General features: G+C 56.9%; 59 protein-coding genes and 7 pseudogenes (1 of these 66 only partly in view). 41 read left to right on the forward strand and 25 right to left on the reverse strand.

The genetic code is table 11. From position 1 onward, the window contains the following. The 4 genes and pseudogenes from DQW50_RS01880 to DQW50_RS01895 form a co-directional block, all read left to right on the forward strand. Positions 1-420 (forward strand): annotated as a pseudogene (locus tag DQW50_RS01880) (transposase); the annotation flags it as partial. 291 nt (positions 421-711) lie between these two features. Further along, a complete protein-coding gene (locus DQW50_RS01885; RefSeq protein WP_112077634.1) occupies positions 712-1,080 on the forward strand; it encodes a UPF0175 family protein in 369 nt (122 codons plus the stop codon). After that, positions 1,077-1,583, forward strand: coding sequence for a twitching motility protein PilT (locus DQW50_RS01890; protein ID WP_112077635.1), 507 nt, complete (start codon positions 1,077-1,079; stop codon positions 1,581-1,583). Before DQW50_RS01885 ends, DQW50_RS01890 begins: the two co-directional genes overlap by 4 nt. A gap of 59 nt (positions 1,584-1,642) precedes the next feature. Continuing rightward, positions 1,643-2,551 carry a hypothetical protein gene (locus DQW50_RS01895; RefSeq protein WP_112077636.1) on the forward strand — a complete coding sequence of 303 codons (909 nt, stop codon included), beginning with the start codon at positions 1,643-1,645 and terminating at the stop codon, positions 2,549-2,551. A 14-nt stretch (positions 2,552-2,565) separates the two neighbouring features. On the opposite strand, the gene DQW50_RS01900 is transcribed toward DQW50_RS01895, so the two are convergent. Beyond that, the gene (locus DQW50_RS01900; RefSeq protein WP_112077637.1) at positions 2,566-2,925 is read right to left on the reverse strand and encodes a hypothetical protein; all 360 of its coding nucleotides are present in this window, start codon (positions 2,923-2,925) and stop codon (positions 2,566-2,568) included. Positions 2,926-3,032: 107 nt separating this feature from the next. Here DQW50_RS01900 and DQW50_RS01905 point away from each other — a divergent pair, with 107 nt between their 5' ends. From DQW50_RS01905 to DQW50_RS18330, 3 genes are all read left to right on the forward strand, one after another. Next, positions 3,033-4,004, forward strand: a complete 972-nt coding sequence (locus DQW50_RS01905; RefSeq protein WP_112077638.1) for a hypothetical protein — start codon at positions 3,033-3,035, stop codon at positions 4,002-4,004. Further along, positions 4,001-4,885, forward strand: coding sequence for a hypothetical protein (locus DQW50_RS01910; RefSeq protein WP_112077639.1), 885 nt, complete (start codon positions 4,001-4,003; stop codon positions 4,883-4,885). Before DQW50_RS01905 ends, DQW50_RS01910 begins: the two co-directional genes overlap by 4 nt. Before the next feature lie 65 nt (positions 4,886-4,950). Further along, positions 4,951-6,627 carry a transposase gene (locus DQW50_RS18330; RefSeq protein WP_112077640.1) on the forward strand — a complete coding sequence of 559 codons (1,677 nt, stop codon included), beginning with the start codon at positions 4,951-4,953 and terminating at the stop codon, positions 6,625-6,627. A 526-nt stretch (positions 6,628-7,153) separates the two neighbouring features. Here DQW50_RS18330 and DQW50_RS01920 read toward each other — a convergent pair. Continuing rightward, positions 7,154-7,657 carry a hypothetical protein gene (locus DQW50_RS01920; protein ID WP_112077641.1) on the reverse strand — a complete coding sequence of 168 codons (504 nt, stop codon included), beginning with the start codon at positions 7,655-7,657 and terminating at the stop codon, positions 7,154-7,156. Positions 7,658-8,325: 668 nt separating this feature from the next. Between DQW50_RS01920 and DQW50_RS01925 the strand changes: the two genes are divergently transcribed. The 6 genes from DQW50_RS01925 (at position 8,326) to DQW50_RS01950 (ending at position 12,543) form a co-directional block, all read left to right on the forward strand. Beyond that, positions 8,326-8,754: a CopG family ribbon-helix-helix protein gene (locus tag DQW50_RS01925; protein ID WP_112077642.1), complete on the forward strand. Its 429-nt coding sequence runs from the start codon at positions 8,326-8,328 to the stop codon at positions 8,752-8,754. Between the two features lie 225 nt (positions 8,755-8,979). Continuing rightward, on the forward strand, positions 8,980-10,005 hold the full coding sequence (locus tag DQW50_RS01930) for an ABC transporter substrate-binding protein (RefSeq protein ID WP_112077643.1): 1,026 nt from the start codon (positions 8,980-8,982) through the stop codon (positions 10,003-10,005). Then, complete coding sequence (locus tag DQW50_RS01935; protein ID WP_112077644.1) at positions 10,005-10,847, forward strand: ABC transporter permease; 843 nt, start codon at positions 10,005-10,007, stop codon at positions 10,845-10,847. The genes DQW50_RS01930 and DQW50_RS01935 overlap by 1 nt, the downstream gene beginning before the upstream one ends. Further along, positions 10,838-11,626 (forward strand): ABC transporter ATP-binding protein, encoded by a 789-nt coding sequence (locus DQW50_RS01940; RefSeq protein WP_112077645.1) that lies wholly within the window; start codon positions 10,838-10,840, stop codon positions 11,624-11,626. Before DQW50_RS01935 ends, DQW50_RS01940 begins: the two co-directional genes overlap by 10 nt. Positions 11,627-11,724: 98 nt before the next feature. After that, the gene (locus DQW50_RS01945; RefSeq protein ID WP_112077774.1) at positions 11,725-12,147 is read left to right on the forward strand and encodes a CopG family ribbon-helix-helix protein; all 423 of its coding nucleotides are present in this window, start codon (positions 11,725-11,727) and stop codon (positions 12,145-12,147) included. A gap of 6 nt (positions 12,148-12,153) precedes the next feature. Continuing rightward, on the forward strand, positions 12,154-12,543 hold the full coding sequence (locus DQW50_RS01950) for a CopG family ribbon-helix-helix protein (protein WP_112077646.1): 390 nt from the start codon (positions 12,154-12,156) through the stop codon (positions 12,541-12,543). A 7-nt stretch (positions 12,544-12,550) separates the two neighbouring features. Here DQW50_RS01950 and nikR read toward each other — a convergent pair whose 3' ends face one another. Then, complete coding sequence (gene nikR, locus DQW50_RS01955; RefSeq protein ID WP_112077647.1) at positions 12,551-12,982, reverse strand: nickel-responsive transcriptional regulator NikR; 432 nt, start codon at positions 12,980-12,982, stop codon at positions 12,551-12,553. Positions 12,983-13,080: 98 nt separating this feature from the next. On the opposite strand from nikR, the gene DQW50_RS01960 reads away from it, so the two are divergent. The 11 genes from DQW50_RS01960 to DQW50_RS02010 all read left to right on the forward strand — a co-directional run bounded on the left by DQW50_RS01960 (position 13,081) and on the right by DQW50_RS02010 (position 22,957). Beyond that, positions 13,081-14,298, forward strand: a complete 1,218-nt coding sequence (locus DQW50_RS01960; RefSeq protein ID WP_112077648.1) for a GTP-binding protein — start codon at positions 13,081-13,083, stop codon at positions 14,296-14,298. After that, positions 14,298-15,629, forward strand: coding sequence for a GTP-binding protein (locus DQW50_RS01965; protein ID WP_112077649.1), 1,332 nt, complete (start codon positions 14,298-14,300; stop codon positions 15,627-15,629). Before DQW50_RS01960 ends, DQW50_RS01965 begins: the two co-directional genes overlap by 1 nt. Beyond that, a complete protein-coding gene (locus DQW50_RS01970; RefSeq protein WP_112077650.1) occupies positions 15,626-16,198 on the forward strand; it encodes a molybdenum cofactor biosynthesis protein B in 573 nt (190 codons plus the stop codon). The genes DQW50_RS01965 and DQW50_RS01970 overlap by 4 nt, the downstream gene beginning before the upstream one ends. Continuing rightward, on the forward strand, positions 16,199-16,588 hold the full coding sequence (locus DQW50_RS01975) for an iron-sulfur cluster assembly scaffold protein (RefSeq protein ID WP_112077651.1): 390 nt from the start codon (positions 16,199-16,201) through the stop codon (positions 16,586-16,588). Between the two features lie 3 nt (positions 16,589-16,591). Beyond that, positions 16,592-17,257: a cobalt-factor II C(20)-methyltransferase gene (locus DQW50_RS01980; protein ID WP_112077652.1), complete on the forward strand. Its 666-nt coding sequence runs from the start codon at positions 16,592-16,594 to the stop codon at positions 17,255-17,257. A 402-nt stretch (positions 17,258-17,659) separates the two neighbouring features. Further along, positions 17,660-19,237 carry a metal ABC transporter solute-binding protein, Zn/Mn family gene (locus tag DQW50_RS01985; RefSeq protein ID WP_112077653.1) on the forward strand — a complete coding sequence of 526 codons (1,578 nt, stop codon included), beginning with the start codon at positions 17,660-17,662 and terminating at the stop codon, positions 19,235-19,237. Continuing rightward, positions 19,234-19,455, forward strand: a complete 222-nt coding sequence (locus tag DQW50_RS01990; RefSeq protein ID WP_094495650.1) for a hypothetical protein — start codon at positions 19,234-19,236, stop codon at positions 19,453-19,455. Before DQW50_RS01985 ends, DQW50_RS01990 begins: the two co-directional genes overlap by 4 nt. Next, positions 19,452-20,225: a metal ABC transporter ATP-binding protein gene (locus tag DQW50_RS01995; RefSeq protein WP_112077654.1), complete on the forward strand. Its 774-nt coding sequence runs from the start codon at positions 19,452-19,454 to the stop codon at positions 20,223-20,225. Before DQW50_RS01990 ends, DQW50_RS01995 begins: the two co-directional genes overlap by 4 nt. Positions 20,226-20,230: 5 nt before the next feature. Further along, a complete protein-coding gene (locus DQW50_RS02000; RefSeq protein ID WP_112077775.1) occupies positions 20,231-21,283 on the forward strand; it encodes a metal ABC transporter permease in 1,053 nt (350 codons plus the stop codon). Beyond that, entirely contained in the window at positions 21,280-22,572 is a 1,293-nt protein-coding gene (locus tag DQW50_RS02005; RefSeq protein ID WP_198664571.1) for an FAD/NAD(P)-binding protein, read from the forward strand. The genes DQW50_RS02000 and DQW50_RS02005 overlap by 4 nt, the downstream gene beginning before the upstream one ends. A 1-nt stretch (position 22,573) precedes the next feature. Beyond that, positions 22,574-22,957, forward strand: coding sequence for a hypothetical protein (locus tag DQW50_RS02010; protein ID WP_094553542.1), 384 nt, complete (start codon positions 22,574-22,576; stop codon positions 22,955-22,957). A 453-nt stretch (positions 22,958-23,410) separates the two neighbouring features. On the opposite strand, the gene tsaA is transcribed toward DQW50_RS02010, so the two are convergent. After that, entirely contained in the window at positions 23,411-23,902 is a 492-nt protein-coding gene (gene tsaA / locus DQW50_RS02015; RefSeq protein WP_053770070.1) for a tRNA (N6-threonylcarbamoyladenosine(37)-N6)-methyltransferase TrmO, read from the reverse strand. 201 nt (positions 23,903-24,103) lie between these two features. Between tsaA and DQW50_RS02020 the strand changes: the two genes are divergently transcribed. Beyond that, a complete protein-coding gene (locus DQW50_RS02020; RefSeq protein ID WP_053770069.1) occupies positions 24,104-24,511 on the forward strand; it encodes a hypothetical protein in 408 nt (135 codons plus the stop codon). A gap of 87 nt (positions 24,512-24,598) precedes the next feature. On the opposite strand, the gene DQW50_RS17780 is transcribed toward DQW50_RS02020, so the two are convergent. From DQW50_RS17780 to DQW50_RS02030, 3 genes are all read right to left on the reverse strand, one after another. Next, entirely contained in the window at positions 24,599-24,751 is a 153-nt protein-coding gene (locus DQW50_RS17780; RefSeq protein ID WP_008439973.1) for a C2H2-type zinc finger protein, read from the reverse strand. Positions 24,752-24,889: 138 nt separating this feature from the next. Further along, the gene (locus DQW50_RS02025; RefSeq protein ID WP_094519646.1) at positions 24,890-25,156 is read right to left on the reverse strand and encodes a hypothetical protein; all 267 of its coding nucleotides are present in this window, start codon (positions 25,154-25,156) and stop codon (positions 24,890-24,892) included. 2 nt (positions 25,157-25,158) lie between these two features. Beyond that, entirely contained in the window at positions 25,159-26,445 is a 1,287-nt protein-coding gene (locus DQW50_RS02030; protein ID WP_112077655.1) for a GTP-binding protein, read from the reverse strand. Between the two features lie 64 nt (positions 26,446-26,509). On the opposite strand from DQW50_RS02030, the pseudogene DQW50_RS02035 reads away from it, so the two are divergent. From DQW50_RS02035 to DQW50_RS18770, 3 genes and pseudogenes are all read left to right on the forward strand, one after another. Further along, positions 26,510-26,809: pseudogene (locus tag DQW50_RS02035) on the forward strand (NAD(P)-binding domain-containing protein); the annotation flags it as partial. Between the two features lie 35 nt (positions 26,810-26,844). Continuing rightward, positions 26,845-27,027: a 30S ribosomal protein S14 gene (locus DQW50_RS02040; protein WP_112077656.1), complete on the forward strand. Its 183-nt coding sequence runs from the start codon at positions 26,845-26,847 to the stop codon at positions 27,025-27,027. Next, positions 27,020-27,226: pseudogene (locus tag DQW50_RS18770) on the forward strand (GTPase); the annotation flags it as partial. The gene DQW50_RS02040 and the pseudogene DQW50_RS18770, both read left to right, overlap by 8 nt. Positions 27,227-27,310: 84 nt before the next feature. On the opposite strand, the gene DQW50_RS02050 reads toward DQW50_RS18770, so the two are convergent. After that, positions 27,311-27,688 (reverse strand): cupin domain-containing protein, encoded by a 378-nt coding sequence (locus tag DQW50_RS02050; RefSeq protein ID WP_112077657.1) that lies wholly within the window; start codon positions 27,686-27,688, stop codon positions 27,311-27,313. Between the two features lie 198 nt (positions 27,689-27,886). Here DQW50_RS02050 and DQW50_RS02055 point away from each other — a divergent pair, with 198 nt between their 5' ends. The 4 genes from DQW50_RS02055 to DQW50_RS02070 all read left to right on the forward strand — a co-directional run bounded on the left by DQW50_RS02055 (position 27,887) and on the right by DQW50_RS02070 (position 32,951). Next, positions 27,887-29,497: a transposase gene (locus DQW50_RS02055; RefSeq protein WP_112077658.1), complete on the forward strand. Its 1,611-nt coding sequence runs from the start codon at positions 27,887-27,889 to the stop codon at positions 29,495-29,497. Between the two features lie 464 nt (positions 29,498-29,961). Further along, on the forward strand, positions 29,962-31,203 hold the full coding sequence (locus DQW50_RS02060) for a phage integrase SAM-like domain-containing protein (protein ID WP_112077659.1): 1,242 nt from the start codon (positions 29,962-29,964) through the stop codon (positions 31,201-31,203). A 384-nt stretch (positions 31,204-31,587) separates the two neighbouring features. Further along, positions 31,588-32,472, forward strand: a complete 885-nt coding sequence (locus tag DQW50_RS02065; protein WP_112077660.1) for a ParA family protein — start codon at positions 31,588-31,590, stop codon at positions 32,470-32,472. Further along, positions 32,469-32,951: a hypothetical protein gene (locus DQW50_RS02070; RefSeq protein ID WP_112077661.1), complete on the forward strand. Its 483-nt coding sequence runs from the start codon at positions 32,469-32,471 to the stop codon at positions 32,949-32,951. The genes DQW50_RS02065 and DQW50_RS02070 overlap by 4 nt, the downstream gene beginning before the upstream one ends. Before the next feature lie 254 nt (positions 32,952-33,205). On the opposite strand, the pseudogene tnpA reads toward DQW50_RS02070, so the two are convergent. Then, a pseudogene (gene tnpA / locus DQW50_RS02075) lies at positions 33,206-33,613 on the reverse strand (IS200/IS605 family transposase). 44 nt (positions 33,614-33,657) lie between these two features. Here tnpA and DQW50_RS02080 point away from each other — a divergent pair. Next, positions 33,658-34,962 (forward strand): RNA-guided endonuclease TnpB family protein, encoded by a 1,305-nt coding sequence (locus DQW50_RS02080; RefSeq protein ID WP_112077662.1) that lies wholly within the window; start codon positions 33,658-33,660, stop codon positions 34,960-34,962. 350 nt (positions 34,963-35,312) lie between these two features. On the opposite strand, the gene DQW50_RS02085 is transcribed toward DQW50_RS02080, so the two are convergent. Then, positions 35,313-35,858, reverse strand: a complete 546-nt coding sequence (locus tag DQW50_RS02085; protein WP_127341293.1) for a hypothetical protein — start codon at positions 35,856-35,858, stop codon at positions 35,313-35,315. A gap of 302 nt (positions 35,859-36,160) precedes the next feature. On the opposite strand from DQW50_RS02085, the gene DQW50_RS02090 reads away from it, so the two are divergent. Beyond that, entirely contained in the window at positions 36,161-37,381 is a 1,221-nt protein-coding gene (locus DQW50_RS02090) for a hypothetical protein (RefSeq protein WP_112077664.1), read from the forward strand. A 23-nt stretch (positions 37,382-37,404) separates the two neighbouring features. Here DQW50_RS02090 and DQW50_RS02095 read toward each other — a convergent pair. The 3 genes and pseudogenes from DQW50_RS02095 to DQW50_RS02105 form a co-directional block, all read right to left on the reverse strand. Beyond that, a pseudogene (locus tag DQW50_RS02095) lies at positions 37,405-38,022 on the reverse strand (ribonucleoside-diphosphate reductase, adenosylcobalamin-dependent); the annotation flags it as partial. Positions 38,023-38,278: 256 nt separating this feature from the next. Further along, the gene (locus DQW50_RS02100; RefSeq protein ID WP_112077665.1) at positions 38,279-38,689 is read right to left on the reverse strand and encodes a hypothetical protein; all 411 of its coding nucleotides are present in this window, start codon (positions 38,687-38,689) and stop codon (positions 38,279-38,281) included. Beyond that, positions 38,686-39,030: a hypothetical protein gene (locus tag DQW50_RS02105; protein ID WP_112077666.1), complete on the reverse strand. Its 345-nt coding sequence runs from the start codon at positions 39,028-39,030 to the stop codon at positions 38,686-38,688. The genes DQW50_RS02100 and DQW50_RS02105 overlap by 4 nt, the downstream gene beginning before the upstream one ends. Before the next feature lie 98 nt (positions 39,031-39,128). Here DQW50_RS02105 and DQW50_RS17545 point away from each other — a divergent pair, with 98 nt between their 5' ends. Together DQW50_RS17545 and DQW50_RS17550 are read left to right on the forward strand one after the other, a co-directional pair. Continuing rightward, a complete protein-coding gene (locus tag DQW50_RS17545; protein ID WP_127341294.1) occupies positions 39,129-39,605 on the forward strand; it encodes a hypothetical protein in 477 nt (158 codons plus the stop codon). 239 nt (positions 39,606-39,844) lie between these two features. Then, complete coding sequence (locus tag DQW50_RS17550) at positions 39,845-40,921, forward strand: hypothetical protein (RefSeq protein ID WP_127341295.1); 1,077 nt, start codon at positions 39,845-39,847, stop codon at positions 40,919-40,921. A 24-nt stretch (positions 40,922-40,945) separates the two neighbouring features. Here the strand turns inward: DQW50_RS17550 and DQW50_RS02115 are convergent, their stop codons facing one another. From DQW50_RS02115 to DQW50_RS02135, 5 genes and pseudogenes are all read right to left on the reverse strand, one after another. Further along, complete coding sequence (locus DQW50_RS02115; protein ID WP_112077668.1) at positions 40,946-41,536, reverse strand: DUF6884 domain-containing protein; 591 nt, start codon at positions 41,534-41,536, stop codon at positions 40,946-40,948. Between the two features lie 167 nt (positions 41,537-41,703). Next, entirely contained in the window at positions 41,704-42,291 is a 588-nt protein-coding gene (locus DQW50_RS02120) for a hypothetical protein (RefSeq protein ID WP_112077669.1), read from the reverse strand. An 11-nt stretch (positions 42,292-42,302) separates the two neighbouring features. Beyond that, positions 42,303-42,536, reverse strand: coding sequence for a hypothetical protein (locus DQW50_RS02125; protein ID WP_112077670.1), 234 nt, complete (start codon positions 42,534-42,536; stop codon positions 42,303-42,305). 46 nt (positions 42,537-42,582) lie between these two features. Beyond that, positions 42,583-44,082, reverse strand: coding sequence for a hypothetical protein (locus DQW50_RS02130; RefSeq protein WP_112077671.1), 1,500 nt, complete (start codon positions 44,080-44,082; stop codon positions 42,583-42,585). A gap of 96 nt (positions 44,083-44,178) precedes the next feature. Continuing rightward, positions 44,179-44,925: pseudogene (locus DQW50_RS02135) on the reverse strand (DUF6610 family protein); the annotation flags it as partial. Positions 44,926-44,991: 66 nt separating this feature from the next. Between DQW50_RS02135 and DQW50_RS02140 the strand changes: the two are divergent. Further along, entirely contained in the window at positions 44,992-45,630 is a 639-nt protein-coding gene (locus DQW50_RS02140; protein WP_112077673.1) for an IS6 family transposase, read from the forward strand. Here the strand turns inward: DQW50_RS02140 and DQW50_RS18775 are convergent. Further along, a complete protein-coding gene (locus DQW50_RS18775) occupies positions 45,554-45,943 on the reverse strand; it encodes a DUF6610 family protein (protein WP_394338563.1) in 390 nt (129 codons plus the stop codon). The two genes, DQW50_RS02140 and DQW50_RS18775, sit on opposite strands and share 77 nt — an antisense overlap. Between DQW50_RS18775 and DQW50_RS02145 the strand changes: the two genes are divergently transcribed. Beyond that, positions 45,851-46,066: a hypothetical protein gene (locus tag DQW50_RS02145; protein WP_127341297.1), complete on the forward strand. Its 216-nt coding sequence runs from the start codon at positions 45,851-45,853 to the stop codon at positions 46,064-46,066. The genes DQW50_RS18775 and DQW50_RS02145 overlap by 93 nt on opposite strands. Before the next feature lie 96 nt (positions 46,067-46,162). Here the strand turns inward: DQW50_RS02145 and DQW50_RS02150 are convergent, their stop codons facing one another. After that, a complete protein-coding gene (locus DQW50_RS02150; RefSeq protein ID WP_127341298.1) occupies positions 46,163-47,371 on the reverse strand; it encodes an XF1762 family protein in 1,209 nt (402 codons plus the stop codon). Between the two features lie 456 nt (positions 47,372-47,827). Between DQW50_RS02150 and DQW50_RS02155 the strand changes: the two are divergent. From DQW50_RS02155 to DQW50_RS02165, 3 genes and pseudogenes are all read left to right on the forward strand, one after another. Beyond that, a pseudogene (locus DQW50_RS02155) lies at positions 47,828-48,010 on the forward strand (IS66 family transposase); the annotation flags it as partial. A gap of 38 nt (positions 48,011-48,048) precedes the next feature. Continuing rightward, positions 48,049-48,603, forward strand: coding sequence for a type IV pilin (locus tag DQW50_RS02160; protein ID WP_112077676.1), 555 nt, complete (start codon positions 48,049-48,051; stop codon positions 48,601-48,603). Between the two features lie 147 nt (positions 48,604-48,750). Then, entirely contained in the window at positions 48,751-51,003 is a 2,253-nt protein-coding gene (locus DQW50_RS02165) for a PAS domain S-box protein (protein ID WP_112077677.1), read from the forward strand. Between the two features lie 341 nt (positions 51,004-51,344). On the opposite strand, the gene DQW50_RS02170 is transcribed toward DQW50_RS02165, so the two are convergent. The 5 genes from DQW50_RS02170 to DQW50_RS02190 all read right to left on the reverse strand — a co-directional run. Beyond that, on the reverse strand, positions 51,345-52,109 hold the full coding sequence (locus DQW50_RS02170; protein WP_112077678.1) for a hypothetical protein: 765 nt from the start codon (positions 52,107-52,109) through the stop codon (positions 51,345-51,347). Positions 52,110-52,193: 84 nt separating this feature from the next. Beyond that, positions 52,194-52,601: a hypothetical protein gene (locus DQW50_RS02175; RefSeq protein WP_198664572.1), complete on the reverse strand. Its 408-nt coding sequence runs from the start codon at positions 52,599-52,601 to the stop codon at positions 52,194-52,196. A gap of 100 nt (positions 52,602-52,701) precedes the next feature. Then, positions 52,702-53,928, reverse strand: coding sequence for an RNA-guided endonuclease TnpB family protein (locus DQW50_RS02180; protein WP_112077679.1), 1,227 nt, complete (start codon positions 53,926-53,928; stop codon positions 52,702-52,704). 291 nt (positions 53,929-54,219) lie between these two features. Next, positions 54,220-54,753 carry a hypothetical protein gene (locus tag DQW50_RS02185; RefSeq protein ID WP_112077680.1) on the reverse strand — a complete coding sequence of 178 codons (534 nt, stop codon included), beginning with the start codon at positions 54,751-54,753 and terminating at the stop codon, positions 54,220-54,222. Between the two features lie 347 nt (positions 54,754-55,100). Next, positions 55,101-55,116 carry the 3' end of a hypothetical protein gene (locus tag DQW50_RS02190; protein ID WP_112077681.1) on the reverse strand. It continues 329 nt past the right edge of the window, so 16 of the gene's 345 nt are visible here — the last part of the coding sequence; its start codon lies beyond the right edge, outside the window; its stop codon occupies positions 55,101-55,103.

Consider the following 55,116-nt stretch of genomic DNA (forward strand, 5'->3'; position numbering starts at 1 on the left):
ATGGAGGAAGACGACCAAGAGGTGGCTGTTGAGTCGGCTTCTATCCATGTGGAATCTGGATCGCATCCAATGCGGCTCCTGTACGTGCCGTCGACGAGTGGGGAGGGAACGGCCGTCTTCGCGACGAATCTCCGAGTGGGACCCGACGAGGCCGAGGCGTTCTGTCGACGCTACAGCCGTCGGTGGCAGATCGAGAGCGAGTACAAATCGATCAAGGGCGACTTTCTCGCCAAGACCTCCTCGAAAGATTATCGTGTTCGCCTATTCTACTTCGTGTTCGCGGTTCTTTTATACAATATCTGGCGGCTGACCGATTTTCTGCTGAAAGCAGGCGTCGACGACGAGATGGACTACGCACCAGTGTTGACTGCGGGCGAGTGTGCTGAGCTCGTTGCCTCGGCGTTGATTCCGTACGACTAACCCGCTGAGATCTCGCTGGGTCCGCCGCTCAAGAGTGACAACTGTATTCAGCAGCGCCAAAATCCGCGCAATTTCGTACGCTCGTCCGGTAGTTCGAGAGTAAGGATTCAAAATCGATCCCCGAACGCTGAGAATAACCACGACTTGATGGCTATTCGATCCAAAACTAGCCTATCCTCCGAAACTGTGGGCAACTCAACCAGAAACAGAAGTTGAGACTGACCTTCTCAATGCATATGGGGTTCTGGCGTATTTCATAAATAGTATGAAGACGTAGTCTGGGATAGAACGATGGCACGAATCACTGGCTCCTATCCAGACGACCTCGACCTCCTCATCGAGGGTGCTGTTGAGGCTGGTGTGTTTGGTGGCAAGAGCGATGCATTGCGAGAGTTCGTGCGTGAATACTTCGAGGACCACGAGAACGAACGTATTGCAGCTGCGGTGGCCCTCTACGAACGCGAGCGTATCACGCTCGGTGATGCCGCGAGACTCGCTGATGTCGATCGGTGGACGATGCGTGACATCCTCCGTGAGCACGGTGTTGAACCCCGCCTCGGACTTGTTGACGAAGACGACGCAGCGTACGAGGTGGAGGCAGCAAGCGAACTCAAATTCGATGATGAGGACTCAGGCAACGAGGGATCGTCTGCGAAATGACCGGTGGTGATATTCCAGCGAATCCGAGCGTCCTGAACACGACTGTCCTCTCGAATTTTGCGTACATCGATCAGCTGTGGGTAGTTGCTGACCTCTCTGGAATCTGTACGGTACCAGTCGTTCGTGAGGAGCTCGAACACGGCGTTGATAACCACCCATATCTCCAGGAAGCACTCGATACGCTTGATAACGAAATCCCAGTCGCGACGATTTCGGATACTGTCGCAAACAGAGAAGCCGTTGTTGGTGGACATCTCGATCCCGGGGAAGCACAGGCGTTCGCCCTCGCCGACGCACACGACGGTCGACTGCTGACAGATGACGGCGATGCCCGATCGTTTGCGAAAGATCAAGGCGTGACCGTTGTCGGGTCGGTCGGAGTTCTGTTGGCTGCAATCGATGCTGGAAAGATTGATGAAGCGACTGCTGACGTGTGGCTGTCGACCTGGATCGATGAAATTGGGTACTACGTCCCGTATCGTACGATCTCGGAGTATCGATGACGGGCTTGATCGAAGTTCGAAACGCCTGATTAGTGTGACCGTGAACACGTCTATTACCAATGAGTGAAGCCGACAGACGGCTGTCCGAAGAGAGTGAACAACGGTTTCTTGACCTGTACGCCCACCTATTGGTGTATGTCAACGATCGGTTCGATGTCATCGAAGAGATCGAAACAGTCGCTGACCTCGAACAGCACTATACTGACGAGCTTCTGCCGCTCCGAAACACGCTGTACAACGAGTCAACGACGGACCTGATAGAGGATTTCGTTGAACAGAACCCTGCTGACCTGTCGGAAGCTGATCTCGAGCAGGTCGCAGCATGGACGGACTTCATCACTGGGGAGTTCGTCGTCGTCCGCTATCGTGAAGACGACGCGATCTTCCTGGATTGGACAGAACCGGCGAAAACATACGCAGTCCGCCCAGCTCGGCTACCGTTCGCCGACCTGTGGGATGAATCCGCACTTCCAGTCCCGGTTTCGAGTGTCGCTCTGTTACCGTTCGAGGATCAGATCGTCTACGACGGGTGGATCGGAATTAAGAATATCATTTTCGGGGGCTCGCTCAGTACTGACATTGACGACGAGTACGAGGAGGCCAAACATCGCTTCGGCATAATCGACTCGCTTCCAGCACCCGAGGAAGACGAAAAGACGGACGCCGAGGAGTTGCGCTTCTACATGAAGAACAAGCGTAACCGAGAGCGATACGCGTCGGAGATCGAGCATTTACGAGAGAAATCCGACGAATTGGAGCGGATTTACCACCAGGAGATGGGGAAGGCCAGAGCTCGAAGCTTGGGTCGCGAACTGCGCGAGTTGGGACTCAACGAATCCCATGTAGCGATTTACGATGATCGGATCATCACCAGTGCCCCCTCCGAATCCGAGGTTCGCAAGCTACTCGAAGAGATTATGCCCGCTGGGAAGGCTGACCACCCCTACATCTACCACTTCGATCCCTAAACGAGAGTCCACAGCTACGACTGGAGTTGCGTGACAGTCGACGCGATTTCACTCTTGGTCGGTTCGCTTGAGAACTCAAACACGCTGTCCCCGACACCGAAGGCGTACCTCTGGTAGGAGACGTCGACGTGAATCCAGCATTCGACATCGCTGTCTGTCGACTCATACTCGGATGCCCCTGTATTCTCTCCGCGTTTCAGCACGTCGAGCAGGTATTCTTCGATACGTGGCGCATTCGCGATTCGTAGGAGATGGTCGGCAGCGACGTTATCCAACACGTCTGCTGGGGTTCCGTATCCCTCGCCGATGAGATCGAACTCGCCATCGTACTCGTGTGACTCGATCTGAACACGGAGTGCGTACGTCTCAGCCATATCGGTAATTCCGAAGAGCCACGTATCAGACTGTCTGTTACAGAGACTGCCTGCCAGTGGCGGCGTCGTGAACAAGATTTAGTCGGAATGGCTCGCAACCACTGTATATGTCTTTCACCGCCAGCTGGCACACGCTTCTCGAGGAGGTTGACGACCTCCCCGAGAGTGCAACGCTCATTACGCCACTCTCCCATCGGCGATTTCGTATTACTGACGTACAGGACGCTCGCGTCATCATTCAGTTCGAAGACAGAGACGAGACGCGGCCGCTCCAGCGTGACCAGTTCGAAACGCTCTATCGCCGAATCGAGGACGCTCCGGACGGGTTTGATCTTGACCGTCTCCCGGCGGATGCCGATCCATACCCTGCGGTGTTGAGTGTCCATCCACGATTCGAGGTTAATGAGGACGCTGGCGTCATCACACAATCAGAGGTCGCGACGGCGACGCAGGTGGTGGGCGCGGAACAGGAACCCACAGACCAAGAACGAACAGAACCCGACGGACTGGATGTCTACTCGGACGCGCTCCTCCTCATCGACGCACTCGAACGTCACGATGTGACAGATCTCCCTGAACTAGAGACGAACGCGTTGGTGAATCTTTACACACTGCTTTCGGATGTCCAGCGAGATGCCAATGATTTCCGCCAAGAGGTCGCGGATGTCCTCCTCGCTCGACTCCATCACGACCGTCCAGTGTCCGGGCAGTACGGTTCTGTCCAACGGACGAGTCGCCGCAATCGCTCGCTCAAAGACGACGAGCAGGTGCTGGAACGGCTCGAGAACGCTGGCATCGACCGTGAGCGTGTACTGAGCGTCGACCGCTCGAAAGTCGATGAAGCACTTGAAGTCACTACGCTCTCCGACTCCGATGTGTACGAGGTCGGAGAAAGCGAATACGTTCGCAAAGCGGAGGTCGATGAAGATGTGAAAGAATCCCGGCTCCAGGGGCTGAAGGACCGACTCGCTGCTAGCGAGGATGATGAGGCGAACCAGCTCCGAGCGGAGACCGAAGAGCTCGAACAGCGTATCGACGATCTCACCAGTTTCCGCACAGGTACGGAGATGCAAGGATGACTGCCTACCGCTTTCGCGTCAAGTTCGACCCCGATCCGACGTCACTGTGGCGGGATCTCGTTGTCGGCGCGGATAGAACGATCACTGAGTTTCAGTCGGCGATCAACCCTGCAGTCGGGCTTGACCAGGGCCACCTCTGGTTCGTCGGAGAGGGTGAAGACTACTGGGACAGCGCCGTCAAATACCAGTGCCCGCAAGAGTACGAGGAGTCGCTTGGTGGCGATCCGGTATTGCGTACGGAACGGATTGAGAATGCCGGTGAGGTGACGATCGGCGAGATGACCCGCCAGCTCGGTCTCGAACAGTACGATCGCATCTGCTATCTCTACGACTACGGTGATGAATGGCGGTTCTACGCCATCTTGAAGGAGGTTCTCAGTGATGAGTCGAGCGACAAAGAACCGGAGATCGTGAAAGAGAAAGGCGATCCTATTGACGACCAGTACGCCTCTCCGGGAACCACTGAAAGCGATCCGCCGCTCCCTGATCCACTCTATTCAGTGCTCCCTGAAACTGCGGTCCCCGTTGCGGATCTTCGTGAGTTGGAGAAGCGCGATGATATCGTCCACGTCATTCCACTACTCAGTCTCGAAACCGGGTTCGGGGCGGTTTGCGAGCGGTTTGCGATTCAGTTCGAGGAAACGGGGTACGTCCTCGAAAACTTCCAGCCGGGGTGGCAGGTCGTTGAGGAAGTCGATGGGGTAGACAAGACGGACGAAGGACTCCTCGCGGCCCTTGCGGACGCAGTACGTGAGTGGCACGCTGAAATCGCAGAGATATCAGGTGCCATGACGGGACAGCATTTCGGTGAAGAGACGGTTGAAGCGATGCACGTCGAATTGGAAGCAGAACTCGAACGGAAGGGATACGGCCACCTGTAGTCTGCTCTCTTGACTGTCCGTCGAAGAGAACGAGTTCTTGGCTGTGAAATGTCCAGCGTCCCGTAGTGGCACCAACCTGTGAGTCTCGCCGGAGTGTCTTTCGTCGGATCGCACACCAGCAGCACGTCGAGTGGCCCACATATGACTCGACACCGCTGTACGATCGAACCTCGCTCGCCGGGGTAGAATCGGACGTTCGAGTCGTCTCAAGTGTCTGGTTTACGCACCCTGATCATGACTCACTCGAACAGTTCGTCTGCTCGATTCCTCTGGCCTACTTCCGCTTCGAGGTCCACGACTGCTACGGAAGTTCGACACACTACAAGATGGATACCCTCTTTCGCGTGTTCGTGCTGAAAGAACTCCACGGATGGAAGCACGAAACATCTCTCGTCGAGTACCTCGATAGCCACCCCGGACTCTGCGGACGCCTAGAGTTGGGGACGGTGCCCGATCAATCGACACTGTGGCGCAGCTGGAACGAGCGCTTCACGCGAGATCTCCGCGAGACGGTCCAGAAAGCGGCTCGAACGATCCTCATCAAAGCGCAAAACGCGGATGTCTCCGTACCACACGAACCAGAACGAAACCTCCCGCATCGAGGCCACGACGCCGCTGAATCGAACCCTGACGACCAGGCCATCCTCAACAAGACAGGGACGATTACCAAGCACGTCAGTCGCGTTGTGTTCCCCGCGTTCTCGCTCAACCGAGGCGAGGGCTGTGAGATTCCCGAGAACGCCTACTGGGGCTTACAGACCTACTTAGGACTCCGTGAGAACTTGGCCGCCAACGAGGGCGCTCGCAGCTTCATCCACGAGTCAACACGTGATCGAACACCACTCGGGCATGGTCATCGTGACCAGATTCGTAATCTCCCTATCGAGCAGATTCGTGAGATGTACCGACAGGCAATCCGGCAACTCATCAACGAGCTCGCGGAGACGGAGGAGTTCTTCCGCGTAGGTATCGTTGCCATCGACATCACCGAGGACGATCCCTTCACGGGCGATAGGACGGACCACGAGGACGAGATTATCGGAACGAAGGAGAAGAACGACGAGTACGCCTACCAGTGGGCGACAGTCCAGCTGGTCGGCAACGCTGTCCCACTCGTGCTCGATGCGCGACCAGTTCGACGAGGCGAGTCACGTAAGGAAATTGTTGAAGATCTGCTTGACTCTGCAGAGGAACTCGTTCACGTCGATAACGTCCTGATGGACAGGGAGTTCGACAGTCAGCACGTCCTGGAGATGATCAGCCAGCGCGGGCTCTCCTACGTCGTCCCAAAGCGGATGCAGACCAGCGAGAAAGCCCAAGCCAAGCGCCTTCTCAAGCGAGGGAAAGATCGCTACGAGACCGATCGGAAGCTCCACCTCGGCAAGAATGAGTGGCACGAGACGACGCTGATCTACCGACGGAAAGAGGACTCCGAGCACGACGATCACCGGCAGTACTCGGTGTTCATGACGAATTGTGGGAGTGGGCACCTCACTGAGTACGGGTATCGGTGGGAAATCGAGAGCGGGTACAGATCGATAAAGCGGTTCATGGCTGCTACCACGTCGAAGAATTTCGGGCTTCGTTTCTTCTACTTCGCGTTCGCGTGCCTGCTGTACTCGATCTGGCGAGCCGTCGACTTGCTCGTCCAGGTCGCGTTGACCGGCGAGTACGAGCACTCGCCGATGGTGACGGCAGATAACACACTGACGCTGCTGAAGAAGGAGACCGGAATCGGATAGAGAGACACTCAGTTCTGGGTTAGCGCGCGGTCTGAGTGGCTACACTGTTGGATGTCTCGAAAATTCGCCCTTACGATTGGAAGTGTGACAAGAATGGCCGCTTGGAGAGAGAATTGAGGTAGTTTCCGCTGACCCAATCGGCAAAATACACGCATTACAGCCCTGCTATACCCGTTGTAGTCTCAACTTCCACAACTTCGGAAGATGGATTTGATGCGTGCCTTCTGTCTTCTCCGCTCCAACAAGATACGTCACAAGCTTCCGACTAACCCTGATATTCGCTTCAGCAACACTCGACAATTTCGAAGTAACTCGGTGTCTCCTAGAGTGCCGGTATCCCACTATCCTGAGAGGGCATATCCATAATCACTGGCTCTGTTGAAATCCTCAACTGATGATATGTTTCTGTTGTCGTGCTGAATATAGAGTATAGATTCAGCAATCGACGACGTGATGGTCGAGCCGTTTAGCTTCGTACAGTACGAGGAAAACGGAACGACCGGGAATCATCAGCAAATGACTAGTTCTATCTTCGGGCCAAGTACCATTCGTATCCGTATCCTACAATAGCCCCTATTGGGGCGATAACGGGGAGAGTAATCATACCCCCGAAGACAGCGATGAGAGCAGTGAGGAACACGAACTCGGAGAGCGCACCAGCGAGTCCGCCAGCGGGAACCTGACTCAGAGAGAACATGAAGCCTATCAAAGCTGCGAATATGAAGAGCGACCCGACCGCTGTAACGACGCCTGCTACAGCGCCGTAGAGCGGATCCGGCTCATCCGACATCACCACACGCCAGACAACGGTCGCTACGATGAGAGCGACGACCGGTGTGACAATCATCCCAAGGAAGATAATCTCACTTCCTCGCCGATACTCCGCTATGCTAGCGGAGTCGAATCCTCGGGCCCTGAACGTCTGAAAAAAGTTCCAGAGATTAATCAGAACGGCACCGAGGAGTGCCGACCCGCCGGCGGCGAGGCCCGCCCCGGCATCACGTCGGGACAGCCCCAGATAGTCGCTCATGTTCCGATCAACGACCAGTTGCGGCCACTCAGACATAAAGATTCGACGCCCGATTATGTTGGCTGACACCACTCATGACCGACTCGCGCGTTGTATCTCGCACGCCAGTCCTATCAGTTCCTAAGGATTTCACGTATGGAAACGCTGCTAGCTAGCCAAACAACGGCTAACAACAAAATGATTACGCCGTCTGGGGATCTGCTTCTTCCACAGCCGGTAGGCGGTCGAAACGTGTGTGCGGTGCGGTCGCTGTCTAGCGATAGCAGATGCTAAAGAAGGGCCCCGACCGACCGCTGAGGGCCGCCGATTTGGCGGCCCTCAGCTCCCTCGTCTGTCTGCCCGGCCAGTGGTCATCATCATTCGGAGAGGCGATCTTGTGACTCGGGACGCCAGCACGTGAAGCAGAGATTCACGTATTCGGGCTTTCCCGGATGCCGCGCGCCGCGGCATCCGGGCTGTAGCGCCCATGACTCGACTTCTTTCGCGCATGGACCAGTCAACAGAACGTGCTCTATGGCACGGAATCCTTATCGGTCTCTTGCGCCCCATATCTTGGTTCACGTTCTCTAGGGATAGCAGCGTTTCCATCGAGTCAACAGAGCCTAATCACTGTAATGCCGCAGCTGAAAATGATAATTCTTAATATTTCTCGTAGTCCATATTGTTATATGAGTGTGGTCAGCGTCTCGATGCCGGAGGAATTGCTTAACCGAATCGACCAGTTCGCCGACGACCACGGCTATACTGGTCGCAGTGAGGTACTTCGTGAAGCAAGCCGGAATCTCCTCGGTGAGTTCGAGGATAAGAAACTCGAAGATCGAGACTTGATGGGCGTCGTCACGGTGGTTTTCGACTACGAAACGACGAGCGTCGAGGAGAAGATGATGCGCCTCCGCCACGAGCACGAGGACATCGTCGCATCGAACTTCCACAGCCACGTCGGCGGCCATCATTGCATGGAACTGTTCGTACTCGAAGGGTCGCTCGAAGAGATCTCGACGTTCGTCGGGAAGATCCGAGCGACGAAGGACACGCTCACGATCGACTACTCAGTGCTACCCGTCGACGACTTCGGCCCGCTGGCCGATATGAACTGATACTGTTCTGCCCATTCCGGCGAGCCCGCTTCCTTCCGCTCGTTCCACTCGCTCCAGTCAGTGGGCTCGCAGACATCCCACTCGCTCCCTGCGGTCGCTCGCGGGATTCTCGCTGAATTCACGCCGACTCTAGCAACATCTATGATCTCCATCCTCCATCAGTATTAACTACCTTTGCTAGAATCACAGGTATTATTAGAATTGCTTCTAGAGTTAGCAACACTGATGGTTCAAATCTCGCGCCGAAGTCTACTCCAGAAGGCAGGTGCAACCACGACTGCTGCGACGGGAATTGCTGGCTGTCTCGGTCAGGGAGGTGCATCACTTGATTCCGTTACGGTCGCGTACGTCCCGATTTACCCGAACATGCAACACTACGTGATGGAGCAAGAGGGGGACTACGAGAACGTTCCGGCAGATGTCTCAATAGAGCGGTTCAGCTCCGGCCCCAGTGTTGTCAAGGCGTTCGCGAGTGGGGACGTCGACGTTGCGCTTTTCGGGATCACTCCTGCAATGGTCCTCGTTGACAAAGGGACCAACGCCGGTATCCTCGCGGCGAATTCGAGAAATGGCTTCAAGATCATGGGGACGACCGAACTCGCCGATCTCTACGAACAGGAAGGGGCTGCCACGTTCGAGCGCTTCGAAGAAGAGCACGGGCGGAAGGTCCGGTTTGGAGCACCGCCGGACGGGAGCGTCCCCGACATCGTTCTCCGGTACTGGATTCAGGAGGACCTCGACGTCGGTGAGATGGACTCCACCATCAACAAGTCCAAGGTACCGCCGGCGAAGGCGGTCCAGACCATCCAGTCGGGCGACATCGACGCGACGATCATCCAGGAACCGTTCGCGACGATCATCAGCCAAGCTGACGGGTTCGAGGAACTCGCCTGGTCCGGGAACATCCTGGACAACCACCCCGTCACGGTGCTGTTCGCGAACCAGCGAGTGCTCGACGACGATGAGGTCGCCCAATCACTCGTCGAACAGCACGTCGCGGCGACCGAGTTCACGGGGAACTCCCCGGATGCCGCCGCCAGCCACGCTGCCTCGGTCATCGGCTCCGGCGTGAGTGAAGACCTCGCGACGGCCGCCGTGGATTCGAAGGCGTCGGAGTTCATCTCGGACCCGCACGCGATCACCGATCAAGCCGCGACGATGGGCGAGTTTGTCGCGAGTGTCGGAAACATCGAGGAGCCGGTCGTGACGGAGAACCTCTTCGCGTTCGATCCCTACGACGCACTCCAGTAATGAGTACGCAGACCGACACCAGTTCCAGCGCAGTGGTCGCCGGTAGCTTCGAGGGGGACCTGCAGCGGTATCTTCGCGGCCTCGGCGGTCTCGTCGTGTTCCTGCTCGTCTGGTGGGTTGGCGCGATGACGACCCAGCCGTCGTATCTGGTGCCGGGCCCCCTCGAATCAGTGCACGCGTTTATCGACCTGTTTGCGACCTCGACGGCAATTGTAGTTCCCGTTCTGGGGTCGAGTGTCGTACTCCCGACTGGGCTCGCACACCTCGCACAGACGCTGTTCCACTACGTGCCGGGGCTCCTCCTCGGCGCACTCTGTGGCATCAGTCTCGGCCTTGCGATGGGTTGGAACGGTGCGCTCGACGACTGGCTGCGACCACTCGTCCGGGTACTGCGACCGATCCCGCCGCTGGCGTGGGTCGTCTTCGCCATCGTCTGGTTCGGCATCTACCACACTGGCGCGGCGTTCATCGTCTTCGTCGGCGCGTTCTGGATCAACTTCTACGGCGCGTATGGCGGCGTCGAGGGCGTTTCGACCGAACTGACCGATGCCGCATCGACGCTCGGAGTCGAGCGCGACCTCTCGATGCTGAAACTCGTCGCGCTCCCGAGTGCGGCACCCCAAGTGCTGACTGGGTTCCGGACGAGCATTGGTCGCTGCTGGATGATCGTCGTCGGTGCCGAGCTGTTCGGCGCACCAGGCGTCGGCTACGAGATTATCAACGCCTCGAACAACCTCGCGATGGCGACCAGCGTCGCCTACATGTTCCTGATCAGCCTGGCGTTCCTCTGTATGGACGTCGGGTTCCGACTACTCGAACGGAGGGTCCTCGCATGGCGCTGAGTTCGGACTCGTCTACCGGTCGAGACTCACGTGAGAAGATCACTATCCAGAACGTCAGCCGGTCATACGAGTCGACACAGGCGCTCGATGACGTCTCGTTTTCGGTGTCGGAGGGCGAGTTCTGCTGTGTCGTCGGTCCGTCCGGGTGTGGGAAGACGACGCTGTTGCGAGCAATCGCCGGGCTTGACGGTCCGGATGGTGGGTCGATACTGGTCGGTGGAGACCCGGTTACCGGTCCTGGGCTGGACAGGGGAATGGTCTTTCAGGAGTACGCGCTGTTCCCGTGGCGAACCGTCCGCGGGAATATCCGGTTTGGTCTTGACCGGCCCGCCTGTGACTGTCCCGACTGCGAGGAACGGGTCCGGGAGTTAATCGACCTGGTAGGGCTCGACGGCTTCGAGGACGCGTACCCGAAGGAGCTGTCCGGCGGCATGAAACAGCGCGTCGGTATCGCTCGCGCGCTCGCCCCCGATCCGGAAATCCTCTTGATGGACGAACCGTTCGGGAGTGTCGACGCTCGGACGCGCGACCGCTTGCACGCCGAATTGCTCGATATCTGGACGCAAACCGGACAGACCGTCGTGTTCGTCACCCACGACATCGACGAGGCAGTGACCCTCGCTGATCGCGTGGTCGTTATGGATGCCGACCCGGGAACCGTGCAGTCGACGTTCTCTATCGACTTAGAGCGCCCACGTGAACGGACCTCTCGTGACTTCGTGGACCACGTCGCGCGAATTAGGGATGCGCTCGGAAGTCCTGTCGACACTAGCCACTGATACGCTCTTACAGCAATATTATTAACAACGAGTTACTAGACTGCTATATCTATTATCTCCGAGACAATTTTTAATATATGCCCATCGTGAGCTCCTCGATGACGGAGCGACTCCGGGACGATCTCGATACGTTTGCGGAAGAACACGGCTACACCGGACGAAGTGAGGTCATCCGCGAAGCGTGCCAGTCGCTACTCGAAGAATACCAAGAGACAGACGGCGAGGATCGGCGGGTATTGGCGACAGTTACGGCTGTCTTCGGATACGACGAGCCGGAGATCGAACGCCGGATGATGGATATCCGCCACGAATTCGAAGCGTCAATCCGGTCGAACTCCCACAACTGCCTCGAAGGCAACGCCGGCTGTGTCGAGACGTTCGTCATCGAAGCCGCGTACGACAATATCCTGCGATTCATCGGAACCGTTCGAGGAGCAGACGAGTCAGTTTCAGTCGAATATACGGTCGTACCTGTCGATGTCATGAAGGCACAAATCAACGAACGACAGAATGTGAATTAACACACGATGCGCACGAGCTTCAACATCCCTGACAACCTCCTGTCCGAGTTCGATGAAACGTGGCAAGCAGAGGGGTTAGATTCACGTTCCCGTGGCGCCCGCGAAGCGATGCAGGAGTACATCGAGTCACACACCAGACTAGAGGATATTGAAGGCGACGTCGTCGTCATCATCGCTTTCGATTATGAACATAAAGCAGTTATCGAAGACATCCACGACGTACAACACCAGTTTCAGGACGTCATCACGACCACGAATCATATCCATGAAGGAGAGTGGTGTCTCGAGACGCTCTTTTGTAACGGGCCAGCCTCGCGCGTCCGGACTCTCACCTATCGCTTGCGCGATTTCGATACGGTGAGTCGAGTGAAACTGATGCTCCTCGCCGAGCACTGAGCGGTGTTCAAGACTTGATGCGCTGATCGATGTGAGCATCGCCCAGTGAGGCGATCGAGTAATCCACCGCTTGGACATTCGGCACTGCTCGAACGCTGTTGACGAATCCAGACAGTGCCTCTGTGGTCCCCTCTAAAACGTACAACTCCATACAGTACTGGTCTTGGACGTGTGTGTGGGTCGTCGCGGAGACAATATCATCGTACTCGTGGCGTACTCCCGTGAGACGCTGTTGAACGGCGGGCTGACAGTACTCGAAGACGGCCGTTACTGTACACATATGCTTCTGTCCCTCGATATCTCGCTCTTGAAACTCTTCGAGTAGCGTACGTGTGCCTTCGCGTACGACTTCGCTTCGACCACTGTACCCGTGTTCTTCGGCGAACTTGTCGATGCGTTCAAGCAATGCCTCGGGCATCGAGATGCTAACGACGCTCATATGCTAAGGCTCTGTTTAGAGTTATTAGTATCTGTTATGACTATTCGATCTATAACGTAATAATTAGTATTTTAGTATAGTGGATTCATAATTAGTGTATGCTGTCCAACGACGACCCGATCCCGGTAACGATCCTCAGCGGAAGCCTCGGTGCCGGCAAAACGACGACGCTCAACCACATTCTTAGTAGCGAACAAGAACTGAACGCCGCCGTCTTAGTCAACGACATGGGCGAAGTGAACGTCGACGCCGACCTCGTCGAACGCGAGTCGGATCTCACCCAGAACGACGACGAAATCATCGAGATGTCGAACGGGTGTATCTGCTGTCGGCTCCGCGGGGACATGCTTGACGAGGTAGGCCGATTAGCCGAGGAGCGAGACTTCGAGTATCTTCTCGTGGAGTCGTCCGGGATCAGCGAACCGATTCCGGTTGCACAGACGTTTGCTCGCGGATTCGAAGACGCGAATTTCGACCCCACGGGCGTCTACGAACTCGACACAATGGTCAGCGTCGTTGACGCGCACAGCTTCTGGAAAGGGTTTGATTCCGGCCAAGCTCTCACCGACGACTCCATCGATCCACAGGGTAACCGTGTCCCCGAGGAGGCGCTGATGGATCAGATCGAGTTCTGCGATGTCCTCTTGTTGAACAAGTGCGATCTCGTCCCCGACGATGAGCTTGAAGAGATAGAGGGAGTGCTACGGGCGCTCCAACCGCGAGCAAATATTATCCGAACCGAACACGGGGCAATAGACCCCAGAGAGATCCTGAATACGGGTCGGTTCGATTTCGATCGCGCGAGTCAGTCCGCCGGTTGGAAGCGTGAACTCCAGCACGGCCACCACCACGAGTCGGCCGCCGACGAACACGGGGTCACCTCGTTCGTCTTCGAATCCCGCCGACCGTTCCACCCCGAGCGGATCGCTCGACTCTTCGCCGACCTCCCCGACGGTATCGTTCGCGCGAAGGGATTTTTTTGGTCCGCTGGTCGTGAAGACATCGCCATGGGTCTCGACAAGGCAGGTCAGTCGGTCCGGGCCGGTCCGAAAGGGACGTGGATCGCCACGCTCCCAAAGGCCCAACAAGAGCGTTACTTCGCCGCTCGTCCCGGCATCAAAGAGGACTGGGACGACCAGTGGGGCGACCGCGGGTCAGAGCTCGTATTCATCGGCCGCGAATTCGATCAGGAGACACTGATCGAGCGACTGGAAGGCTGTGTCCTCTCGGACGCGGAGATGGAGGAGAACTGGAACGAGTATCCGGACCCGTTTACCGCCGAAGAACAGCGCGAACTCGCACTGGCTGACGACTGATGACCGTCGACGAGCAACCCCCGGTCACGATCCTGAGTGGCGGTCTCGGCGCCGGAAAGACGACCCTGCTCAACCACCTCCTCACGGTTGGCGGCGAGGAGTACGATATCGCCGTTCTCGTCAACGATGTCGGGGAAGTAAACGTCGACGCCAACCTCATCGAGAACGGCTCCGAACTCTCGATGGAAGACGGGGGCGTTACTGAGCTTTCGAACGGCTGTATCTGTTGCGGCCTCCAGAACGAACTGGACCAAGAGCTGCTACGTCTCGCCTTCGACGAGGAGTTCGATTATCTAGTCATCGAAGCCTCGGGGATCAGCGATCCGGTTCCCATCGCCCAGCGGTTCGTCTCGCCCGCACGTGCGTCGACGCTGTACGATCTCGATACGACCGTCACGGTGGTCGACGCCGCACAGTTCCATCAGGCGTTCGTCGACGGTCGTCCGATCAAGTCGACGGATGACGGCTCTCGACCGCTTTCGGACCTCCTCGCCGAGCAGGTCGAGTTCTGCGACGTACTCGTCCTCAACAAGTGCGATCTCGTCTCCGAAGACGAGCGCGAGGCGGTCGAACGCGTGCTCGAAACGCTCCACCCCGGCATCAACATCGTCCGCACGACCCAGAGTACCGTCGAACCCGACAAGATTTTCGGAACTGGACGATTCGACAGAGAGCAAGCAAAACAGTCTGCCCGGTGGAAGCAGGTGCTCTCGAACGGCCACGGAGAAACTGGCGAGTCGAAATCGGCTAAGATCGACCACGGTGACGGTCATAGCAACGACGAGATTTCCGAGCGCGACAACACTCACGACGATACCCACGATGGTCAGGGTGACGGCCACGATCACCTTCACCCGCCGGAGGAGTTCGGTGTCGACTCCTTCGTCTACGAGCGCCACCGGCCGTTCCATCCCGAACGGTTCAGCGAGTGGCTCCGCTCGTTCCCTGAGTCTGTCGTCCGAGCGAAGGGCCACTTGTGGGTCGCTGGACGTGAGCGATACGCGCTTGATCTAAGTCAAGCAGGCACACAAACGCATGTCGAAGTCAACGGCCGATGGGCGGTCACGGTCCCAAAGTTCCAGCGCGATTCCTACCGTGAGTCACGACCGAATCTCCACTGGGACGAACAGTGGGGAGATCGTGAGGTAAAACTCGTCTTCATCGGCGCCGGAATGGACGACACAGATATTACTACCGCCCTTGATGACTGTCTCCTCTCAGAACCGGAGATGGCGGAGAACTGGGACGAGCTCAAGAATCCGTTTCCAGGAACGATGGATCGATCACAGCCACCGATGGAACAGCGTCTCGTAGTCGGTGAAGGGCAGTGACCGGGGATCACTCGGAACTCCCGTCGCGGGCGGACCGACGGACGACGGATACAGACGGTCACGACTGCGTTGATCCGCTCGGTGTCGCAATCGTGACCGTCTCGTCGTCCCGAGGAACCGCCACGGAGGCAGACCCAACTGATCCCGGCGGTGACGCCGTCGCAAACACTCTCGTCGACGCAGGTCACGTCGTCACGTCACGCCGGACGGTTCCGGACGACTACGTCCGGATCAAGACCACCGTGAGTGAGTGTCTGGATCGGTCGGACGTTGACCTCGTCGTGACTACCGGCGGGACGGGAGTCACTGTCGATGACGTCAGTCCGGACGCGGTGAGCGAACTCTTCGACCGCGAGCTACCAGGCTTCGGCGAGGCGTTCAGGCGGCTCTCGTGGGAGGAGGTCGGAACCCGAGTCGTCGCGACCCGCGCGACGGCGGGTATCGCCCGTGAGGTCCCGGTATTCGTGCTGCCCGGAAGCGTGAACGCCGCTGAACTCGCTACGGCCGAAATTATCGCGGAGGAAGCCCCGCATCTCGCCGGACTCGCGACGCGACACAGGGTGGAGTAGATGCAGGGTTCCAAAATGTATCAGGAGGTAATCCTGGATCACTACCGCAATCCTCGAAGGTGGGGGCGCCTCTCGCCAGCTACCGTCTCTCACACTGGCGAGAACGCTTCCTGTGGCGACGAACTCACCTTCGACCTCAGACTCGCCGAGGACGGTGAAACGATCGAAGAGGTCACGTTTACTGGAGAGGGCTGTGCGATCAGCATCGCGAGCGCGAGCCTGCTCGCCGAAGAGCTCCCGGGAATGACGCTCTCGGAGGTTCATGATCTCGACCGTGAGGACGCCCTCGATCTCTTGGGAATCGAGCTGACGCCAATGCGCGTCCCGTGTGCTGTACTCGCGGAGAAGGTGGTTCAGGACGGCGTCAAGAACTATGAGGGGGGCACGTAACCGATGACACTGTACGGAATTGGGCTGGGGCCGGGCGCGACTGACCTGCTCACGGTTCGCGGCAAGCGACGGCTCGAATCGGCCGACATCGTCTACTCACCAGGACGACTGTCACGGCGCGTCGCAGCCGAGTACGTTTCCGAATCGAAACTGAGTGACCTCGAGTTCCCGATGACGACCGATCCCGAAGAACTCCAGGCAGCGTGGGAGACGGCGGCCGCGGAAGTCGCGCCGAAAGCGCGAGAGGCCGACGCGGCGTTCGTCACGCTCGGCGATCCCTGTATCTACTCGACGTTCGGGCACCTGCATCGGACGCTTCGCGAGCAGCATCCCAGCGTCGACATCGAAGTCGTCCCCGGTGTCAGCAGTGTGACGGCGTTCGCTTCGGTCCTCGGGGTCGACATCGACGCTGGCGCTGAACTGACGCTATGCGAGGCGACTGACGGAGAAGCACCGATCGGTCCGAATCGGTTGATCCTGTTCAAAGTAACCGACGCACCGACGACCTACGAAAAGATGACTGAAGCAGGGTACGAGCTGACGTTCGGACGGCGACTCTTCATGGATTCGGAAGAGGCCCTCGTTACGAACGATCCCGGTGAGGTAACTGATCGAGACTACTACACGCTCGCGTACGCAGAGAAACGAGAGGGGACCGGGTCTGCGTGATGGGCGGACGCTGTCGGTCGTCCGGGTAGGACCAACGTGAACTAGCCTCAGGCGATAACGCCGAGGGTTTCTAGTTCTTCCGTGGAGTATTCCGCGCGGAGTTCTTCCGTCGAGTGTTCTTCGAGAACCTCCGCTCGCTGTTCGTCACTCATCTCGGTCAACTCGCTGAAGCAGTGGCACATTGCAACCGTATCTGGGTGCCACAGCTACTAAATGCCTGTTAGCACGCTTCTCGGGCTTATGTAATACGGAATCTGAGGTAGCAACGATTAGCAATTCCAGAGCCTACGTTAGTTATCCCGGCAACGGTTAGTAAGTCCCCATCTCACTTAGGGAGATATTATTAACTTCACCACACAAAATCATATCTCTTATTATCTAGTCTGCCAGTGTTAACAACAGATGCCTCGATACACCCGACGACGACTCGTCGCAACTGGAATCGGATTCACCACCATCGGCTCCCTCGCTGGCTGTCTCTCGAACGACGCCAGCTCTAATGATTCAGGTGGAGCCGGGCCGGAAGCCCAGTCTTCGTTCTTCGTATTCGGGGACTTGGCCAGTCAGGTTGCAGGCGACACTGCGACCGCAGAGACGCTCGTCCCGATCGGCCAACACGGCCACGGGTGGGAGCCTGGCTCCAAAATACAGGGAACGATCCTCGAATCGGATCTCTTCCTCTACGGGATGGAGGGATTCCAGCCTTGGGCTGACGACCTCGTGACGAGTCTCCGTGACGACGACACCGATGTCGACATCGTCGCTGCCGGTGCTGGTATCGACCTCATCGAAGGCGGACACGACCACGGTCACGAAGAAGACCACGAGGGGGAACACGAGGAAGGCCACGACGGCGAAGGAGAACACGGCCACGATGAACACGAAGAGGGAGACCACGAGGAGCACCACGGCGAATCGGCCCCGTGGGAGTGGGCTGGTCTCTACCACCTCGAAGCTGGCACCTACACGTACACGTTCCACGAGGGCCCTGATCCGAAGATGCAGCTAGCCGTTATCGGAACCGAAGAGGGCGGCGACCACGGCATTCACCACGTCGAGGAGACCGCAACCACCCTCTACGGCGACCACGACACGCACACACCGGTAGAAGGCGGAGAGACACTCACGCCGTCCAGTGAGTCACTCTACCACCTCCAGTTCGCGGATTCCGGCGAGACGACGTTCTCCCTCGATATCGAAACGGAGGGCCACTACGTACTCTTCGCCCAGCACGCTCCCGCGGAGTTCGACGCGACGCTCACCAACGGCAGTGGGTCGGCCATCGAACCCGAAGTGACCGAGACTGCCGGCGAACACGGACACGAGGGCGATGGCGAGCACGAAGGTGAACACGACCATGAGAGTGGAGAGGAACACGAAGACGAGCACGAGGGAGAAAACGAACACGAAGGCGAGGAGGGACACAACCACGACCACTCCGGCGGAACGGACCCGCACTTCTGGCTAGACCCGGAGCGAGCGAAGCAGGCGGTCGACAACATCCGGAGCGGGTTCGTCGATGTCGACAGCGACAATGCCAGTGCCTACGCCGAGAACGCCGAGTCGTACCGTAATCGTCTAGACGAACTCGACGAGTCGTTCCAGTCCGCGCTGGAGGGCGCCTCGAAAGACGTCGTGTTTGTCGCGGGTCACAACGCCTTCCAGTATCTCGGCCAGCGCTACGGATTCGAAGTACAGACGCTGACGGGACTGTCACCGGACGACCAGCCGACGCCGAAGGATATCGAGCGGGCCCAGGAGATCATTGCCGAGCACGACCTCCAGTACGTCTGTGCGGATCCGCTCGAATCCCAGACCGCGGCGAACCAGCTCGTCGAAGAAACCGACGCCACCGAAGTCCTGCCGCTGACGCCGATTCCCGGACAGACCCAGGAGTGGGCCGACGAGGACTGGGGCTATGTCGAGATCATGGAAAACATCAATCTCGAGACGCTGAAGCAGGCCCTCGACGCAGAATGAGCGACACCACGTCTGGCGACACGGAACCGGAGTGGGACGGGAACGCCGAGCCCGGTCCGTCCGAGAGCCCTCGTTCGGGATTGATGGCACTGGTTGTCGGCCCTGCGGAGAGACCCGTCTGTACGATCTATCCGCCGGACGTGGCTGTTCCGTATCGGACGACGACCTGGATTACGGCGTACGGGAACTCGTTCGTCGACCTCGACGACTACCGATGACGACAGCAACGACGGAGAGGGAACGGGCGGGAGACCCTCTCATCAGCGTCGACGACGTCACATTCGGCTACGGAGAGATCCCGGTTCTCGAGTCGGTGTCGATCGACGTCGAACCCGGATCCTTCCTCGGACTGGTCGGGCCGAACGGCAGCGGCAAGAGCACGCTGCTCGACCTGATGCTCGGTCTCCGACGGCCCGACAGTGGAACGGTTTCGCTGTTCGGCGAACCCGCCCACGAGTTCGACGCCGGTGAGCGAATCGGATACGTCGCACAGGACGCGACGAAGGCGGCGCGTGATATGCCGATCACGGTTCGAGAGGTTGTCGAGATGGGGCGGTACCCGCGGCGGCTTTTCGGTCGATTCTCGGCAGCGGACCGGCAAGCGATCGAAGACGCGCTGGAACAAGTGGGAATCACAGACCTCGCGTCTCGTCGAGTCGGCCGACTGTCCGGTGGCCAACGACAACGGGTCTTCATCGCCCGTGCGCTCGCCTCGGAGGCCGACCTGCTCGCACTCGACGAACCGACGGTCGGCGTCGATGCCGAATCCAGAGAGGAGTTCTACAGCCTCCTGCACGACCTGAATGCGACCGGGCTGACCGTCATCCTCATCGAACACGACATCGGCGTCGTCACCACCTACGCGACGGATATCGCGTGTCTCAACCGCGAACTGTACTTCGACGGTGACCCGAGTACGTTCGTCGAAACGGACGCCCTCGCGCAAGCGTACGGGACCGATCAGCACGTCCTCCACCACGACCACTGACCATGATGCAATCCTCCTCTCTTGACGCAGGCGTGCCGTTCGACGAAGTGACCGCTGTCCTATGGATCGGTGGCATACTCATCGACGGCGTCGAGTGGTTCCTCGACCACATCTTCGGTCCCGGAATGGACGTGTTGGCCGACCTGCTCGGCACACCGATGCTTGGATATCCCTACATGCAGCGAGCCTACCTCGCTGCGGTATGTATCGCTGTCATCGGCCCGATCGTCGGGACGTTCCTCGTCCATCGAGAGATGGCGATGATCGGCGACACCCTCGCACACACAGCCTTTGCCGGCGTCGCCGTCGGATTGTTCCTCAATTCGGCCCTCTCGCTCACGCTTTCCCCGCTGCTCACCGCGTTCGTGGTCGCAGTCGTCACGGCGCTACTCGTAGAGTTACTCGTCGAACACGCCGGGGCGTACAGCGACACCTCGCTGGCGATCGTCCTGACGGGCGGGTTCGCCGTCGGCAGTATTCTCATCACTGCAACCGACGGTGGCATTGCGGTCGGCATCGACGCCTACCTCTTCGGCAGTCTGGCGACCGTCTCGACGGAGAACGTCGGGATCCTCGTGTTGATGAGCGTCATCGTCGGCAGTCTCGTCACGCTGGCGTATCGGCCACTCCTGTACGTCACGTTCGACGCGACGGCCGCCCGCGCGGCGCGACTGAATGTCCGCCTGTACAAACGCCTCATGGTCGTGCTCACGGTGCTGGTCGTCGTCAGCGCGATGCAGATCATGGGCGTCATCCTCGTCGCTGCGATGCTCGTCGTTCCGGTCGCCGCTGCGGCGCAAGTCGCCAAGAGCTTCAAGCAATCCATCTTGCTGGCGATCCTCGCCGCCGAGTTCGCGGCGATAGCCGGTGTGACGCTGTCGTACGTCTACGGAATTGCGGCCGGCGGCTCGATCGTCGTCGCGGCGATTGCCGTGTACGCCGTCGCGCTTAGTAGTCGAAAGTTGGGCTATCGGCTCCCGATCGTACAACGGTTCAGTGATCGTCAGTCCAAGCACCACCGAAAAGAACTGGAAGTCGACGGAGGAAAACGAGAGTGACAGTCGGTAGGTTGACCGCTGATCACCCACTGAGTGGTGATCCCCCCTACGAGTACGTAATTGTTGGCGGCGGAATTCACGGCACTTGCCTCGCAAACCACCTCATTACGGAGGGTGAATACACGCGCGACGAGATTCGTATCCTCGACCCGCGCGAGGAGTTACTCGCTTCGTTCGCCAAGAAGGCCAATCAGTGCGGCATGGAGACCCTCCGATCGACGTTCGTCCACCACATCGACACCGAGTCGTTCTCGCTCGAGTCGTTCGCGGAAGGACACCACCGAGCGAACGAACTCGTGTCGACGAAGAACTACCCAGACCGACCGACTCTCGGCCTGTTTCTCGACCACGCTCGCGACGTTATCGAGCGCCGTGAGCTTTCCGGCTGTCATCATCGGTCGAAGGTAACCGATGTTACCCGGTCTGCGGGCACAGAGACGTATCTGGTGGAAACGGGCGCGGGAGCGATTGAGACTCACCGCGTCGTCTTGGCCGTCGGGCTCGGGGCGACACCGACGCTCCCAGAGTGGACGGCGTCGCTCCCGGACGACGCGCCCCTCGCACACGTCTGGGACGAAGCGTTCGACCCGGCGACGCCCGGCCCGTTCGAGGGGCGAACGTTCGTCGTCGGAGGCGGTATCACTGCCGGGCACCTCGCCTGCCGTCTGGCAGAATGGACCGCGGTGACGCTCCTGTCGCGTCACGAACTCGAAATCGAACTGACCGAGGCCGACCCGCACTGGATCAACTGGCGTCACATCGGCAAAGAGATCCACACGCTCCCGCCGGGATCGGAGGCCCGTCTCGATCGGGTCCGAGCCGCCCGCAACGACGCCACGATCCCACCGTACGTCGAACGACGACTGGCCGAAGCGCGTGACGGTGGTGCGCTTGAACACCGGCAAGGCGAAATCACGTCTGCGAACGCGACAGACGAGGGGCTGTCCCTCCGCTTCGACGGCGGCACGAAAGCGACGGCCGCACGCGTCGTCCTCGCGACCGGACTCGAACCGGTTCCCAAGCAGCCGTTGGTCGGCCGCGTCAGCGAGTCACTGTCGCTCGCACGCGGGGTCGAGGGATTCCCCGTTCTCAACGATCAAACCCTCGCGTGGAGACGGACCGACGGTACTGAGTCCGCGGTGTACATTTCGGGCGCGCTCGCGGAGCCCAGCGTCGGTCCTTTCGCTCGCAATATCGTCGGTGCCCGCCGGGCCGCAGAACGGATTCTCGACCCACCAGATCAGGCGCAGACAGGCCCGCTCCCGATGAGCTCTCGAGGAGGATCGTGACGTGGCTTCGACCGATCTCACGCTCGCTGTCTCGCTTGGCGCACTCAATCGACTCGCACGGCCCGCCCACGCCCTCGAAGACGCCACTACCTGGAGCAGCTACGTCGGGATCGTCTCCTCGGAGCCGTCGTACATCGAACGACGACGGGTGCGAGAGGCCGGATACCACCAAGAGTTCCTGTCCGGACCACGTTCGATAGCGGAGGCGCTGACGGCGGTCCGAGGACACTTCGAGACGGAACGGTACGTATTCGTCGGGACAGACGAGACCGCGAGGGTGGTAGAGACAGTACCCGACTGGACGTTTCAATTAGTGACCGACGCTGCGGGCACTGCGGACTGGGAGATTGAGACTACGTCCTCAACTGGCGGCAACTGGCCGTAGCGAGATGAATGAAGCTGAATATATAAAGCGCTCGCCTGTCGCGGTAAGACAACTCGTTTGTAGGACTGGAAACTCACTCAGAATATCCACGAGTAGCGACCGGGAATTGACCTCCTCCTCCGCGTAAACGCGGAGGAATCCGACCATCGGATTCGGGCGGTCGTCGCCATTTGGTTCCAACCCGCACTCGGAGGGAACCGGCGACACACCGGGGAAACTCTCGTTTGTCTCCCTCGTAGGGCTGTGGCCCGGCCAATGAGGCCCCGTCGGAATCCGTGTCATTGCCGTGTGGACCACCGTTAGTTCACCACCCCTTGTGGTTCGGGGACGGCCTCTCACCGATTCCGTAGCATCCGTGACAACTGGAGGCCACAGGGTTCAAACTACCGGAACAAACGAGCCGAGTGTCGCTCGACCTCCGCCTGAAGACGGAGGTATGCACTTGTATCTTTATCAGAGAAACCGCTTGTCGGCCTGTTCTGATCGGATCGTCGATTCCGACGCATCGAGCCAGCCTGTCTCCACCTCGGACGGAATATCGAACTCGGGAACGAACGGTTTGATATCAAGCAATGGTGTCCCGTCGACGACGTCGATACCGCTCACGGTCAGTTCTTGTTCTGTGACGGACTCGATTGCCACAACGGAGAGGCCAATCGGATTCGGACGTTGTGGCGCCCGTGTCGAGAAGACTCCTCGCTGTTCGTCATCGAGAAACGGTTCGATCCGTAGGGGAGCTTCATCGCTAGATGCGTGAAAATGGTACAACAGCATACAGTGCGAGAACTCGGCAAGATCCGCTAATCCGTCCGCATACGACGCCTCGATTTCGACAGTTCCTGTGACTGAATCTGCCCCGATCGGTTGAATCGGCATTCCTTCTGCTGATTCGAACGGCGTCCGAATCACTCCAATCGATTCGTAGCTGAATGTGTCTTTGGGCACATTCGTTGCTTCGTCTTCTACCGAAAAATCAGTATCGTGACCGAGACAGATATTTTCCGCGGCGTAGTGATTGGTGAATAGCACCACAAGTCAATAGATATTGGACACAAAACCAGCCTATCCTCCGAAACAGTGGACAGCTGATTCCCACGATGCTATATAATAACGTTCACTTTTATATGTTCAGATAGTATTGTGTGTATGGGTACGAACCATACAACAAAGTCAGACAGTATGCTTCAGTGGCCGTCGGAATCGATCGGGTATGTGGCGGTTCTTTTGGCCCTCATTACGGGACTCATCCATCTCGTGGCGACGACGCGAGCGATTGAAATGAGCGTTGTGCTGGCGGTTCTCTTCGTGCTTAACGGACTAGGTTTCCTTGGCGGAGCAGCACTGTATTTCACCCGGTTTTGGCGACGCTCATTTTTCCTGGTGGCTGCAGTGTACTCGTTGGTGACAATTCTTGCGCTATTCCCGTTCCGGGGTTGGGGGATTGAAGCATTCTACATGAACGGGGCGATTAATCCAATTGTCACCATCACGAAGGTTGCGGAAGCTTTCCTCGCGATCGTGTCGGTTTACCTGTACAGCAGCACAAGCGATTAACAGCTTCACCGGTTCGAATTTGCTCTGCGGTTCAATTCCCTTTGACATTCCCCTCGCGCTGAAGCGCGAGGCTTTCTCCTTGATCGCTCAGTGGTTCTCGTGGATGTGGTTGCGCAACGAATCGGTGTCGTCGAAATTCTCGTCGCACTCGGCACACGTGTTGTGGTGAAGCGCGACATGCTGGGTCACGCCGGCAGCGCTCTGGAACTGTGCATCGCAGCTGGAGCAGGTGTACGACATTACATTAACAACTCAGGACCATATATACAAGAGTGTTATTAAAAAACGGAGTGTGAAAACTGCTTTAGAATATTAAATTGGAACACTTACTAACTAAGTTCCGAGCTCAAAACGAGATTTGACCAACCGCATCGAGCGCTAGCGAAGCTGGTCCGCCCGCTCTCGGAGCGCTGTCGGTAGGCTTGCGTCGTCGACCAGCGCACCGAGTTCTGTCGTCGCTCGGCATCGACCGAGCGCGTTCAACGCGTTCCGGCGGAACGACCCGTTGAGGCCGTCTGCGACGACGATAACGCGAAGCTGTGTCGTCGCGTCTATCTCGGCGAGCTCACCGATCGCCGCTTTACGGGTCTCGTGTGGTGCGTTCTTGTTGACGACAGTCCGGAAGAGGGATCGTGGCGAGGACATCGTCAGTCCGCGAGGCCGACCTCCTCGGCGCCGTCGTCGGTCGTCTCGGTCGGCTCCTCGGTCCCCTCTTCAAGTGTGGCGGAGTCTCCGTCGTCCCACGTCGGGAACCGGTCGTCGAAGGCGGTCCAGTCGGCATCCATTTCCTCGTCGGTCAGCAGGGCCGCATCGAGGTCGGTGCGGAGCGCGTCGTGGTCCATGTCCGTACCAATGAGCACGAGCTGGGTCCCCCTGTCACCCCACTTGTCGTCCCATATCTCTTCGAGCTCCGGATTGGCCTCGAAGTAGCTCTCGCGCTCGTTCTCCGGCAGCGTCGCAATCCAATTACCGGCCGACCCAACTCGGATCGACTGTCCCGCGACGTTCAATCCGAGTGCCATTTTTTCGCGACCCGCCAGCCAGAAGTGACCCTTCGAGCGGACGACGTTCGCGGGGAACGAGTCGAGCAGATCAGCGAACCGTTCAGAATGGAACGGACGGCGCGACGTGTAGACGAACGACGTGACGCCGTGTTCCTCTTGGGCGGACTCGTGCGGCTGCTGGAGTTCCCGTAGCCACCCCGCGGACTGGCTCGCCGCTTCGAAGTCGAACCGTCCTGTATCGAGGATCTCGCCGGGATCGACCGCGCCGTGTTCGGTTCGGATGATCTTCGCGCGCGGTTGTAGCACTTCGATCATCTCTTCGATCTCGCCGAGCGTCTCCTCGTCGACGAGGTCGCACTTGTTCAACAGCAGGACATCACAGAACTCGATCTGTTCGATCAAGAGGCTTCCGAGGTCCTTCTCGGTGTCACCGTCCATCAGCGATTCCTTCGAATCGAACGTTGTCCAGAACTGGTGGGCGTCGACCACAGTGACGGTCGTGTCGAGTTCGTAGTAGTCCATCACTTCGATGCCGGTCTCCTCGTAGAACTCCGTGGGATCGAGGTCGCCTTGATCGAATCCCATGGTGAGCGTCTGGGCGACCGGCAACGGTTCGGCGACGCCCGTCGATTCGATTACCAGGTAGTCGAACTCGCGGGCTTGTGCGAGCTTCGCGAGCGCGTCCAGCAGGTCGCCGCGTAGCTCACAGCAGATACAGCCGTTCGACAGTTCGATCAGGTCCTCGTCGTCCTCCGAGATGTCCGAGTGTTCGGCGACGCGCTCGGCGTCGACGTTCACCTCGCCCATGTCGTTGACGAGGACCGCGACGTCCAGGTCCGTTCGCGTGTTCAGGAGGTTGTTCAGCACGGTCGTCTTGCCCGCGCCGAGGTTGCCGCTCAGCACGGTGACGGGAATCGTCTCTCGACTCATCTGTTATTAAGACTAGAGCATATATTATTTATAATTAGCTATCTACTATCCTATATTGTTAACAGTGACATCCGAAGAAGCCCGTAAACACGAGTCGCTCGACGTAGCGATTGTCGGGGCAGGTGCCGCAGGCGTCGGTCATGGGGCCGTCCTCGCGGATCTAGGTCTCGACTCCTACGCCATCCTCGAGCGAGGCGAAGTCGGGGCGGCGTTCCTACAGTGGCCAGAAGAAATGCGCCTCATCACGCCATCGTTTCCTAGCAACAGCTTCGGCTGCCGCGACCTCAACGCCGTCACCACTAACACCTCGCCCGCATTTGCGCTCGAAGAGTATCCTGACAAGAACATGTTCCTCGAGGACTTGTCCTACTGCGAATCCGACATGTGCGACTGCTAATCATGACACGAGATACTCCGCAGAAAGAGAGTGGGATCGATCAGCTGAACGATTCGAGAGACGACCGACACGTCTGCCGCATGACGGGACGCGAACAAGGTCTCGTCGGTAAGTACGACATCTGGCTCTGCCGACAATCGTTTCGGGAACTGGCTCCGAAGATGGGGTTCAAAAAATATGACTGACGCACGGAACTTCCCTGACAACGTCCCATCGACCGAGAACGACGGGAAGGAATCTGTCGTGGTCGTCGGCAAGGAGAATGTCGGGAAGTCGGAACTCGTCGCTGGACTCTCCGGGACGATGCCGACAACCGGAAACGTCCGTGGGACGACCGTCGACGTCGAGCGATACGAGTCTGACGAGTCAGGTGACGTACTAGATATTCGATATATCTACAACCGAAGAATGAATCCTTTCAGCAGGTGGAGACCGCAAGAGCCGACGACGCAGTCGGGTGACAGAGGATCATCCGTGGAATCCAGTGAGGTTCCAAGCATCATCTGAACTTTCGGAGGAATCGAATTTGGGAGCGCTAATCAGCACGAAGGCACTTACCCCCTCACCGTTCCTGATCTGCCTCGTTGCCTCGGGCGCAATCCAGACAGCATCTCCTTCTTCAACAGGAACCGATTCTTGATCAACTCGAACTTCGGCAGTCCCACTGACCAACACGTAGACTTCCTCGTGCTCGTCATCGACGTGGTCGTGTGGTTCGCTGTTCCATCCTGGTGGACATCGGGAGAAGGTTACGCCGACCTGTCGACAGCCGAGCGGTTCACTCAGGAAATGCTTCGCATCTGAAACCTGTTCGACGTCCTCGCAATTCACCTTCCGATAGCTCATACCAGAAGTTCCGAGATGAAAGTATTAATACTCTATGTCGAATTGGCTATTATTGATAATAGTGATGGCAATAATAACATTCGCTTTTCTAGTAGTCCGAGATCGTCGTGTAGACGAGCAGTATCTAAATCCGCGGGTAGCGCCACAGAACAGACGTTTCCGCGGCCACTTTTGTCGAACCAATCTTATCGAGAATTAATGGCGGAGTCACTGGACCCGCTTTCTGACCGTGCCTGCCGGATGACCGACGCCTACAACACAGGAATCGAAATCACTGAACAGTTGCGAGAAGGTGACTCCCTGCTATTGAGCGTTGCAGATAGTTCAATCCAGACAGAATACCTCAACGATAGCTATCCAGAGTGGCATCCTGCTCCACACTCCTTTCTCGGGATGGTTCGGCTCCTCATCTACCGAGAGGCCACAGGTGAGAGCTATCAAGCGCTGGCTCGGTATCAAGAACTCGCCGAGCCACTCGATTTGGAACACATCCCTGATGAATCCGTGTTGTCCCGAACGTGGCGGAAACGCTTCGACGACGGCGTTCGGGAGTTCGTCCAGATTGCTTCGCACTTCGTCATTAAACAATCTCACGACCGCGAGTTTTCAGCTCCCGCTGTCCGGCCGAAAGCAGATATCGTCGACGAAGTGGACCCCTCTACTGATGATGAGACGGCTGGGTGTGAATTCTCCGACAAGCAAATCTACCGGACGACTCGACTCACTCGTTATCACGGCTTCGATGAGTTTGATTCCGGTCGCGCTGCGAACACGACCTACGAAGACACGCAGTTCTTCGAATTGCAGACGTTCATGGGAATGGTCAACTGCGGGACGCCGCAAGGAGCGGCTCGGTTTCAGTATCGACACGGCTCGGACAGCAGTCCACACGGCGATACGCATCTTAGAACGATCAAACAGTTTGCGCCAGGGGAACTGATCGATGGATTCGACAGAGTGGCCGATCGGCTGCTTTCGGTTATCGAATCCGAAGCATCGTTCCGTCGGCCGGTGACAGCTGCGATCGACATCACGACTATCCCCTATTACGGGGATGTCGAAGGGATGTCGATGGTCAGCGGTACGAAGGATAGAGACAGTCGGGCCTTCAAGTTCGCAACGCTCTCGATCATCGGACAGAATATCCCGCTCGTTCTTGCCGTGGAACCGGTTCGAGAAAGTTCTGGATGGGACGACAACCCGTCGAATCAGATCCATCGTACTGTTCGGCGACTCGTTCGACGAGCGAAAAGACACGTTCCAATCGAGACAGTACTCTGTGACCGAGAGTTCGATTCGATACAAGTGTTCCAGACGCTCTCAAACCTCGATGTGAATTACCTCATTCCCAAGCGGATCTCCAGCTCTGAACGGGATGTACTCAAACACATGGAGGAAGACGACCAAGAGGTGGCTGTTGAGTCGGCTTCTATCCATGTGGAATCTGGATCGCATCCAATGCGGCTCCTGTACGTGCCGTCGACGAGTGGAGAGGGAACGGCCGTCTTCGCGACGAATCTACGAGTCGGACCCGACGAGGCCGAGACGTTCTGTCAGCGCTACAGCCGCCGGTGGCAGATCGAGAGTGAGTATAAATCGATCAAAGGTGACTTTCTCGCCAAGACCTCCTCGAAAGACTACCGCGTTCGCCTGTTCTACTTCGTGTTCGCGGTCCTCTTGTACAATATCTGGCGGCTCACCGATTTCCTGCTGAAAGCGGACATCGACGGGGAGATGGACTACGCACCCGTGTTGACTGCGGGTGAGTGTGTTGAACTCGTTGCCTCGTCGTTGATTCCACACGACTAACCGGCTGATCCCCCACTGAGTCCGCCGTTTGGGAGTGACAACCCTATTCAGGAGCGGCAGAATCCACACAATTTCGCACGTTCGTCCGGTAGTTCGAGAGTAAGAATTCAAAATCGATCCCCGACTACTAAAAATCACCACGACTTGATGGCGATTCGATCCAAAACTAGCCTATCCTCCGAAACTGTGAACATCAGCATCAGAGAATCAGTATAGCAATATATGGTTTATTGGAAGTTTATGAAATGCTAAAACGTGGATATTCGGGGATAGACTCTCTGTAACGCGCAATTAGCGTTTTGAGAGTGCCGATTGCCTGTACGTACTCTTAGTTCGATAAGAGTACGTACTTTCAAGCAGGTGGCCGCCCTGTATCAAAGCGAATCCCATGACTCCACCCGACATCCCAGGTATTCCCGCCCAAATAGCCCTCGAAGCACGGTTCCAAGGAGGCGGTGAGTGAGATGAGTTCTTCTGGCAACGGCGAGGGCCACACGGACGGCCAGGATGATCGGCCGGTCGAGGTCGCGGACGTCGTCGAGGATTACCTCACGGACAAGGGCAAAGGAGCGGAAGGAAAGAGTGGGACGTACCGCCGAGATGCAAAACGCGAACTCGACCGCTTTCTCACTTTCCTCGAAGATGAGCGCCCGCGTTCGCCCACGACATTCGAGGAGCTGACTATCCAGGATATCCGCCAATACGCTCGCCATCTCGCGACGCAGGACTGGGCCGAAAGTACGATTCAGAACTATTACGCCCACATTTCGGCGTTCTGCGGTTGGGCAGTTCGCGAGGGATACCTCGAGGAGAACCCGGCATTGAAATCACGGGCGAAAGAGCCACTCCCAGAAGACGACGGGCGGAAGACCGAGCGCCAACAGGCGTGGTCACCCGAGCAGCGAACGGCACTCCTGGAGTACGTCGACGAACAGGCACACGAAGCCATCGACGAAGTAGGTGAGAACCGCTACGAGGCGATCAAAGCGTGTCGTGACCGAGCGCTCGTCTATCTACTGTGCTTCTCAGGCGTCCGCGGCGCGGAAGTCCTGGCCGATGTCGCCGACGCCCGACGAGGTCGTGATGGGCTTCGCTGGTCGGACGTTTCCCTCGAGGACAACACGATCACCGTCCTCGGGAAGAAGGGTGAATGGAGCGATAGGGCTGTCCCACCGTCTGCGATCCCGTCACTCGAACGCCTCCGATCAGTACTGAACCCACCGAGTGACGATTGGCCCGTGTTCACGACGCTGTCGTATCCCACCCTTATCGAGACGTTCAAAGACGAACTCGTTGAGCGGGACTATACACGCGAAGAGGCTGAGAGTCTGCATCGCGAGCGCGTGAACGATGGGGACGTCTCGATGATCGAACTCTGTGTCGAGTACGATGTCGACCCTCCGGCGTTGACGACCCACAGCGCACGGCGGATTTTGCAGCGACTCACAGAGGACGCAGACATCGAGTTGGATGACGACAAACACGGCTATCTGGCGCCGCACGGCGCTCGTCGGGGAGCCGGCGAGGTGATGGTTCGGGAGTTCGGGTACACGGAGGCTGCACGACACCTGGATAACTCCGAGGAGGTTGTTCGTGAGCACTACTCACATATCGAGGCGAGTGAACGCGCTCAGATGGCTGAGACGGCGTTTCAGAATCAGCGACCTAGCCAGAAAGATGTGCCCGACCAGGACTCCGACGGGTAGTACTCATCTATCCACTGTGCCCCAGTCGGTAGCGATCTTAATGTCTGTCATAGTAGTGCTAACATGTTGAATGTTCAAAATGTAGTTACCGTGAATAATGAAAATAGTGTAACAAATAGTACTAACAGCAATAGCCTTTTTAACGGTAATATCGCTGATAACGGTACTACTGACCATAGTAGTAATAGTGGTAACACCGCATATACTGTTAAAATCGGTATTACCGTTATTACTGTCGCATCAGAATAGGCTCTATACTGGGTGAAATGCCGAATTGGAGGAATAGAAGCAGATCAATAATAGCATTATTAATGGTAGTACCGTTCTAAACGGTAATCGTCTGACGAACAATTATAACGGTATGAATTCAATTTGAGGGTAGTTATGACCGACACCTACCCAGAAGTACTCGCCATCTCGTTTCAGAAGGGTGGCACTGGCAAGACATTCACCTCGTTGAACATTGCGGGCGGTCTTGCAGCTCGCGGCTTCAACGTGCTTGCCATCGACCTTGACCCACAGGGCACTCTCACCGCAAACCTTGGGAAGCGAGACCTCTACAAAGACCTGGACGCGCTCTCACTAGATGAAATCCTTTTAGATCCGAAAAGTTGGGATAATGTGAACGACCTCATCCACACCGATCACGAAGAGTTCGATCTTATCCCCAGCAACCAGAGTTATAATGGAAATAAAACACCCCTAGACTCGGCTGATGCCGGCGAGAACCGATTGGGGCGACTCTTAGAACGACTTGAAGACGACTATCACTACGTTGTCTGTGATTGCCCACCGGATTTCTCACCATACGCGAAAAACGCGGTCACGGCCGGCGAGAAGATCGTCGTGCCGATGGAGCCGGAGACGGAGATGCCGCATTCGACAGATCTGTTGTTCGACCAATATGAGGTCCTTGGAATGATGCACGATCTCGAGATTCAGTATCTCGCATTCCTGATGACGGTTAACTCGACGAAGATGACCAACGAGAACAAGCGAATGGTCGAGTGGTTCAATGAAACTTTCGACGAGAAGGGCGTTATTACTGACCATCGAGCGGCGTTCGCGAGGGCCAAAAAGAGCCAGCAGTCAATCTACGCTCACCCAGAATCGCTCCGGAACGACGAAGTCGAACGATACGACGAACTCCTTCAATTGATTCTTAAGCAGACATCACCACCGACGCTCGGATTGGATGTTGAAGCGGCAAAAGCGATGACCGTCGAAGATATTCGCGCTGCGGCGGCCGACCAAGAGGTGGAAGCATGAGTGACGATCCCTCTGAAGACGACTTTGAGGCACAGATGAGCGATGTTTCAGAGCGGGCACAGAAGCTCGGAGTCTCCGGTTCGGACCCAAGCTCGAGTTCGGGCGCTGAATCGTTGCCCGAAAATACCACGGGTGACACTGAGGAGATAGCCGAAGTGGATTCTGATGATCCATCGGCTGCTCAGCAGGCAGTTGAACAAGGGTCACGCACGACTGGAGGACCTGATACCCACGAATACCCGAACCCAGATAGGGAGCTGGGAGCGCTTGCTGATGTCTATGCAAATAATAACGTATTCCTCTCACCCGAGGTCGTCGACGCCGTTGAGGGCCTCTGGGATGACATCGAGTATGAATGGAAGAAATCTCACGACACGGAACTCAACAAGAACTGGGACTTCTACATGGCCTGCTTCCGGGTCATCTTAGACAATCCCAATCTCATCCGCGACGAACTTGGTATGGACACTGAGGAGTAATCTCAGCGTTCTCTCCTGGCCAATAATATCACTTGTTTATGTGTTCGGTATATAGGTGTGAACACTCATATTGGTAACAGTGGTAGTAACGTTAGTATGATTAATACCGTAGATACCGCAAACAACTATGCGGCCAGTGAGTTAGAGACTTCGCGAATCGATATCAAGATCTCGGGTTGTAGAGGTGGCGATAGGCATTCTAAACGAAAAGCAGCGCGAGTTCCCTGCCCCATCGTGGGCGGGGGTGGGGCGCGTCACTCCGGCGCGTGTTCCGTCTCTTCGATATACCGCTCAACCACTTCCTCCGACACCGCACCTGTCGTTCCCACGTAGTACCCAACCTTCCAGAATCCGCCACCCCAGAAATACGACTCCCGAATCTCGGGATACCGCTCCAGCAAGTGCTTACCCGAGTACGACTTGAACTGCCGAGCGAGGTCGGCTGGACTGTGTTTTGGGTCGCACTAGACGAACAGGTGTACGTGGTCGTCTGCAATCTCCAACGCCAGAATTTTGTGCCCGAAGTGGTCGGAAGTCTCACCAAACAACTCTCGCACATCGTCTTCAACCACGTTGAGAACCGGGTGACGGTACTTGTGACACCAGACAAAATGATACTTACAGGAACTAACCGAATGTGCATGACTGCGGTACTCCTCTATCTCTAATCCCTATATTTATGATGAGTTAGAACGATTGTCAAAGCATGGGTGAAGAAGCCACGAAGACGATCCGGACGCGCCTCCACATAGCGTCTGGTGAACGATCGTGGCTTCACAACGCCCGCCTCGCCTCACGCGAGATCTTCAACCAAACCATCCGCCTCAAACAACAAGGGTACAATCGCACCGAGATACAGAAGGGGGTTGACCGCAACGACTTCCTACGGAACAACAAGTGCGCGGTCGTCGGCAAAGCCCTCCAAACATGGGACTCCTACCAATCACTCAAAGACTGGTGGGAGAACCAAGACGACCCTGACGGAGGGAAGCCGACTCCGCCGAGTACGGACAAATCTGGTGCGTATCCACTTGTGATGGCGCACACGGAAGGCTACCGCCTCACCGTGGACGACGACACGAACCGCGTCCAGTTCCGCATCAGCCCGAAACCCTACAAGAACGTGAACGGACACCTGCGCGGCGAACCGGACGCAATGGACGAACTGCGAGACGCCCTCACGTCGGACGAGGTGGATGTTGGGCAGGCCGAACTCCTGTACCGCGATGGCGTGTATTACTTACACGTCACGGTTACACGCGTGTTCGACGTGCCCGAACCCGATACCGCCGATACGGTAGTCGGTGTGGACATCAACGAGCGCAACGTCGCACTCACCGCCTTCGACCGCGAGACGATGCGGACGAAGGGAACACTCGTCCTCGACTACGGATGGGTTAAGCAGGAACGCCAACGCTACCACACGATCACGAAACGCTGTCAGGAACACGGCAAGACAAGTATTCATCGGAAACTCGGTGACAAGGAGGAGCGGTTCACCGAGTGGGTGTTGCATCGGCTTTCCCGTGCTGTCGTGGAGCTCGCAGAGCAGTTCTCGAATCCGGTTATCGTGTTCGAGGATATGAGCGGTATCCGCGACGAAATCAAGTACGGAACATATATGAACCGCCGGTTGCACAAACTGCCGTTCCACAAGTTCGAGAAGTTTGTCTCGTACAAGGCGACGTGGCGAGAGATTCCTACGGATACGGTAGACGCGTACTACAACTCGAAGACGTGTTCGTGCTGTGGTGAACGTGGCAGTCGGCAGGGACGGCGGTTTCGGTGTACGAACGACGAGTGTGATGTAGCGCAAGACCACGCCGACCGGAATGCCTCAGTGAACATCGCGTGGCGCGAGAAGGCGAAGCTCGACGGTGACGAATCGAATTACCGGACTCACAAAACCCAACCGCAGGTTCGGTTGGTGCGTCTGTCCGGGTCGGGGCGTGTAAGCCGCCCAACCTCATCCCGCTCGCTTGCCGAGCAGGGAGTGTTAGCGCACGACTGAGGGAATTAGAAAAGCCTCGGGCGCGGTGGCCCGAGGCTGTTTACGTGAGTCCCACAATCATCAGCTGAGTCTCGTCGATCCTCCCCTGGAACAGCCTATCGGCTGTCGATTGGGCCAAAGGATATACCATGTGAGTCAGTATATTCAACTCCGACAGGACTACGACACCCGGTCAGGAACGTCTGCGCGGACGAGTGACAGGTTCGCTCCCGTTAGAATGAGAGTGGGCTTCGTCACTCAGGCACTTCTTGGAGGGTGTTCCCCTGTGGCCGGTGCTTTTGGAGGAGTACGGGCCACTACGCAGCAGACGTCTCCGGTAAGTGTCGTAGTTTTGAACCTGTTGGCATAATTTAACAGAGATCTGGTAAGAGTATCCTACTCTCGTCGAGGTCGTATCCTTCTGCAATGCTGACCTCCAGGAGGACCTCTACGAGGAACTCGAGGTCATGGATCTCCTGGTCGAGCTGGGCGCGTTCGAGTTCGCGAGCGAGGAGGGCATCGAGAAGATGCTGTTTGAGGATAGTGGCTTCTGCTGACCGAATCGCGTGAATCTCTTCGTCGGTTAACGCTGATTGAGTGGTATTGGGGAGCTTCCCATCAGGTCTGGGGACGAGGCCGGCTTGAATGTCAGTACGAACGCGTCGGTAGTGTTTGCAGCCACCTTCCGGTGGCTCATCGAGGCACGTACAGGTTCGTTGGAGTACGTCGACCTCGTAGATGCCCCCGGACGCCGATCGAACCTCGTAGATGCCACCCTGTCGGAGCAACGAGACGTCCATCTCTTGAGTCTGTGCCCGGCCCTCACGTCGGATTGCGGCGTTCTCAATAGACGGTGTCGATTCTTCTACTGGGTTGGAATCGGATGCTGCTGTTGCCATCGGGATATCGGTCTCCATGGGACGACGACACGTCGAGATGCTACACACGACTGGCAGGTGCCTCTAGTGTCGCCCCTCTACGCTCCGGGGGGAAAACAAAAATGGCGGGTAGAACCAGCCGGTTCGGCTGGAGGGGTGATTTGTCCTACGTTACAATCTCGGCTATATCGTTTGGATAGTTACGTAGGACAGTCGCCTACTGCGGCGAACGGACGGGTTTTCGGGGGGTTGTCGGGTTGATACCCCGAGTGCTATTTTACCGCATGGCGCGAATTAGAACGTGAGCGATACCAGAAAACACCCCCGCCAAGAATCCCTTCATGCCATACCTCGCCATGCGGCCGAACGGTGATCGGGTGCTCTCCTTAGACGTCGACGGCGACGACGACATTCTCTGTCCGCTGTGTGAAGAATCGCTGTTCCTCCGCCGATCGCATTACAACAATGGACGCTTCGTCTCGAAACACTTTGTCCACCACTCTGGGTCAGAGTGTCCGGGCGAGTCAAACCTCCACGCTAGATTCAAGACGATCGCGGCGATGAAACTCCGCGAGATTTTCGAGTCAGCAACCGTCAGTCACGAGTATACCATCCCGGGGACTGACCGAGTTGCGGATGTTGTCGCGACGTTTTCTGCGGAACTCTATCCGTTCGGGAAAGGCTTCATCGTCGAGATTCAGCACAAGCACGACGACAAGGAGATCGGCTCGCTCTCGTGGGACTACCTGGAAGCGGGATATTCGGTGTTCTGGGCGTATCAGTCTGACTTCGAGGGCCACGACATGAAGTTCGCCGAACATCGCGTGAAGAAACCGTGGCCCGATGCCGTCCCAATCGTCGAAGGTCTCGACGGCTACGCAGAGAGCGTGCGGCGGTTGATGAACCCGCCGGAACAGCCTGAGGTGAAGATGGAGATTCCGTTCCCAATGGAGTACCTGCGGGCCCACGCCCTCGAAGTGATCCCGCCGCTTCGGGGGTACTACAATAAGGGCGTCTCACCTGAGGGATGGAAGAAGGTTGACGCAATTTCCCTCCACGAAAAGGGGCGCGAACGGGCGTGGGTCAACGTTCTCCGCTCACCCGCGAACCACATCTTTCTCGAGTGGTGGAAGAAGGATACCGAGCAGGGCAATTCGGAGTACATGATCGTCCACATCGGGAGCGAGTTTCCCGAGAGATTTGAAGCGTTCATGGAAGAAACAAAGGAGTGGTTTGACTCGGGGAGTGCAGACCAACAGGTTGCACACTGGGTCGGTGGCGCATCGCTGAGTTTCCGAGGGACGGAGTTGTGTGAGAGCTGGATCTCTATCGCCAAAGTGCCATACGGTCCAGTGAAAATTGTGGTCGCTCGACGCGACAAGAAGGGAAACACGCGGACGTGGGCAGTGAATTACCGAAAGGGAGACCTCGGACGTCTGGCGGCGCTGCGCCACCCGATCCGACGGCTCTTCGGTGAACCCGAGAGGGATGCAAAGGCGGCGAAGCCGTCGTCGGATAGGAAGCGGTCAACGAGCAACCCGCCAGAGATGGTATGGGACTAGCGAGACGAACTGTTTTGACTACGTTACGAACATTCTGACCAGCCGCAGGCTCGGCAGGTTTTGCATCCCTCCGAGTAATACAGGGATATTGACCCACACTCTGGACACTCGGGAGATTCGCCGGCTTCGAGGAGTTCAGCAGTGCCATCTTCCTGCTTATCGTCTTCCCGGTCACTATCGTTATCGTTGGCGCCCGTATTCAAGTTCGCATCGTGATCAGCGACCGTGCCACCGTCGGCAGTGTGTGCGGCTGTGGCGTCTTCTTCGACTGCTTCCGCGAGGTTCTGCTGATGGGGGTAGTCGAGGTGGGGATCACCCTCAAGATAGCGCGCCATCGCGAGGCCGATGGCGTCCGGGATGGATTGCGTCTTGTCACCTTTATCCCACCCAACCTTCGGTGAGCGAATGCCTCGGAGTTCGCTGGCGATCTCCTCGGGATCAAAACCGGAACGGAGCCAGGTTGAGACAGTCTTCGCGAGTGCCTCGGTAAAGGAAGCGGTGAATCCGCCGGAGTTCCCGATATTCGCGAAGAGTTCGAACGGCCGGCCGTCGGCGTCCTCGTTGATAATGACGTAGAATTTGCCGTAGCCGGTCTGAACGCGCTGCGTGACGCCAGTGAGAACGTCTGGACATGGTTGCTTCACGGCCAGTTTTCAGGGGATTTGGAGTCGGTTTCGGTTGGTTCTGTGGTGTCAACCTGGTTGTGTTTCATGGGGTTGAGTTCTGTTTTGTTGTAGGTCGTCTGATGATGTTTCGCTGTGACGACGGTCGACATGTCTCACCGTTCACCTAGGCAAAGATAGGGGCAGAATGAGGTTAAGAACATACGGAGAAATCGCCGGATAGGGCGGTTCTATGTGCGTATCCCCACGGGATGTCGGGGGTGACAAACGAGAGTTAGAGCTCATCCCACGTGGGTGGCGCGGGCGACGAAGCAATCTCGTCGTCTGACTCATTCCCGAGGCCGTGGATGTACGCAAGCAGCTCTTCCGGTGGCGACATCGGTGAGACCGTCTCGGCATCGGCGGTGGACATGTTGTCTCCTTCGTGTTCGCCTTCCGACTCCTGTTCCTGGTCCTTTTCTCCGGGCGGGATCTCGCCGTTTTCCTCGTAGATGACGTCAATTTGCTCGGTGAAGTGGCGGACGATACCCGGCCGATCACGGTTCGCCCGCTCGTGTTCGAGGTATAGTTCAACGGTCGCGACCTCTTCCATCATCTCGATCGCGGGCGTGATGACCCGCGTGTTCCGTGTATCGAGGAGTTTCTCGGGCGGAAGCTGTTCGAGGAGCGATTCATCGCCACTCATGCTTGTCCTGGGAGTGTCGGTGGCTCGAAGCGGTTCCACTCGTCGAGATGGGAACAGATGTCTGCGACGACGTATTCAATGGCTTCTACCGTCGACGAGTCGAGAGGTGGTGTCTCGACGATTACAGCGAGCTCGAGGGCATCCTCGAATCGGATGTGAGGGTGTGCGTCGTAGAGTACTTTGACGACAGCCTTCGCAAGTGTGTCTCCATCGAGGGATCTGGGATCGTCGATAGCGTCTCGGGCGACGGCGGTGAGATGGTGCACACGGCGGGTGGCGGCGATACTGGCGTCGATGTCGCTGCTGGTGGAGATGCGCTGTGCGGTCGTGATAGTGTTCATCGGAATGAATCCCTCCACCGAAGCGGGGGACGACAAACGAGGAGTGGTGATCCGGCCCTACGTTACATTATTAGTACGAAGGTAGCGTAGGATGATACATGCCCGAACCTGACCCCGACGCTGGCGCTCCCGCCAGTCCTGAAGAGCGGGGCGAAGCAATGCCTACACCCCCGGAAGGGCTAGCAAAGCGCGTGTGGGAGCCCCTGCAGGTACAGACCGTGTACGATCTAGAGCGAGTCATCGACTACTGCGATGAACTCATCGAGCACAAGGAGCGACCGGTGTCTCCGGATGAGAAGGTCGGAGCGGGTGAGGTCGCAGTCGAGAAGCCACCGCAGAACCTATCCCGCGAAAAGCGGCGTGCAGCGAAAGAAGAGTTTGAGGAAATGAGTACGGAACAGCTAAAGGAACTGTCAGACGAGGAGTTAACTCGATATGGACACCTTCAGAAACGGAAGCTCCCGTGTGGGCCAGGATGCGATGGTTGCCCACATGGTCCGTATCGCTACACTGTCTATCGGGATCTTCGAGGAAAGGTGACCTCGAGGTATGCGGGGAAGGCTGATGGCGAGTAGCACGATCGCGTCGACGAGGCCACTTCTGAGGCTGTGAACATCTTGCTGAGCCCGTCGGATGTCGTCCTTTGACTCGCCTCGATGGTGTAGTCCCTTCGACGTGCTGAAAGGCTGGTACAAGAAGAAGCGTTGCGTAGCTATTACGCAACTCGGTTATTTTAACTTTCATCCGGTCTGATATACTACCACAAAACGGCAACTCGACATGATCGTCTTCAGTTCCTTGTTCAAAATCTGCCATGCCTGATGCAACTGATTCGGAACACTGTCCGAAGTGTTCATTCGACCAGCTAGAGGCATTATACCAGATCAACGTTGAAGCGAAGAAGTACGCTGAGTCGGCAAGCAATAATTACTCCGGGGGAGCTAAAGCGCGAGCGCGGCATCACAGTATTCGGAAAAAGGCACTGTATGCGTTCAAACAGTCAATTCTCGAATCGTTAGTTGAGCGAGACTGCGTCGATGAGGTTCGCCTTCACAAAATCGACAACAGAGAATACTACTGCCTGTATATTGGTGAGTTCTCGTTCCATTCTCCGGTCGATGACTGGAGCGATCCGCCAGCTGATGACTTGTCTGCATCTCCGACGGAGTTGGATTCATTTGAGTCCGCAGCCGGTAGTCGAAGTGACTCTCTTTCGGAGCGTGAAGCACTCACTCGTCTGAGCGATGTGTTTGGGACGCCAAACGACTATCTTTCAGCGCCGTTTGTTGAGTACCATCACCCCGAATTTGCTGGCTGGTCGTATCTCCCGGGAGCGATTGAAGAAGGTGACAAAGTTGACGGGCGTTTCGGTCGAGATACACAGAGTCCGTATGAAGAGTTTCTGTTTGTCGCTGGGGACGAATTTGACACGCAGAACGGACACTGCCGTATTCGTGACCGATACGAGGCGTGGCTGACACCACTCTGGGACCAATCTCCAATCACCCCAAGACCAGTCTACGACGTAGAACTTGATGGAGAGTTGCGAGAAGGCGTTCGACAGCGACGGCTTGTTGATGACTGGTATATTCTCGCTGAAACTCTGCATGACCCGCTTCCCGACGTAGAAGGGAGACAGGCGGAACTCGCAGGCAGCTCCTATGAACAACCCGTCGAGTTCGACCTCGGTGATATTGTCGAAATTGATCCTGACAGGGACGAAAGCGGGCCATATTACTGGAGGATTGTCCAAGCGTCCATCTCCTACAACTTGGTTCTCTGCAAGTTCGAGCCCGTTGGACCAACTGAACACTCCGAACCGTCACTTGCAGTCGAGGAGTTTGCTGATGACGTTGTCGCAGTCCATGATTCCCCACCAGCCTTGGAGTGACTCAGACAGACGCCCCGTTCGTATTCAGCCGTGGGTTGCAGTATCGACGATACGCCCGGAGTCACGAGACGCGGCGAGCCACCCATTTTGGTAGCCGATCCCCGCGAGGTCGTCGAAGGGGAATCGGATCGTTACGTGATCGGGTGTAATGTCGGGGAGTTGCACACGGAGCGAGTGTTCATCCTGGTCGGTGGCCTCGAGGTAGTCACTTCCAGCAAGCGCATATAGCTCCCAGACGATGTCCCGACCGTCCTTGGTCGTCTCGGGCCACTCCACATTAGAGAGCACCGTGCGGACGTCCTCGACCCACTGAGCGGTGTCCACATCGTCGTCGGTGATGGCGACATCGTAATCGTCGATGACGCGGTCGGGATCAAGCAGTCCGAATTTCGCAGAAAGGATCCACCAGCGAGCACAGAGTGTCTCAGCGAAATCGCGCTTGAGGCCGAAGTATGTCGAACGGTATTTTTCGCGAGCAGGAAGCAAGCCGTCGTGTTTCGCGTCGCCACACCCGACGAGGGCAGTTCGGCGAACGAGGAGATCACTTCGATCACTATCCTCACGGCCTCCACCGTCAGTCTGAATCGTCTCGATTGTGGTCTGTCTCGTTGGCATCTGTCGTCTCGGAGCGGCGTGAGTCACCCCCGCCACGAACCTGTGTGCATCAGTCGGTGCGATTTTGACACCCGCTGGGGATGAATCTACCTCCGCGGGACACTCAGCGTCATTAGTAATCGGGTGACTCTGATTGTACCTAGGATTCGCTTGATATGGGAGCCGGATTAATAGTGGACGTCGACTGGCGTCACGTAGAACGAGGTCTCGTCGTTCCCTGTATCATCGGTCGCAATCTCGTCGAGAAGTTGATCGAATTCGGCTTGGCTCCGAATCGCGGTTCCGTATTCGTTGTAGAGGTAGTAGACCGGGCCGGCGTATTCACCGACAGAGTACATCGCATACCGGACGTCGATTGAGTAGGAGTCGATGAACTCCTCTTCGCTTCGGGTTGGGCCGAGAGGGTTCCACGGTTCGACGTCGGCTTTAATACGGGGGCTTTCGAGGAGTTCCTTGTCGGTGTACTCTTCGAATCCCTTGCGGATGACGGCCATTCTTCGAGCGAGTTCGCGAGTGGTTGATACCCAGGCGCCCTCGAGAAGATCGTTCCCGATCTCGGAGTCGGCACGAGCGGAGCCCTCTTCACGGAAGATTTCAGGGAGTGACTCGCTCCAGCGACCACCATCGGTCATGAGTGTGCCGTAGTCGAACGTCGGGTAGAGCGGCGCGTCAACGCCCTCAAAGAGGCCGTGGGCGATGCCGGTCGCGTCTTCGGCGTCGTAGGCTTCGGAGACGACTCTGATGAGCATGTGCATAATGAATTTGGTCAGGGGTAGAGGGCGAATGCGGTATCGTCGGCGTCGATGCCGAATATCGCTCCAGGAGCGTTTCCTTCGGGATCAGTAGATGGATAGAGGATCGTCCCGGACTCGAGTTCGAGAACGACTGTCGATTGCCAATCATGGGCTTGCCAGCCTTCGCGTTCAAGTTCTTCGCTGGTCATTGCACGGACGGCAACAATACGCTGTCCGGCGATATTGTCGTCTGTGGTGGATTCCATTTTGAGTGGGCCTCCACCGCGTGGGGGCCCGACAAACGAGCACGAGTTAGTCCGCCGCGTCCTCGTTCTCGTTTTGCGAGTGCTGCACGGGAATCTCGAATATGATGTGACTCTCCGTATCCGTGGTGAGTTCGTCCACCTCGGTCCAGGTGTACCAGGCTTCTTCGAGGAGATCGGTTCGGTTGGGTGTCTCGGAGATGGCGTAGACCGAGGCGCTAATGCCTTCGGTGGCGAAGCGAATATCGACGGTGAGTTGGTCGGTGTCATCAGGTGAGACACCCATCTGACGGGTTTTGCTATCCGGGACATCGTCACTGCCGCTGTCCTGGTCGTCGAGATCGCCCCGGTAGCGGTGGGGGAGAACGTGGTCGGGGATATCGTTCTGCTCGATCACCGCGTCCTCCCGCTCATCGAGTGTCTCCGTCAGGTCCGTGAGCTTCTCCTCGGCTGTCTCGATTGCGGTCTTCTTCCGGGCGTAGGTCTCATCCATGAAGTGGTACTTCCGGGTGTCGTCGTAGAAACGGATGCCCTCCGACCGCTCCCGTCGCTTGGTCCCCAGTATACCGTAGCCCGCCAGATAGTCAGTCCGATACTCGGCATGGGTGTCACTCACGGTCTGCTCCCGGAGCCGAAAGCGCCCGATTGTTTCAGGCCAGTCGATATCTTCCTGCTCGGCCTGCTGTTCGGCCCGGTCGCGCTCCTCGGCCCGAACCTCCTTGATGTGCGGAACGAGTTCGTCGAGCGCGTCCTGGGCGCTCTCGTGGAACTGCCCGCTCCCGTCCCGCCGGGTCCCCACCGGGTCGACGTATTCGATGTCCCACTCACCGGCGCCGGATGAGACGTCGTCGTCCCGAAGCCACATTTCGGCCAAGTAGCCGTCCGGATGCTCAACGAGGATCGAGGGCTCTTGCTCGGCGTCCTCGTGCTCATCGACGATTGTCCAGTGTTCGGGAACGTCCAGAGAGTCAACGATCCCCTCCATGACCGTCTGTTCGGTCACACTCTCGACGCCCTCGAGCTCATCGACGTCGCCGCCGGCATCCTCGATTGCCTGGGCATTGACGTTGATGGGGAGACCGTGGCGGGTGATTCCACGGGCCTTTAATTTCGGTATCGTTGTCCGGATCGATTTGGCCGAAGCGTCCCCGATTCCCGGCCACTCCGATAGGTCCTCGGTGTTATCTTCGACTTTCAGGACGTGACTGGCACCCGAACCCATCTCTTTGATCGAGTTGGCGACGTTTCCAGTGACTTCGAAGGCTCGAGTGATCGTGGAGGGGGTCCATGAGCCGTTGGCCAGCGCATCGAGCGCACTCTCCCGAGTTCCACCATCGAGGTATTCCGGGTCCTCGGTCGCCTGGCTGCCGGTGAGATCCGTCTGCCCCTCGATCACCTCGGAAGCGAGGCTGGCCTGCTCGCCGGGGTTAGCAGGCGGGTCGCACACGTCGTTTCGGTTGTCGACGAACTCGTCACTCCTGTCCACGACCTCTCCAGTGGAGTTCGTCGAATTGTTGCTACTCGCGTCGGTCGGCGGTGGTGAGGGCATTCTGTGGGCCTCCGCCGTGCGGGGGCCGGACAAATCGAGCCCTACGCAACATACGGACACCGACAGTTCGCACCGTAACGTAGGACCGGGCGACCGTTACGGCCGCTCGTCCACGACCTCGTCCCAGAGCCCTTCGTGGTATTCGACGTAGTTGCGCTCGGTCTGTGTCCGATATGCGAAAGTGCGCCCGTCTTCGTAGGTGACGATGATGGCCTGCTCGATGGGATAGGGGCCATCTTCGTCCTCGTAGTCCACTAGTTCTGCCCACTCATCGGGTGACCCAAGCGGATCGGGATCGCTGAGATCCCCTCCGTTGGCAGCCCAGATCGGGTCGTCCGGTTCTTTGACGGCGGGCTCGAGGCGTTCGATTGGCGTCTTCCCCTCGGCGGGCCACACTCCACGTTCCTCCCAGAATGCTCGCATCTCACGGAGGCTTCGACGGACGGTCTCGCGGATGGTGAGGAAGTCAGCGTCTTGCCACCCGTCGCGTGACCAGGATTCGCCTTTGTAGGCGATACCCTGCGGGCCGTTCCAATCGAGACCGATGATGTCCGCAGGCGGGTCCCCTGTGAGATTCGGTTGGGTGAGCTCCTGGATGACGCGCCATTGCTTCGTCGGGCTGGCTCCAAGGAGATGCACACGGTGACCGCGCCAGTTGGCGATATCCGAGAAGTGCCACGCTTTGATGTTTGAACGCCCCATCGCGTATCCGAGGACGAGCGATTCCCCGGGGATATCAGCGTTGGCGACGATATCGATGGCCTCGCGACACTTCGGGACGATGATGATGGTCGCGTCTGGGTAGTCGGATTTGAGTTCGCGGGCGGCGTCGACAAACGTGTGTGCTTCCTCAGGAGGGTCGTGTCAAGTTAAGCGTGAAGAGTGAGGCGTGCTGATTTCTGAGTGTCTATGCCCGAAATCACACGCCTCAGCGATGGTAGCGACTGGATCGAATTAGATTTTGTGGAGCGCCAGCGGACACCCGAGTTCGCGATGCGGCTCGGTATTCAGATGCACGTGGCAGGACTATCACTTTCAAATACCATCTCAATTCTTGATAGGTTGGGTGTCGAACGCTCTCGAACAGCCGTCCACAACTGGGTGCACAAGGCCGATCTACAGCCCGATGGCGGGGCGAGCCCGAATCACGTTGCGCTCGACGAAACCGTGATTCGAATCAACGATCAACAATACTGGCTGTATGCCGCCATCGATCCTGAAACGAACACATTCCTCCATATTCGGCTCTTTAGCACGTATACGACCGGTCTCACCGAAATCTTCCTGAGCGAATTACGCGAGAAACACGATGTCGAAACCGCCGTGTTTCTCGTCGACGATGCTCAGTGGCTCAAAACCGCCCTCGACCGACACGGCCTCGATTGCAGATATGAACGCCATGGCAATCGGAATGCCGTCGAACGTATATTTAGAGAAGTAAAACGACGAACTTCTTCGTTTTCAAATACGTTCAGTCACGTGGAGCCAACGACAGCAGAATCGTGGCTCCAAGCCCTCGCTGTCTGGTGGAATCGATGCCAAAGTTAACGCGACCCTCAGGAGTGCGGGCATCGCCAACGACACCGATTTCGGGCTCAACCTCACGGAAGCGGGTGAGATACCGATCGAGGTCGGGCCGATTGAAATCGTTGTCGAGCATGAGGATCGGGACGTCAACGTTGCGGAGATGGCTATCCTGAATCCGACAGTCCTCGCGAGCGCCGGTAACGAATCCGAGGGCGTATGCCTCAGTCGCAAACGGGGCTCGATGAAGGAACCCGATGTACTCGGCACGACGAGCGACTTCGATAGGAAGCGCGTCCTCTTCGCGTTCTCGTTCGGTGTTGCTGTCGGCCTCGATCTCGGACCGGTGGTCGGAATGCTCGCCTCCCGATGCCTGGTGTCTGTCCTCGAGTGTGTCAAGAGTCGCCGGCGAGAGGTACGTGGAGAGGTCGAGTTGGCCGTGGCCGATGCTCTCGGCTGAACTGGTATTGGAACTCACCATAGGAAGTGGCCGTCAGGATGGTCAGCTGGCGGCGCACGGCTCCGCCGCCGACAAAACTGGCGGACGAAACCTCGCCTACGCGGAAGACACAGAAGGGGAGCTCGACGACGATGATGCTCGTTCGGATGGCTCCACGGATGGGTCACGAAGATGGTCGTAGTCTATCTCGAGGCCAGCGATTCCCTCGACTGCGGCGGTCGCGACGTTTCCGGTGAGGCAGTTCTCGACAGTCGCGTAGCCGTGGAGCCGAGCCCACTCACAGGCGTCGGCGATGAGTCCCCGGAGAACGTTCACCGGGTAGGCGAAGGCGTCGGTCTGGGCGCCCGCTGTGGACAGCGTGACGGCTTCGGTGTTGTCCCGAGGGTTCTGCTCCTCGGAGTGGTCTCGAAGGCAGAGCGCGGCAACCAAGGCGTCTTCTGGAGTTCGGTAGGCGAAGCACGCGACGAGCGGTGCGGTGTCGTCAGGTTCGCCACAGTCGTACTCATCGAGGAACGCCTGGGCGTCGGTGGTGAGGGTGGTTTCTCGACGAGCCGGGTGCTCCTCGCGGGTCTGGACAAGTTCACCCTGGGCGACCGTGCGGGGAGAGGCACATGCGGGTCTGACTGGTGTGTTCTGGTCGGTGAGGCGGGCCTGATCGGGACTGACGCGACCGGCGGGCCGTCGGGCCTCGATCGAATGACTGGCGAGGACGTATCTGTAGCGACACTTCCGGTACGTTCCACCCCCGGCGCGGCCCTCACGAGAGTGCCATTCACTCCGGTCAGCTATCGTCGTCCCGAGGAGCTCGAACCCAGCGGCCTGATACATGGTTCCCTCGTTGCCGTTCTGGACACCGGCGTACGTGAGCAGGCGATCGTATCCTTCGAGGCGACTCCACGCACAGCAGCGTGAGAGGAGCCACGATCCGGTATTCGCGGGCCGGTCGGGATGGGCAGCGAAGCGATACAGTTCGACCGTCCGACCGTCGGCGTTGTGTCGCCCCCGCGGGCGTCCGAGGACCGCCATCGCAACCTCTCGGTCCTGGTAGGTGGCAGTGAGTGCGATTCGGAAGGGCGTGGTCACTGGGTCGTGCTGATACGCGACGTCGGGGTGCTTCAGGAAGCCGTTGACACGCTCACGGACTCTGGACCCACGCTCAGCGCGGAGCGATAGGTGCCCCGTTGACGACGCACCACCGGGCGAGACGAGACGGGGGTCACAGTCGCGGTATGTCCGATAGGCGTGGTAGGCGGCAAGGGAGTCGAATTCCGTCTCGAGTATGACGATCTCCCCGGAGTCGATCATCGCATCAGTCTCGTCTTGATTGGGGAGGCGACCGATACTAAGTGGGCCCCCTGGCGGGACGTACCAGTTGAAGGATCCGATGGAGTCATCCCCAGTGCATCGCCCGATAGCGTTGAGGTAGGGGAACGCGATGATGTCGCCGGCGCGAAGCGGCCGTATCACTCTGGACCAGGGGTGGTGACGAGTACTCACGGGAAAGGAGAGGCGTTAGGCGGATGCCCAGCCAAAGAACAGGTACGTGTCTTCTTCGACGTGAATACATCCAGCAGGGCCCCACTTGCTGTCGATTCGAGAGTCCTGTTCGTCGATAAGCTGGCTGGCGTACTCGGCGGGGTCGGTGTCGCCTACTTCGTCGTCGGGAATACGGGTGAACGAGGTTTTCTCCGCGATGGTCCCGGTGTATCCACCTTGGCCGTAGTGGTACTGGGCGTCCTCGACGGCGTCGCTAAACGCGCACAAAAAATCATCGGGACACTACAAAATGACCGCGGAATGTTCGTCCACGAAACCCTCTTGTCACTACTGGCGACGTGGAGCCAGCAGTGGTACAATCCCTACGAGGAACTCAAGCAGGTTGTACGAGACAATGAGATGATTTCACGGGCTCGCACTGTACCTGCTGTCGAATCCGACAGCTAAACAAATACTCTATACCTATGGCAGAATATCTAAGTGGTATGACTGAACAGGAGCGTGCTGTTTCTCCAGTTATTTCAACCGTTCTTATGGTTGCTATCGTTGTAATAATTGCAGCGACAATTTCGGTGTTCGTGCTAGGATTTGCGGAAGACATTCAAGATCCTGGCCCGGTTGTGGCTGAATCCACGGGTGAGTTTGTTGCTGGCAGCGCCGGTGATGAACAAGTGGTTCGAATTACTCACCTGGCGGGTGATACAGTAAATATTGAAAATATAGAGATAGTTGTCAAAGCACCCGACTGTGGCAAACAAGCGCGGTTAGTTGATCTGCCAGGTGATGGATACTTTGATTACACCTTATCTGATGAAAATATACAGGGAAATAAAAATCTCATCAGTCAGGGATTTGCTGCTGAGAACGATGGTCCAATTTATATCGAAGAAGATAACAAGTGGACAGCGGGCGAAACGATTTCGTTTCGGATTGCTGTCGGGGGATGTGACTTCAGAAAGCCTGAGAACTCTGAGTTAGACGTTCTAGTAATACATACACAATCGAATAAAATATTGATTGAGGAGCACTTTCTTGTTTGATTAACCGAGTTTCTGTATAGGTTCATTATACTGAGTGACCCGAAGGGATGGAAGAATAGGTATGTGAAGCCCTCTATGACACCCTATCAACCACTTAGCGCATATCGATACTATTTATACCTATAAACAAGTAGAAAAACCCATTCAATGGCTCGGGATTCGGCGGAGCAGGCTGCTATTATCGATGACTTAGCGACAACAAAAAAAGAATATGAGACAATGTTCGATGCGGTCTCCGAAGCCATTTTTTTGCTAGATGTCGGAGAAGATGAAACCATCCGGTTTCAACGATTTAATCAACGCGAAGAGGAGTTCACCGGGAAATCAACCGAAGAAGTTCGCGGCAAAACTCCTATCGAGGTGTTTGGTGAGGATCTCGGCAAACGTCTACGAAACAACTATCGGCGATGTATCGAACAAAAGGAGACAGTCACATACGAAGAGACAATTCAAATTGATGTGGAACCGACAGTCTGGCAGACAACGCTCACTCCAATTGTTAAAAATGGCCAGGTTCAGCGCATCGTTGGGAGTGGTCGAGAAATCACCGAACTGCGGAACTCAAAACAGGAACTTGACCGCCGACTCTCGTTCCTTGAGAATATCTCCGAAGTCATCGCAGTACTCGATGAAACCGGGATCGTCCAGTATCAGAATCATTGTCGGGAACATCTCCCCGGGCAAGACGTCTTCGATCTAACCGGGTCGGAGCCCTCTGAGTATATTCATCCCGATGATCGCGAGAAGGCGATGGAAACGTTTAGCTCAGTGCTCGAAAGCCCTGGTAAGACTGCACATAACGAACTCCGCATCGAGCAGAGCAACGGCGAGTTTGAGTGGTACGAACAACGAGTTGTCAACCTCGTAGACGATCCAGCAGTCCAAGGGGTGCTTGTCAGCAGTCGAAACATCTCTGATCGAAAAGCCAAACAAGCCAAACTCGAAGGGATCTTCGAGGCTGCTCGAGATGTTTCATTCGTGATCGCGAAACCAACAGCAGACGGGACGGACGCTCGTATTCAAGAATTTAGCCCCGGTGCTGAACGGCTATTTGGATACAATCGTAAGGAAGCTATCGGTGAATCAATCGGGCTGCTTCACCAGCAGCACGAGATTGAGCAGATCCCAGAAATTACGTACCTCATCGAATCAGGCGAGTCTTGGTATGACGAAGTTGAACACGTACGGAAAGATGGATCGGCGTTTGCTGCCTTGCTATCTGTTCACCCAATCAAACTTAATGGACAAACCTGTTTTTTGGGCGTGTCTATCGATATCTCTGAGCGAAAAGAACGTGAACGCGCGTTGAAGGAATTACACGGCTCGACCCGAGATCTGATGACCGCGACTACCACTGAGGAAGTGGCGAAGATCGGGTCCGAAGCCGCTGCACAAGTGCTTAATCAGGTTATAAATGGCATCCACCTCTATGAACCGGATGAGGATGCGCTTGTGCCCGTGGCTTGGACAGATAATTCAGAAGAATTACTTGGCGAGGCACCACCGACACTGTGCATTACAAATAGTTTGGCAGGTCAAGTCTATCGAACCGGTGTTTCTGAGTATTACCCTGATCTCACGAATGAATCAAGGCGGTTTGCAACTGACACACCGTTCGGTAGCGAACTCGTTCTTCCACTTGATGATCATGGAGTCTTTATTCTCAGCTCGACGACTACTGAGGCATTCAGTCAGATTGATAAAACACTCGCACAAGTACTGGCTACCAATATCAAAACGGCACTTGACCGCGTTGAGCAGCGACAAGAAATTGAACGCCAGAACGAACGACTCAACGAATTCGCGAGTGTACTCTCGCATGATCTCCGGAACCCACTAAATGTGGCTTCAGGGCGATTAGAACTCGCCCAGTCGGAGTCCGATAGTACGCATCTTGATGCAGTTAGCCAGGCACATACTCGAATGGAGACGTTAATCGACGATCTGTTGACTCTTGCTCGGGAGGGGAACAGCGTAGGCGAGCTAGAGTCAGTTAGACTAGACTCATTAGCTGAGGGATGCTGGCGGAATGTCGACACAGAGGAAGCGACGATCCAAATCGAGGCCGACCGGATGATCCGAGCTGACCGAAGCCGTCTCCAACAACTGCTTGAGAATCTCTTTCGGAACACTGTCGAACATAGCAGTTCAAATGTGAGTATTACAGTCGGCGTGTCAGATAGAGGGTTTTATATAGAAGATGATGGGCCAGGGATTCCTCCAGAGGAGCGTGACAGGGTGTTTGATATCGGGTACTCGACAGCGGACGAAGGAACTGGATTTGGACTCGCGATCGTCAGACGAATCGCTGAGGCTCACGGGTGGAACGTTTCTGTCGTTGAGGGAAGTACTGGTGGTGCTAGGTTCGAGATTGCGGGTGTCGACACCGTCAGTGGGTGAATGCCTCTATTTTGTGTATTTGTTCAGGATTCGGGCAAGTGTACTCGTATATTGATCAACACTCTTGCGTAGAAGATTGTTAATAGAGCTACGGCTGGCGAGTTCGAGCCGTGATCACCGTTCTAGGTCTCTCTACGTGGTATTTCAAATAAAACATACGGAGCAAAATTACTAAACATCAGTTTATCATCGGTGTGTTACTCATAAGCGATTGACCAATTTGAACAGCCAATTCCTATAGACCTCTGTGCAGAATATTCGCATTGTATCTTGTAGGCGGATCTTGACAAGATTTGGATAGACAGAGAGCGCGGAGCTTTCTATAACAGGCTCTCTCGTAATCAATCGGCGGTAGTAGGATGGACACTCAGGGTGAATGCCGGGACGATCCATAGCTCCTCGTCAGTACTGCCGTACTCGGGCTGAGTGTAGTCGCTGGGATCATCAGGGACGGTGTAGCTGTCGATGAGGTCTATGAACTGCCCGGCGCGGCAGATTGCGGTTCCGTCCTCGTCGTAGAGGTAGATGTCAGGTTCGGGTTCGAAGTCAACTTCAGGGCCTTCAGAGAGGTGATCACCCCAGTTGGTGCGGTTGTGGGCTTTATTAAATAGTTCGAGGCCGCGTTCGCTCGCGACGGGCACGGCTTCAGGGAGTGCGCCCCAGCCGATATTGAAAGGACGGATATCCGGGTCGTCGGCTTCGTGGAGGAGCTCAAAGGTCATCCCGTCGAAGCCGGCGGGCTTCTTGGGGGCGTTCTCTCGAGCATCGAATGCAAGGGTGGCCTTGACGATCGCCTCGAAGCGAGATTTCGCCGGCACGACGGCGAACGCGAGTGCGTCAATTCGTTTCTCGTAGGTCACGGTGACGTCGTCGTGAATAGGTCCATAGGGATTCTCCGATTCGAGTTCCGTGTCGCGCTCACATTCCTTGCAGAGGGCCCGATCGGGATCGACGGGGCGATCACACTGGGTACACCGCGGGGCTTCGTCGACGGTGAATTCGCCGGCGTCATTTGGGCCGTAATGCTCGTCTTCAAAAGATGTGTCTCCGAAGTCGTCCTTGCCGTAGAATCTCCGGTCGTCGTCCCAAGGGCTTTCGGCGTTCATGGAGGGATTCCTCCCTCCTTCATAGATTGTTCTCTAATATAAACGAGCGCAAGCACTAGCGGCGAGCTTGAAGCAAAAGGGGGTTCATTGATAGGGTACGCGAGACGCGTCCTGGCAGCGAGAGTCCGCTTGTTGGCGGCGCTGGTCGGCCTCGAACATGAAGCGAGCGCTGGCTTTGTCCCCATCGAGGGTGCGCTGATCGACGGCGGTATCTGCAAACAGCGTCCTCTGGCGTCCGGACGCGTCCTCGGGAACCGTCTTCTCACCGTTCTGAGCACGGATAGCGGAGAGAGAACGGTTGTCGACGAACTCGTCGGAGCCGCCGGTCTCGATTCGTGAAGCTCGCTCCCGGGTATCAACGTTGACTCCGTGGTGAAAGAGCGTGGTCTCGAAGGGTTCGTCATCGAGGGCAAGCAAACCGGCCCCGTCGATGGTCTTCGTCTCGGTATTTTCGGGGTCATCTTGAGCTTCGTCTTCGTGTTCAGTTGTCACGAAAACAGACTGGTGATGCACAGTGAACGAGCGGTGTCGGTATCAGTACTCGTCAACAACCCCAATCTCAAGCGCCGGGGCTTGTCAGTGAGCTCACGCTCTAACTGCGAAGCGCAGTAGGCCTGAAATGACCGTTCGCGTTCACTACTCCTGACTTCAGGGCCAGTTGACCGGTGGCCCGTCCAGAACCAGACTTGAGCCAGTTCTGGACAAGACGCCACGCCACGTTCCGCGCAGCATTATAATCGGCGTGCAGCTTCTTCCCGCATTTCAGACATTCGAACTTATCACTATCCCGATTATGATTGTGGATGTATCCACACTCACCGAGACTACACCGTTGTGACGTGTATTGGGGAGCGACTTTTTCCACTCCGATATTGTATTCTTCGGCCTTGTACTCGACTTGTCGCTGGAGTTTACGAAACGCCCACTGTTGGAACTTCGAGGCATTCGAGATACGCGTCCAAACGTACGTCAATCGCTCAAACGCGATGTACGTACAGTCGTGTTCAATAGCTTCTTGAATAATATCGTTTGACACGTTGTGCAGACGATGCCGACTCCACTCGGCAAACCTATCACCAATTGACTGGATAGTAAGGTGCGCTGAGCGAGTACCTGTCTGTTGTAGATCTCCGCGGCGACGTTCGTATTCGTCGCGTTTGTGGTTCAACTCGTTCGCGTTCCCGAGAAACGCTCCCGTGCTGGTAACGGCGAGGTAGCCATCTACGTTCAAATCGACGCCGAGAACCACTCCGTTCTCGGTCGAATCATCACTAGAATTAGTATCGCCTACGTGGTCAACGGCAACGTGGAGATAGTATTCACCGTCGCGCTTGTGAAGCGTGGCCTCTTTTTTTACCCACTCATTTTCGTTCCAATACTCCTCAAACGGCGTTCCCATATCTTCATGTGGGAACACGTATTCGGCACGGATTCGTCCGTCTACCGTCGAGAGGGTACAGTGATCGTCATTATACGTTATCGTATTGGAATTGTATGTAACAACCGTTCCTTTGAATCCTGGCTTACTCGTACTCTTCCTGTCTTCAAGCAAGCGCTTGCCGTTCGAGAGAGCGTTAGCCGCGAGGTTTCGAGCAGATTGAACGTGTCCCCCTGTAAGCGGTGAGTCCTCGCGGATTTCACGGTACGTAGCTTCGTTGAGTTGGTTTTTGTTGGTGATAATGTCGTCAGGGTCGTTGCTCCAACCGTAATCAATGACGGGTTCGGTGACTCGTTGAAACTCTTCAAACGTGGCATCCACTGTCGAGTGGTTTTCCTTGGTAATATCGAGTTTGACCTGAATGTTCCTGACGATGGTCATATTCCGTAGTCCATAGGATTATTAATTGTGTCTGGATCGTAGCACGTGCGTTACGTCATCTCGTAATGGGCTTCATCCTTGAGACCAAGTCTCGGAGTTCCCGCCCTACATCGCCGATAGATTGTAGTTCCTGCAGAACGGGTGATTCGACTGATATGATTCTCACGTCGTGCGGATTAGTGGGGTTGATGAGGCAGGCGATCCCCGCACCGCGTCCGGGGGCGACAAACGAGTAGGCCGTGGGCAGGCCGGTCTTGGATTTATATTGATGAGTTTAGCCATGACGGACCACTATATCCCAAATTCCATCGTGTCTGTAGAATCAAACTCGCCGAGGTTCTCGTTCCCGTTGAGGAGGATGATACGAAGCGTGTCGAAGTCTCCATCGAGGCTCCCCGTCACCGTAACAGGCCCGTACCAATACCCCCCTTCGTCGCGAACCTCACTCTCGGAGCAGGCAGGGTCGTGGCTGTACGCGAGGTAGATCGTCGCGGTGGGCCCCCTAACATAGAGATGATTGACGCCAAAGTATCCGCACTTGTTTCTGTAGTGGAAGCCGCCCTCTGCCGTGAACGCACCGTCGCCGTCGACGGTGAGCTCGAGGCCGTCCACCCGGTGCATCGTGTGGGGCGGGCTCACGACCCAGTCCTCGATGGTCGAATTGTGGACGGCAACGTCGGCGAGTTTCTTCCCAGGCTCGGGATCGTCGTAATGCGGATTCCAGTCGTTCGTGGCGGGCGAGGTGATCGGCCCGACATAGACGCGGTCAATTGGGTCGAAGCGTTCAGGATATCTGGTGTACGAAGGGGGGAGGTCGCCAGGCATCACGCTGGGACCGTTCGGTAGTCCACCAGGTCTATCGTCGTCAGGGTCAGGCTCGGACGTTGGTTCGGGGGTTCCGTCGCTGGTGTCGGGTTGGTTCGTCGTCGTGGACGTTCGAGCAGGAGTCTGCCCACCACCGCTCCCGGGTCCGTCTTCGTCAGTCGCGTTCTGCTCGCTGTTGACGGGTTCTGCGCCGAAGACGCCGAGACATCCGGCGAGGCTGGCGAGGCAAAGTGTCCCAATACCGCCGAGAGCAGTCCGACGGGTTACTCGCCGAGTGCTGCCGGGAGTGACTGCTTTCGATTGGGAGAGCGGATCTTGAGGGGTCATCATAGAGAGCGGTCCCGCTTCTACACCTGTTCGCGT

This window comes from Halorubrum sp. 48-1-W, from assembly GCF_003287355.1.
Classification (GTDB): Archaea; Halobacteriota; Halobacteria; order Halobacteriales; family Haloferacaceae; genus Halorubrum.

What these genes read in the sequence shown, in the direction of transcription:
- DQW50_RS01885 (WP_112077634.1), top strand. Translation starts at nt 712, where the DNA reads ATGGCACGAATCACTGGCTCCTATCCAGACGACCTCGACCTCCTCATC.
- DQW50_RS01890 (WP_112077635.1), top strand. Translation starts at nt 1,077, where the DNA reads ATGACCGGTGGTGATATTCCAGCGAATCCGAGCGTCCTGAACACGACT.
- DQW50_RS01895 (WP_112077636.1), top strand. Translation starts at nt 1,643, where the DNA reads ATGAGTGAAGCCGACAGACGGCTGTCCGAAGAGAGTGAACAACGGTTT.
- DQW50_RS01900 (WP_112077637.1), bottom strand. Translation starts at nt 2,925, where the DNA reads ATGGCTGAGACGTACGCACTCCGTGTTCAGATCGAGTCACACGAGTAC.
- DQW50_RS01905 (WP_112077638.1), top strand. Translation starts at nt 3,033, where the DNA reads ATGTCTTTCACCGCCAGCTGGCACACGCTTCTCGAGGAGGTTGACGAC.
- DQW50_RS01910 (WP_112077639.1), top strand. Translation starts at nt 4,001, where the DNA reads ATGACTGCCTACCGCTTTCGCGTCAAGTTCGACCCCGATCCGACGTCA.
- DQW50_RS01920 (WP_112077641.1), bottom strand. Translation starts at nt 7,657, where the DNA reads ATGAGCGACTATCTGGGGCTGTCCCGACGTGATGCCGGGGCGGGCCTC.
- DQW50_RS01925 (WP_112077642.1), top strand. Translation starts at nt 8,326, where the DNA reads ATGAGTGTGGTCAGCGTCTCGATGCCGGAGGAATTGCTTAACCGAATC.
- DQW50_RS01930 (WP_112077643.1), top strand. Translation starts at nt 8,980, where the DNA reads ATGGTTCAAATCTCGCGCCGAAGTCTACTCCAGAAGGCAGGTGCAACC.
- DQW50_RS01935 (WP_112077644.1), top strand. Translation starts at nt 10,005, where the DNA reads ATGAGTACGCAGACCGACACCAGTTCCAGCGCAGTGGTCGCCGGTAGC.
- DQW50_RS01940 (WP_112077645.1), top strand. Translation starts at nt 10,838, where the DNA reads ATGGCGCTGAGTTCGGACTCGTCTACCGGTCGAGACTCACGTGAGAAG.
- DQW50_RS01945 (WP_112077774.1), top strand. Translation starts at nt 11,725, where the DNA reads ATGACGGAGCGACTCCGGGACGATCTCGATACGTTTGCGGAAGAACAC.
- DQW50_RS01950 (WP_112077646.1), top strand. Translation starts at nt 12,154, where the DNA reads ATGCGCACGAGCTTCAACATCCCTGACAACCTCCTGTCCGAGTTCGAT.
- nikR (WP_112077647.1), bottom strand. Translation starts at nt 12,982, where the DNA reads ATGAGCGTCGTTAGCATCTCGATGCCCGAGGCATTGCTTGAACGCATC.
- DQW50_RS01960 (WP_112077648.1), top strand. Translation starts at nt 13,081, where the DNA reads ATGCTGTCCAACGACGACCCGATCCCGGTAACGATCCTCAGCGGAAGC.
- DQW50_RS01965 (WP_112077649.1), top strand. Translation starts at nt 14,298, where the DNA reads ATGACCGTCGACGAGCAACCCCCGGTCACGATCCTGAGTGGCGGTCTC.
- DQW50_RS01975 (WP_112077651.1), top strand. Translation starts at nt 16,199, where the DNA reads ATGCAGGGTTCCAAAATGTATCAGGAGGTAATCCTGGATCACTACCGC.
- DQW50_RS01980 (WP_112077652.1), top strand. Translation starts at nt 16,592, where the DNA reads ATGACACTGTACGGAATTGGGCTGGGGCCGGGCGCGACTGACCTGCTC.
- DQW50_RS01985 (WP_112077653.1), top strand. Translation starts at nt 17,660, where the DNA reads ATGCCTCGATACACCCGACGACGACTCGTCGCAACTGGAATCGGATTC.
- DQW50_RS01990 (WP_094495650.1), top strand. Translation starts at nt 19,234, where the DNA reads ATGAGCGACACCACGTCTGGCGACACGGAACCGGAGTGGGACGGGAAC.
- DQW50_RS01995 (WP_112077654.1), top strand. Translation starts at nt 19,452, where the DNA reads ATGACGACAGCAACGACGGAGAGGGAACGGGCGGGAGACCCTCTCATC.
- DQW50_RS02000 (WP_112077775.1), top strand. Translation starts at nt 20,231, where the DNA reads ATGCAATCCTCCTCTCTTGACGCAGGCGTGCCGTTCGACGAAGTGACC.
- DQW50_RS02020 (WP_053770069.1), top strand. Translation starts at nt 24,104, where the DNA reads ATGGGTACGAACCATACAACAAAGTCAGACAGTATGCTTCAGTGGCCG.
- DQW50_RS17780 (WP_008439973.1), bottom strand. Translation starts at nt 24,751, where the DNA reads ATGTCGTACACCTGCTCCAGCTGCGATGCACAGTTCCAGAGCGCTGCC.
- DQW50_RS02025 (WP_094519646.1), bottom strand. Translation starts at nt 25,156, where the DNA reads ATGTCCTCGCCACGATCCCTCTTCCGGACTGTCGTCAACAAGAACGCA.
- DQW50_RS02030 (WP_112077655.1), bottom strand. Translation starts at nt 26,445, where the DNA reads ATGAGTCGAGAGACGATTCCCGTCACCGTGCTGAGCGGCAACCTCGGC.
- DQW50_RS02040 (WP_112077656.1), top strand. Translation starts at nt 26,845, where the DNA reads ATGACACGAGATACTCCGCAGAAAGAGAGTGGGATCGATCAGCTGAAC.
- DQW50_RS02050 (WP_112077657.1), bottom strand. Translation starts at nt 27,688, where the DNA reads ATGAGCTATCGGAAGGTGAATTGCGAGGACGTCGAACAGGTTTCAGAT.
- DQW50_RS02055 (WP_112077658.1), top strand. Translation starts at nt 27,887, where the DNA reads ATGGCGGAGTCACTGGACCCGCTTTCTGACCGTGCCTGCCGGATGACC.
- DQW50_RS02060 (WP_112077659.1), top strand. Translation starts at nt 29,962, where the DNA reads ATGAGTTCTTCTGGCAACGGCGAGGGCCACACGGACGGCCAGGATGAT.
- DQW50_RS02065 (WP_112077660.1), top strand. Translation starts at nt 31,588, where the DNA reads ATGACCGACACCTACCCAGAAGTACTCGCCATCTCGTTTCAGAAGGGT.
- DQW50_RS02070 (WP_112077661.1), top strand. Translation starts at nt 32,469, where the DNA reads ATGAGTGACGATCCCTCTGAAGACGACTTTGAGGCACAGATGAGCGAT.
- DQW50_RS02080 (WP_112077662.1), top strand. Translation starts at nt 33,658, where the DNA reads ATGGGTGAAGAAGCCACGAAGACGATCCGGACGCGCCTCCACATAGCG.
- DQW50_RS02085 (WP_127341293.1), bottom strand. Translation starts at nt 35,858, where the DNA reads ATGGAGACCGATATCCCGATGGCAACAGCAGCATCCGATTCCAACCCA.
- DQW50_RS02090 (WP_112077664.1), top strand. Translation starts at nt 36,161, where the DNA reads ATGCCATACCTCGCCATGCGGCCGAACGGTGATCGGGTGCTCTCCTTA.
- DQW50_RS02100 (WP_112077665.1), bottom strand. Translation starts at nt 38,689, where the DNA reads ATGAGTGGCGATGAATCGCTCCTCGAACAGCTTCCGCCCGAGAAACTC.
- DQW50_RS02105 (WP_112077666.1), bottom strand. Translation starts at nt 39,030, where the DNA reads ATGAACACTATCACGACCGCACAGCGCATCTCCACCAGCAGCGACATC.
- DQW50_RS17545 (WP_127341294.1), top strand. Translation starts at nt 39,129, where the DNA reads ATGCCCGAACCTGACCCCGACGCTGGCGCTCCCGCCAGTCCTGAAGAG.
- DQW50_RS17550 (WP_127341295.1), top strand. Translation starts at nt 39,845, where the DNA reads ATGCCTGATGCAACTGATTCGGAACACTGTCCGAAGTGTTCATTCGAC.
- DQW50_RS02115 (WP_112077668.1), bottom strand. Translation starts at nt 41,536, where the DNA reads ATGCCAACGAGACAGACCACAATCGAGACGATTCAGACTGACGGTGGA.
- DQW50_RS02120 (WP_112077669.1), bottom strand. Translation starts at nt 42,291, where the DNA reads ATGCACATGCTCATCAGAGTCGTCTCCGAAGCCTACGACGCCGAAGAC.
- DQW50_RS02125 (WP_112077670.1), bottom strand. Translation starts at nt 42,536, where the DNA reads ATGGAATCCACCACAGACGACAATATCGCCGGACAGCGTATTGTTGCC.
- DQW50_RS02130 (WP_112077671.1), bottom strand. Translation starts at nt 44,082, where the DNA reads ATGCCCTCACCACCGCCGACCGACGCGAGTAGCAACAATTCGACGAAC.
- DQW50_RS02140 (WP_112077673.1), top strand. Translation starts at nt 44,992, where the DNA reads ATGCCCGAAATCACACGCCTCAGCGATGGTAGCGACTGGATCGAATTA.
- DQW50_RS02145 (WP_127341297.1), top strand. Translation starts at nt 45,851, where the DNA reads ATGAAGGAACCCGATGTACTCGGCACGACGAGCGACTTCGATAGGAAG.
- DQW50_RS02150 (WP_127341298.1), bottom strand. Translation starts at nt 47,371, where the DNA reads ATGATCGACTCCGGGGAGATCGTCATACTCGAGACGGAATTCGACTCC.
- DQW50_RS02160 (WP_112077676.1), top strand. Translation starts at nt 48,049, where the DNA reads ATGACTGAACAGGAGCGTGCTGTTTCTCCAGTTATTTCAACCGTTCTT.
- DQW50_RS02165 (WP_112077677.1), top strand. Translation starts at nt 48,751, where the DNA reads ATGGCTCGGGATTCGGCGGAGCAGGCTGCTATTATCGATGACTTAGCG.
- DQW50_RS02170 (WP_112077678.1), bottom strand. Translation starts at nt 52,109, where the DNA reads ATGAACGCCGAAAGCCCTTGGGACGACGACCGGAGATTCTACGGCAAG.
- DQW50_RS02180 (WP_112077679.1), bottom strand. Translation starts at nt 53,928, where the DNA reads ATGACCATCGTCAGGAACATTCAGGTCAAACTCGATATTACCAAGGAA.
- DQW50_RS02185 (WP_112077680.1), bottom strand. Translation starts at nt 54,753, where the DNA reads ATGCCTGGCGACCTCCCCCCTTCGTACACCAGATATCCTGAACGCTTC.